Consider the following 57,671-nt stretch of genomic DNA (forward strand, 5'->3'; position numbering starts at 1 on the left):
ATACCGGTCGGTCAACCTGTTCGAGCTGTGCGGCTTCTCCCGCATTTCGCGCTCTACGGTCGTTCAAATCGCTATTTTGTCCATCTCGATGGGACTTTGGGTAACCAGCATCGCAAAAATTCCGTACGTTGAGGAAACGTTTCCTCAATTCGATACGCTGTTCAATTCTTTGGTAGGCGGGCCTCTGCTTCCATTTATCGTGTTCTTGCTGTTTCACTCCGTCTATAAGGAAATTTTGTTCCGCGGCCTTATTTTCAACGCCTTCAAGACGGCAATGCCGCTGGCGGTCGTGTTTCTGCTGGACGCGCTCGTCTATGGACAGTTGTTCTTCCAGTGGGATCCCGCGCTTACGATTTACGGCGGGATGGGAACGGTTATTTTCGGTCTTCTCTATCTGTGGTACCGGTCGCTATGGGCGCCGATCGTCGCACAATTGGGCTTGTTCGCCACTTACTATGCGGCAAGGCACAGCATAGCGGCGTTCGAAATCGAATTCAACGGCGCATTCTATGCGGTCATGGTTGTCAGCTCCGCATCCGTTCTGTTCTTTATGATCCGTTTGTGGAAAAAGCGTACCTCAGCCGTTCCGGCGCCTCAGCCTTCGGCGATTCCCGCCAAGCGCGGAGCACGGGCCGGCGCGTGATTAGTCGACCGTCGGATTCCAGAAGCAGGAGGGGAAAACCATGTTGGACGTAACCGGCTTTCGGTTCGACTTTGCGGATGAGGACACGGAAGAAGGAGCGCTTGCCGACGATATCGCGATAAATGACTTTGCTGCGCGCGAAGTATCCATGCACGATATCGCAATCGTCGGTATTTCCGCCGAGCTTCCGCTGGCGGAGGACGCGGACCATTATTGGCGCATCTTGCGCGATGGAAAAGATGCCGTCGCTTCGTTTCCGAAGCGGAGGCGGCAAGACGTTGAAGCGTACATTCGCCGCCTTGGGCTCGACCCGGAGACGGTCGCTTATTTCGACGGCGCTTATTTGGAGGAAATCGACAAGTTCGATCCCGGCTTTTTCCGGATGTCCCCTCGGGACGCTAGTCTGACCAGCCCTAGCCAGCGTCTCTTTCTGCAGACGGCATGGAAGACGATCGAGGATGCCGGGTACGGCGGAGGCAAGCTGGCGGGAACGAAAACCGGCGTCTATATCGGATATTGCGCGGACGCGATTCACGATTATAAGAGGCTGATCGCGGAGGAAGACCCTTCCGGCGTTCCGATTGCGATTCCCGGCAATTTAACTTCCGTTATCGCGAGCCGGATTTCTTATTTGCTCGATTTGAAAGGCCCGGCGCTGTCGGTGGATACCGCTTGCTCGTCGTCTCTGGTAGCCGTTCATCTTGCTTGCCAAGCTATACGCTCCGGAGATTGCGACATGGCGCTTGCCGGTAGCGTGAAGACGTTGACGCTTCCGATCGATACCGGCATGAGAGTCGGCATCGAATCGTCGGACGGGCGGGCGAGAACGTTCGGCGACGGAGCGGACGGCACCGGTATGGGAGAAGGCTCGGCGGCCGTTCTGCTGAAGCCGCTGGCCAAGGCGCTCGCCGACGGAGATTCGGTATACGCCGTTATTAAAGGCTCGGCAATCAACCAGGACGGCAGCTCGGCGGGCATTACCGCCCCGAACGCCGCCGCCCAGGAAGAAGCGATCGTGCAGGCTTGGCTGGACGCGGATATCGATCCTTCGACCGTCTCCTACATCGAAGCGCACGGAACCGGGACAAAATTGGGAGATCCGATCGAAATAGAAGGCATTAGCCGGGCGTTCCGCCGATTTACGGATGAGCGGCAATTTTGCGCCATCGGCTCGGTCAAGACGAATCTCGGGCATCTGGATAACGCGGCGGGCATCGTCGGGCTTTTGAAGGCGGTTCTGGCGCTCAAGCATAAGGAGCTTCCGCCAAGCTTGCATTTCGAACGGCCCAACCGCCATATCGATTTTATCGAGTCGCCCGTCTATGTGAACGACAAGCTGAAGGCTTGGGAGACGGGGACTTCCCCTCGCAGGTGCGGGGTGAGCGCTTTCGGGCTTAGCGGAACGAACTGCCATATCGTTCTGGAGGAAGCTCCCACGTATGAGGAGCAAGAGGGGACCGATTTTTACGAGGAAGGCGGAGTATTCGCTTTATCCGCGAGAAGCGGGGAATCGCTCGCTCGAAGCGTTCGCAAATATGCGGATTGGTTCGAGGAACGAGGCGGTTCCGGGCTGAATATCGCCGATCTCTGCTACACGGCAAGCACGGGAAGAAGCCATTACGATTACCGGATCGCCGCCGTCGTACGCGATGGGGACGAGCTGGCCGCTCTCTTACGCGCAGCCCGGAATTTGCCGCCCGAAAAATTCGGCGAGACCGGATTTTTGTACAGCCATAGCCCAGCTGCCGAAGGAAGCGCTGCGGTTAAGCCGATAGGGGAAAGCGGATACGGACAGCTTTCGGCAGCGGATAAGCTTTCGGCGGAGAATGCGGCGCGCGAGCTTATCGACCGAATTTGCGGTGAAGACGACATCGGGCGAAGCGGCCATAGTCACGACAAGGCCGATCTGGAAAGATTGAGCGCCCTGTATGTTCAAGGAGCGGACATTCCTTGGGAAAGGCTGTATGCCGGGCAGCGTCGCTGCAAGCTGAATTTGCCGACTTATATGTTCGACAAGGTGCGATGCTGGGTTGATGGAGATCCCTCGCGGAAGCGCTCCGCCGCACAAGCAGCGGGAGCGGCGACGGCAAGCGGCGGTATGACCGCCGCCAAAGCTGCTGCTGCCGACGCCGGAGAGGAGCTTGAAGTCGATATCGAAGAAGCGGTGGCGGAAGCATGGGCTCGCGTGCTCGGGGTGCGTCCGGGGCCGAACGACGATTTCTTCGCTCTCGGAGGCCATTCGTTGTCGGCTGTCCAATTGATCGCGAATTTGCAGCAGGAGTTCGGGATCGAGCTTTCCCTCAGCGAGGTGTTCCGATCGCCGACCGTCGCTTCTCTGGCAGAAGCGATTCGCGATGCGGCGCGGAACGATTCGGACAAGATCACGCCATGCGCGCCAAGCGACCGGTATCCGGTATCTTCCGCTCAGAAGCGGCTGTTCATCCTCAGCGAGCTTCATGGCGACAACACAGGCTACAACATGCCGGCGTTGATGGAAATCGAAGGCGCGGTGGACAAGGAACGGCTCGTCCAAGCGCTGCAAACGATTATCGACCGCCACGAATCGCTGCGAACGACTTTCGGCTGGGAAGACGGAGAAATCGTGCAGCGCGTTCATCCGGCCGCCGAGCCATCCGTCGAGTTTCTGGAAGCCGGGCCGGAAGGAATCGACGGAGCCGTCCGGGCGTTCATTCGACCGTTTCAGCTCGATCGGCTTCCGTTGCTGCGGATCGGACTTCTCCGCACGGATGCCCGGAAGCATCTGCTTCTGTTCGATATGCATCATATCGTTTCGGACGGCTTCTCGGTCGGCAAGCTGGCCGGCGATTTCGCAAGGATTTACGGAGGCGTGGAATTGCCGCCGCTGCCGATCCAGTACAAAGACTATGCGGCGTGGCAGGAAAAACGGTTCGGGTCCGAGTCTTTCCTGGAACATGAACGGTATTGGAAACGGCAATTCGCTGTGCCCGCGCCGAAGCTGCGGCTTCCGACGGATCGCGATCGGACGGGAGAAGCAGGCGCTTCGGCTTACGAAGGGAAGACGGTGTTCTTCCGAGCCGACCAATCGTTAAGCCGCAGACTGGAAGAGCTGGCAGCCTCCACCGGGACGACGCTGTTCATGGTGCTGCTTGCTGCCTATAACGTCCTTTTGTCGAAATACTCGGGGCAGGAGGACATTGTGGTAGGAAGCGCGGTCGCGGGACGTACCCGCGCCGAACTGGAGCCGCTTATCGGCATGTTCGTCAATACGCTGGCGCTTCGCAATTATCCGTCCAAGGAAAAGTCGTTCCGACGATTTTTGGCCGAGGTGAAGGAGAACGCGAGAGAAGCGTTTGAACATCAGGAATATCCTTTTGAGAGATTGGCTGCGGAACTGGGCGACGCCGTTCGGCCAGGGCAGGACAATCCATTGTTCGATACGATGTTCGTTCATCAGAATACGGCGCTTCCCGAGCTTGATTTCGGAGAGGCAAAGCTGCGTCCGTACTCGTACGATTTTGGCATTTCGAAGCTCGACTTGACGCTGCAGTCTTGGGCGAACGGACCCGAGCTGACGTTCTCGCTCGAATATCGGACGGCTTTGTTCCGGCACGACACGATGGTTGATTTTTCGGAGCGCTTCCTTCGGATGCTGGAGCTTGCGGCCGGGGAAGAAGATTTCGCGCTGCGGGATGCGGATTTGCTCGAACAATCCGAGCGCAGCCGAATCGAGGAGAACATTCGCGCGGGCAAGGAAACGGTTTTTGCGGATTTTGAATTTTAGGAGGAGGCGGAATGATGGAGGTCGGTAACCCGATCTTGTACGAGCTGGACGATGACCGCGAAGAGATTGCGGAAGCGAGGGACTATTGGCTCGCTCATTTGTCGGACGATCCCAAGCCGGCTTCGATCCAACCGGATCGCGCGGAAGGAGGAGTCGATAGAAGCTTCGGGAGCCTGTCGTTTGCTTGGCCGGAGCCGTTGTCTGCGAAGCTGCTGGAACTCGCGAGGGGACAGGATACGCTCCTGTATGTCGTTCTGCTTGCCGGACTCGCAACCGTGGTTCGCAAATACGGCGGCGAGTCGGACATGACGGTCGCATCCCCGGAGTATGCCGGCTTTGGCTCAGGCGACGGAGACGCTCGATTGGCGACGAATCGCTATCTTCCGATCCGGTGCCGCCTTGATGGCGATATGACCGTGAAGGAGCTGCTGACGGCGGTAAACCGCACGGTCACCTCGGCCTATCGGTATCAATATTATCCGGTTCGGAAAGCGCTGGAGAAACAGGGACTCGAAGACCGTTCTTACGGCAAAATGGCCTGCGAGCTGACCAACATTCACGATTCGCGGGCATTGGAGTCTCTAAGAAATTCCGGGGACAACGAAATTTCGGTTTCGTTTACTCGCGCAGAGGGGCGGCTGGAAGGCCGTATCGCTTACGACGTCTCTTTGTTCACCGAGCGGAGCGTTCATACGCTGCTGGACGTCTGCGAATATGTGCTGGAGCAAGCGGCGGCCGATCCGGGCGCGAGCCTTCGGTCGTTGGAGCTTGTCCGCGCCCCGGAGCGGGAGCGAATGCTGGCCGAATTCAGCGGAAACAAATGGGATTTGCCCGCGAACGTCTCGATGTCCCGGTTGTTCGAGGAGCAGGCTGCGGCTTCTCCTTCCCGGACTGCGGTCGTGAGCGGAACGGAAAGACTGACTTACGGCGAGCTGAACGAAAAAGCGAATACGCTTGCCGATCGGCTGCGGCGAAGAGGAGTCGGCAACGGGCGGGTCGTCGGCATTATGCTGGAGAAGTCCGTTTTGATGGTGACGTCCATCCTCGCCGTGCTGAAAGCCGGGGGCGCTTATTTGCCTCTGGATCCCGGTTATCCCGAACCGCGCCTCCGCCATATGCTGGAGGACAGCGGGACGGAGGTTTTGTTGACCAGCGCTCTTTTTGCCGGACGGTTGCCTTTTGCCGGAAATACGGTCATCGTCGACGCGATCCCGCCGGAGGAAGAGGCTGAGGGCGACGAAGCATTCAGTCAAACAACGGGGCAGGCTGCGCTTGCGGACGACCTTGCTTATATGATCTATACGTCGGGCTCGACAGGGAAGCCGAAAGGCGTCATGGTCGGCCACCGGGGAATGGTCAACCTGCAATCGTTTTTCAAGCGCGAGCTGAACGTTCGGGAAAACGACCGAATCCTGCAATTTGCCAGCGCTTCGTTCGATGCTTCCGTGTGGGAGCTGTTCATGGCGCTCTTTACCGGAGCGGAGCTGCACCTGCCTGCGCGGGAAGTGCTGGAGAGCTACGATAGATTTACGGACTATTTGAACGGGAACGGCATTACGATCGCGACGCTCCCGCCTACGTTCGCGGCGCATCTCGATCCGTCGGGCGTTCAAACGCTCAGGCTGCTAATAACGGCCGGATCGGCAACGAGCCCCGAGCTGGTGCGGAGATGGAAGGGACGCGTAGAGTACGTCAACGCCTACGGTCCGACCGAGTCGACCATCTGCGCCACGATTTGGAAGGCGGACGAGGCTTTCGGCGAAGATGAGCCGGATGGTTCGGCCGCGTCGTCTCCGCGATCGGTTCCGATCGGCAAGCCGATTTTGAATGCGGACGCATATATCGTCGGCTGTGACGGACAGCTTCAGCCGATCGGCGTCATGGGCGAGCTGTTCATCGGAGGGGTCGGCGTAGCGCTAGGCTATTGGGGGCGCGACAGCCTTACCGCCGAGAAATTCGTCCCGAACCCGTACAAGCCGGGCGAGACGATGTATCGATCGGGCGATTACGCCAGATGGCTGCCGGACGGCAACATCGACTATAGGGGTCGCATCGACCATCAGGTCAAAATTCGCGGCTTCCGCATCGAGATCGGCGAAATCGAAACCGAGCTTCTCTCTCATCCGGACATAAGCGAGGCGGCGGCAGCGGCGAAAAGCTTGGCGGAGGGCGATGTCGGATTATGCGCTTATTACGTCGCTTCCAGTCCGATTCGTCCGCAGGAAATCAAAGACTGGCTCGCCTTGAGGCTGCCCGGCTACATGATTCCGCAATACATGATCCCGCTGGACAAGCTGCCGCTCACGGTCAACGGCAAGGTCGATCTTGCGGCTCTTCCGGCTCCCGGTTCTTCCGGCTCCGGCGGCGGTACGCTGGACGAGAACGCTTCGGAAACGGAGAAGAAGCTTGCGAGACTGTGGAGCGAAGTGTTGGGCATAAGCTCCATAGGCGCGGACGCGCATTTCTTCGAAGCGGGAGGCCATTCCTTGCGCGCGGCGCTGCTCATCTCGGAAATCCATCGAACGTTCCATGCGCAGCTATCGCTGCGCGACGTTATGGAAGCGCCGACTTTGCGCGAAATGGCGAAGCGGATCGAAGAAAACGGGGGCAAGGGCTCGTTCGAGGCGATCGTTCCCGCGGCTCAGAAGCCTTATTACCCGTTGTCGCCGGCGCAAAAACGGCTGTACGTGCTCAGCCGGTTCGATCCCGAATCCGTCGCGTACAACTTGCCGGCCGCGCTGCTGCTGGAAGGGGAGCTTGATACCGACCGTCTGAAGCGCGCTTTCCAGGCGCTGACGAGCCGTCACGAAACGCTGCGGACCTCGTTCGGGCTGGAGGACGGAGCGCCCGTACAATTCGTTCATTCCTCTGCGGACGTATCGTTCGAGATCGCGAGCGAGCCGCTTGGCGAGATCGGCGTCGACGCAACCGAAAAGGCCGTCAAGCAGTTCGTGCGGCCGTTCGATCCGGGCGTCGCTCCGCTGCTGCGGGTTCGCGTCATTCGGTATTCGGATACGCGTCACACGTTGCTTTTGGACATGCATCATCTCATATCGGACGGGATTTCGACTTCCGTCTTTATCCGCGATTTGCTTCAATTGTACGCGGGCGAGCGGCTTGATCCGCTGCCGCTGCAATACAAGGATTTCGCTTGCTGGCAATCCGGGCGGCTCGAAGCGGGAGGAATGGAGGAGCAGGAGCGGCACTGGCTGTCCCAATTTTCCGTTCCGGTGCCGTCCCTCGGAATTCGAACGGACTACCCGCGTCCGTCGGAGCCGCTGTTCGATGACGGGGACGCCGTCGTGCGGACGATCCCGGCGGAGAAGACGAACGGGCTGCGAGAGCTCGCCGCTTCTGCCGACTCGACGTTGTACATGGTGCTTCTAGCGGCTTACTCGACTCTTTTGTCCCGCTATTCCGGCGATGAGGACATCGTGGTCGGCACACCGGTGGCCGGACGGCGGCACGCCGACCTGCAAGGGCTGATCGGGATGTTCATCAACATGCTGCCGATGCGCACCAGGCCGAAAGCCGGCCTATCGTTCGCCGATTATTTGAACGACGTCAAAGATACGGCGCTGCAAGCGCTGGAAAATCAGGATTATCCGTTCGACGAGCTCGTCCGGAAGCTGAACGCGCAGCGGGATTTCAACCGGAATCCGCTGTTCGACGCCTCCTTCGCCTTGCAGAACATGGACATGCCTCGCATCGAAGCGGAAGGGCTTGCCATCGAGCCGATCAATATCCGTTTCCACCCGGCCAAGTTCGACTTGACGCTATGGGCGGAGGAAGGGGAGGACGGGCTCCGGCTTACTTTGGAATATCGGCCCGCTTTGTTCAAGCAGGAGACGATCGCAAAAATGGTGGACGACTTGACGACGATTCTGGACCGCATCGTGGAGGAGCCGCAGATTGAATTGGGAGAAATCGAGCTTCTCGGCGACGAAGAACAACGGGCCATGGCCTCGCGTCTCGCCCGGCTGGAGCAGGATCTGGAGATGGAATTCGAACTATAATTCGATCCGCACGAGCGGAATGAAGGAGGATTCGTTGTGATAGAAAACCGATTGATGACGGCGGACGGCCGGGAAACGGCGAAGCTCTACTGGTCGAATCATCTGTCCGGCGAGCTGCCGCGTGTCGCTCTGCCGGGGCAAAAACCGCAGTCTTCCGCGTATACCCGCGCGGAATTCCGGTTGAACGTTCCGGAGCTTCTCGCCAGCCGCCTTACGCGCATTGCGAAGCAGAACGACTTGAGCATGTTCGCGGTGCTGTTGGCCGCAGGCAAGGCATGGATTTCCCGCCTGACCGGTCAAGAGGATATTCCCGTTACCGTGCCGGTGTACTCGCTGACCGTGCCGGAGAGCGAGGCTTCGAACCGAAGGCTGGTCGTTCGCGATCGGCTGAGTCCGGAGCAATCGTTCAGGGACACGCTGTCCCAGGTGAAGATGACTTTATCCGAGTGCTATAGGCACCAGCTTTTTCCGTTGCGGCAAATCGAGGAGGAGCTAGGCTATCCCGGCGGCAAAGGAATGTGGAGCGCGATTGCGTTCGCCATGGAGGATCTCCATCTGGCGGAGCATATCGGGGCGCTGGCCGACGGTTCGCACGAGGCGGCGTTCGTTATTGGCAAGCGGGAAGGCGAGCTGACCGTGGCGGTTCGTTACAACGGCGACATCTTCCATGAAGAAGCGATTCGGTCGTATGCCGAAGGCTATTTGTACGCGACGGAGCAGTTGCTGGATCATCCGGATCGCGCGATTTCCGAGGTTCGGTTGACGACGGAGGAAGAATGGAGCCGCATCGTACACTCGTTCAACGACACGAAGGCGCCTTACAGCGGCGACTGTACGATTCATGAATTGTTCGAGCGGCAGGCCGCCGAGAATCCGGACCATGCCGCCGTTATTTCCGGCGGCTCCACGGCGACTTATCGGGAGATGAACGATAAGGCGAACAAGCTCGCTGCCTTGCTGCGGCAAACCGGGATCGGACCGGGCAGCTACGTCGCCGTTCTGACGGATCGTTCCGTCGAAATGATAACGGCCGTGCTGGCGATTCTGAAAGCCGGGGGAGCTTATGTGCCGCTCGACCCGGGCTACCCGAGAACGAGGATCGAGACGATTCTGACTTCGCTGCCGATCCGGTGCATCGTGACCAAAGCGTCGGTCATGCGGCCGTTCCAGGAGCTGACTCGCAAGCTGCCAAACCTCGCGGACGTCGTGTACCTGGACGTTCCGACGGAGCGGCCCGGTCCGGAGCAGGTGCAGGAGCAGCGGGTTCGCGCGCTTTGGGACCGGATTACGGAGGAGTCGTTCGATTGGGTAACGGCCGGCGGCTTCATTAGCAGCTACGACGGACAGCCGTTCGGCGAAGCGGAAGTGGCCGAATACCGCGACCGCGTCGTCTCGCTCGCTAGAGCCGCGATCGGTCCGGATTCGAGCGTGCTTGAGATCGGCTGCGGCTCCGGACTCATTTCCTTCGAGCTTGCGCCTCTCGTGTCCAAGTACGTCGGACTCGATCCGTCGGAGAAGATGCTTGAGCGCAACCGGGCGACAGCCGAAGAGCTGGGGCTTCAAGGCACGGAATGGATCAGCGGCTTCGCCCATGACCTGGAGGGGCAGGCGGAGGCGAGCTACGATCTGATCGTGCTAGCGAGTACGGCGCAGTTTTTTCCTGGTTACGCCTATTTGGAAAATATTGTGGAGCTCGCGCTCCGCTGCTTGAAACCGGGCGGCACTTTGCTGCTGGCCGATATAATGGATTTGCGTAAAAAGGACGAGTTCCGGGAAAGTCTGGAAGCTTATAAAAAGCTTCATGGAACGGAGAGCCGCACGCGGTCGGTGCCGGATTACGAGCTTTATTGCGACGAGGACTTCTTCTATGACTTGCAGGCCGACTACGGGCAAATCGGCGAAGTCGGCGTGCTGCACCGGACGGAAGGGTTCCGCAACGAGCTCGGCTACCGTTATGACGTTGTCGTCAAGAAGGCCGAGCGGGTCGGTGAGAGCGCGGTCGCGCCGGAGAGAGCGCACGCCAAACGAAAAACCATTTGGACGGCTTACCACGTCGATCGGCAGTCCGCGAAGGAGCTCGTCTCGGGAGCTGTGCCGGATAACGAAGCTTACGTTATTTTCACGTCCGGCTCGACCGGTACGCCGAAGGGCGTCGTCGTGCGCCACAAGCCGGTTATTAACGTCATCGAATGGGTGAACCGCCATCATGGCGTCGGTCCCGGCGACGTGCTGCTGTTCTTGACCCCTCTATGCTTTGACTTGTCCGTCTACGATATTTTCGGAACGCTTGCGGCAGGAGGGACGATTCGAATCGCTTCGGACGACGAGGCGAAGGATCCGGAACGACTGCTGGCTATATTGCGGAGCGAGCCGGTCACTATCTGGGATTCCGCGCCTGCGGCTCTGCAGCAGCTGGTGCCTTACTTGCGGATGAACTCGGCTCCGTCGGCTGCCCCGGCCGTTCGAACGGACTTCGTCTCGTCATGTTAAGCGGAGATTGGATTCCGCTTACGCTTCCGGCCGACATGAAGGAGCACTTCGAAGGAGTGCGGGTCACGAGTCTAGGCGGCGCGACCGAAGCGACGGTATGGTCCAATTTCTATCCGGTCGAGGAGCTTGATCCCGAATGGGTCAGCATTCCGTACGGCAAGCCGATTCAGAACGCGCGCTACTACATTCTGGATTCCAGGAACGAGCCTTGTCCGACGTATGTTCCGGGAGAGCTTTACATCGGCGGCGAATGTTTGGCGGCCGGCTATACGGATGCTGCGCTGACTGCGGAACGATTCGTTGCGGACCCGTTCGTCAGCGACGAGAACGCCCGAATGTACCGGACCGGCGATTTGGCCAAATGGCTTCCGGACGGAACGATGATCTTCCTGGGCAGAGCCGACAATCAAGTCAAAATTCGCGGCTTCCGGATCGAGCTCGGAGAAGTGGAGGCGCAGCTGCTGAAGCACGCGTCGGTGAAGGAGGCTCTCGTCGTCGACCGGACGGACCGGAACGGGCATAAATCGCTGTGCGCTTATTTTACGGCCGATCGCGACCTGCCTTCTGACGAATTGAAGAAGCATGCCGTCGCATCTCTTCCGGCGTATATGGTTCCTTCCCATTTCGTCCGCCTGGAGGCGATGCCCGTCACTTCGAACGGAAAGATCGACCGCAAGAAGCTTCCGTCTCCGCAAGAAGCGGCCGCCGTTGCCTCGGACGGCCCTGTCGCGGCTCTGTCGACTGCTCAGGAGCAACGGTTAGCCGCAATCTGGCGGGAAGTGCTGGATATCGGAGAGGTCGGCGCGGAGGACGATTTCTTCGATTTGGGCGGAGATTCTCTGCAAGCCGTGCAGGTTGTCGCCAAAGCGAACGAAGCGCGAATTAAGCTGTCGCTGCGCGACATGCTGCACTACCGCACGCTTCGGGCGATAGCGGAGCACGGCGGGGGCGAGGAGGTGGCGGAAACTGGGACGAACGTCGAGCTTGCCGCCGACCAGGTCGCCGCCGCTGCGAGTCCGGCGATCAGCCGCAGATACAATACGGGATTCATGGAGCCTGACGTAAAGATTCCGTACTATTACCCTTGCTACCTGGGGGCGGTCTACGCCAAGTTGACCTACGAGCACGCGTATAGCCTGCCGAGAAGCTTTCTTCCTTTCGGCGACGGGTTCGGCATAATCTCTTACGGGTTCCATGACGATGGCCAACTCGATAGCCGTCTTCAGTACTGTGATGTCAGCTATACGGGCGGGTTCCGGCTTGGAGACCGGTTCGCGGTTACTTCATCGTTCATTTCCTTCGATACGATGGAGGAAGGCATAGAGTGGTGCGAAGAGCGGCTGCGGGAGAACAAGCTGATCGTCATGATGGGGACGACCTACTACTTGAATTACTGTCAGGATTACTTGATTGGCGAAGAGAAGTTCGCGGAAATGCTGAAAAATCGGGAAGCGCTGGACGACGGACGGGGCGGAGATTCGCAGCATGCCCACATGTTCGTGATGGTCGATCACTCGGACAGGGGCTACGTCGTGTACGATACGTCGTTCAACTTCTTCGGAACGATACCGGAGCTGGATTTGAAGCGTTCGTTCGCAGGCGTAAAAGGACTTTCGTTCCTGCAGAACGACGACGAGATCAAGTTCAAGAACGCGGGCAACGCCGTGATCGATATTAGACTGGATGGATTCGTGCCAATGCCAGTCGAACAAATGGGCCTGGAGATGTTGGAGCGCTACATCGAAATTTGCACGGGTATTCGGCCGGGCGAAGAACCGATCGGCGGTTTGAAAGGATTTTTGGGTCTTGAGGGCGTCAAGGAAGCCGTCCGTACTTTCTCGGAGTGCGGGGACGGCGAGGCAGCGGTTCTTTTCTCGCTTGTGCTTTTCAACAATTGGAAGTATAAGAACATTTTCCTTAGAGACTTTTTGCAGGATCTTTCGAAGCTGGTCGCGATGGACTCCTTGTCCGCGCTGCTGCAAGAGGTGGAGAATGCGGTCGCTGTGTTGGGCGGCTGGCATGAACGGACGGAAGCGAACAAGGAACTCTACGCGCAGCCCGGCAATCCGGAATTCAGCGCGTTCCGCAGCTCTGTCGCTCAGCAATTGACCGAGATGTATGCGAAACAAGCGGAAGTATTGCGGCGCGTGCACGAGGAAATGAACAAGAGACGGGAGGAAGCCGTATGAAAAAGACGGTAATGGCGAACGCGCTGACGGCGAGGTTGAAGAGGGGAGACATGAGCGGAATGAAGGAGAGAAACGGCATGAGCAAGATAAAATCGGGTTTTCGAATCGGCGTTATGTTATGGGTTCTGTGCTGCTTCATAGGGGTGCTGCCGGTATCCGCGAAGACGACGGAGACTGGGACGACGAAGGTGACCGTTCACTACAAGCAAAAAGAAGGAGACCCGATAGATTGGAGTCTATGGGTGTGGGGCGATAGCGAGAACGGCGTAAGGCTTCCGTTTACCGGAACGGACGAGTTCGGCAAAGTGGCCGAAATCGAGCTGCCGGGGAAATTCCACAAGGTGGGCATTATCGTCAGCACGGACGATTGGAAGAAGGACGGCGGCGACCGATTCGTCGAGATCGTGAACGGCTCCGGGGAAATCAGCATTACGGGCGAAGGCTACATTGAAGATACTTCCGGGCGCGACGTGCCTTATTTGTGGCTCATTGTAGGAGTGGTCGTTATTCCGGTGCTGCTGCACATTTTCGAATACATCCGTTCGAGAAAAGGGCGGGAAGCGAAGACCGCTTAACGCTCGCCCCAATCATCTTTCGCCCCCTTTCGGCATAGGATGTACCGATGGGTACGGTGAAAGGGTGTGGCGATTGTGAGTTGGCAAAAGTTCGGAATCCGGCCGGAGCTCGTCCAGCGGGTCAAAGCGAAAATGAAAAACGACTCGATCAAGGAACGCGTCAAAGCGCTGCTCGACGGCGTGTCGAAATACGATTTGCAGGACCGCGCGAAGGTGCACAGGCTGGTGAAATCGGCGGCCCGCATTCTGAACGAGCCTTTGTCGGACGTGCAGGAAGGGCAAATCGTCAGCTTCATCATCGCGCAAAAAATCGATCCGAAAAACATGCTGTCGCTGCTTAAGCTTTGGTCGATGTTTCGCTGACTTTGCCGGAGAATACAGGAAAGCCCGTCATTGCGGATTTCGCAATGGCGGGCTTTTTTTGCGATAAGTTCGGCGGGAGACGTAGTTCAAGCTGGACGTGACATGCAGAAAGCTGGCTTGGAGGGATGCGCAGTCCGATTCGATTTTCCCCGCTTGCCGGTATTATGCCCGAGCCACCAGATCAGGATCGTCATTGCCGACGTTGCCGACGCGTTTGCTTACCGGGTAGGCTTCCATTTCTTCTGCCGGATACGGCGCGAGCAGCGGCTGCAGCCGCGACGGGTCTTGAATGCTGCGGTCCAGCCACAGCGCTTCGTCCTCGCGGCGGAGGATGACCGGCATCCGGTGGTGGATGTCTTCCATGAGCCGGTTAGGCGTTGTCGTGATGACGGTACACGTATGAACCTTGCGCCCGTCCGGGCTCGTCCACGTCTCGTACAGGCCGGCCATGCCGAACAGCTCGCCGTTGCGCAGCTTGATGCGGTAAGGCTGCTTGCCTCCGCTGATCGTCTTCCACTCATAGAACCCGTCGGCGGGAATGAGGCAGCGCTTGCGTCGGTAAGCTGTCCGGAAAGCGGGGCGTTCGTCAAGCGATTCGGCACGCGCGTTGATCATTCGAATGCCGACCTTCTCGTCTTCGGCCCACGACGGAACGAGACCCCATTTTAATTGCCCGATCCGGTTGCGGGTTCCGTCGTTCACGATGGCGGGGACGAGTTGCGTCGGCGCGAAGTTAAATCGCGGAAGGTTGAAAGGAAGCGCCGTTCCTTCGGCCAAATAGAGAGCCATCAGCTCCTCCAGCGTCACCGTTACCGTATATCTTCCGCACATAAGCTCGTTCCTCCGGTTCTTTTTTCCTGTTGATCTCATTATGCCACGAGCTGCCCGCGCAAAACTACTCCGATCGCCGTACTTTCGTCTATTTGAGGGTGATTGATGATTTATGGACAAGTGGAATATTTTTTCTCTTGAAAGGGAACAATTGTTCGTATTAAAATAAGAACAAACGTTCCATTCCGGAGGCGACGCATATGTCGGTTAACATGGAAAAGCTCGTCGGGAGAACCGCAGAGATCATTTACCAAGATAGCAAGGGCGCATTCACGAAGCGGCTGGTATCCGTCTTTTCGATACGGGACGGCAAGGCGCGGGTGCTGGATTGGAACAAAAGGGCGTTCCGAACGCTCGTCGTCGATCGAATTCTAGATGCGCGGCCGGTGACGCGCGATGTCTCCTGAGCGAACGATCTTCCTGATCGACGGTCAGTCGTTCTATGCTTCGATCGAGAAGGCGAGCCGTCCGGAGCTGGGCGACAAGCCGGTAGCGGTCGGGGACCCGGAGAGAAAATCGGGCCTCATTCTTGCGGCGTGCCCGATCGCGAAATCGAAGGGGGTTACGACTGCCGAGAGGGTGGGCCAGGCGCTTGCCAAATGCCCCGATCTCGTCGTCATTCGCCCGAGAATGCAGACGTATATCGCCGTCTCTCTGTTCATGACGGAAATTTACGAATCGGTTACGGATCAAGTCGAGCCTTACAGTATCGATGAGCAGTTTCTGGACGTGACCGGCTCCATGGCGTGCTGCGGTTCGGCCAAAGAAATGGCGTACCGCCTCCAACATCAGGTGCTGCTATCGACGGGCGTACGTTCGCGCATAGGCATCGGCCCGACGAAAATTCTCGCCAAGATGGCGACGGACAACTTCGCGAAGAAGCTACCGGATGGCATATTTGAGCTGTCCAGCGACAAGCTGGAATCCGACCTGTGGGAATTGCCCGTTCATCAGATGTTCATGGTGGGCTCCCGAATGACGCGTCATTTTGTACGGATGGGTCTTCATTCGATCGGAGACATCGCGCGTCTAGAGCTCGGCGATTTTAAGCGGCGAATGCGCCGGGAGATGCGCAAGCAGAGCGACATTCAGGCGGAATATTACTGGCAGACTGCGCGGGGGATCGATCCGAGTCCGGTCGTGGCGAGTATCCGGGGCAATCTGAAGTCGATAAGCCACGGAAAGACGCTGCGAAGCAGCTTGTATCGAAAGCTTGAGGATATCGAGGTTGTGCTGCTGGAATTGGTTGTGGAGGTGTGCCGCCGCAGCAGGAGACACGGCTATATGGGGGGAGTCGTGTCGGTGGGGGCGGGCGAAACGGACGGCGAGCGGTCGCGATGGTTCAGCCGCCAAATGACGCTGCCGCAGCCGAGCTCGCTTACTCATGAGATCGCTGCCGCGGCGCACAAGATTTTCGTCGGGCATTGGCAGGGGCTGCCGCTGAGCAGCTTGCACGTGTCGCTGACCCAGCTATCCGACGACGGAGTCCTTCAGCTCACTCTGTTCGACGACCGTCCATCGGCTTACCGATTGGAACGGGCGTCGGACGGGATCAAGGACCGTTACGGGAGCGATGCTATCATGAGGGCCTCTTCCTTGCTACAGGCGGGAGTCGCAAGGGAGAGGGCGGAACAGATCGGAGGCCACTACAAATAATGAGCAAACTCGAAGGCAACGAACGCTGGAAATCGAAGATGCTCCTGACCGAGCACCAAGAGCAATACGACGACAGGAAGACGATCAAAAAAACCGGTCAGCCGACCCCCGACGAGCTTACGATGATCAGGGACTATGTCCTGCTTCCCCACATGATGACGATAGTGCAGAAGAGCATCGACGATATCGGGCGCTCTCCCAATACTCTAAAAAGGCTTTATTCGGCGACCGCACAGGTCATTCTAAACCGGCTCAGCAAGGATTCGCTCGATTTGCGGCGCGAGCTGAGCCGGCGGAACATTCGGATCATGAGCGACGAGCAGGTCGACCTGATCGTGTACCACCGCTTTATTTGCCGGGGCTACGAGGATCGTCTCGGAATCGTCCGCGAGGTGATGCGGGCCGAGATTAACGTTCGTCTTGCGAGGTACATTGTGGAAATCGGCGAACTTATCCAAGGAAATCCTCAAAAAGACGATCGCAAATCCACCGTTTAGAGCGCTTGCAGCGTTTTCTTTAACTCCAGCTGCGGATAGGCTTCTGCGAGCTGTAGAGATTACGATTCCGGATAAAGCGCCGTCGATAAGTAACGTTCCCCGGTGTCCGGGAGCAGCACGACGATTTTTTTGCCTTTGTTCTCGGGGCGCTTGGCGATTTGAAGGGCGGCATACGCCGCGGCGCCGGACGAAATGCCGACGAGCAAGCCTTCTGTCCGCGCGAGCTGCCGGGATGTTTCGAAGGCATCGTCGTTCTTCACTTGAACGATTTCGTCGACGACGGCTCTATTGAAGTTGCCCGGCACGAAGCCGGCGCCGATTCCTTGAATTTTATGAACTCCCTTGTTTCCGCCGGATAGAACCGGAGAATCGAAGGGCTCGACGGCTACGATTCGAACGGACGGCTTTTTTTCCTTCAGCCGTTCGCCGACTCCGGAAATCGTGCCCCCCGATCCGACGCCACCGACGAATATATCGACTTCCCCGTCCGTGTCTCTCCAAATTTCTTCGGCGGTCGTCTCCTTGTGAACGTCCGGGTTGGCGGGGTTGTTGAATTGCTGCGGAACGAAGGAGTTGGGAAGGGCTACGGCGATTTCCTCGGCTTTTCGGATCGCGCCCGCCATGCCTTCGGGAGCGGGGGTTAGAACCAGCTCCGCTCCGAGCGCCAGAAGCAGCTTTCGACGCTCGACGCTGAAGCTTTCCGGAAGGGTAATGATTAATTTGTAGCCTAAAGCCGCTGCGGCAAGGGCCAGACCTACGCCCGTGTTGCCGCTAGTCGGCTCGATGATGACGGAATCCCGGTTAATGATCCCCCGTTGTTCCGCATCCCTCAGCATGGCGAATCCAATCCGGTCTTTGACGCTTCCGGCCGGATTGAAAAACTCCAATTTGGCGATAAGCGCAGCGTGGGACGAATGGTTCTTCGTGAAGTTCGCCAGTTCCAATAACGGCGTGTTTCCGATAAGGTCTGTTATGTTTTTCGCGATTCTGGACAATGCGATCCCTCCGTCGAATGGAATTCCAACTGTTTGAGTCGGTTTTTTTAAGACAACCTTACCATTCGAATCCCAAAAATACAATATCGAGCGCAGGGAGGTCCAATCCGGATGCCGGACTCAAGCCGTCGAATATGAGCCAATCTCCCGTGAAACGGTAGACATCCTTGGTCGCTTCGTTATAATAAAGGAGACGAAGAAGGCTTCGACAATTTCATATTGCCCCAGGGGAGCTGGAGACAGGCCGGCTGAGAGTGCATCCCGTTACGACGATGCAGACCCTTGTACCTGATCTGGTTAATGCCAGCGTAGGAAGGTGGGAGCGCGGCGCGCAAGCGCATCGCGCGTTACGTCTGCATGTATGGGACGCCCTCCGGATAGGGGGGCGTCTTTTTTGATCGCGAAGCGCTGTTCGAATACAGACGAGGCCCGGTATGGGGACTCGAGAGGGAGAGAAAGATGAAGGCAAGGGAATGGAATTGGAAAAGCGCGGGTATCGCAGTACTGGCGGGTACGCTGCTGCTGGCCGGCTGCGGCAAGAACGATGGGACGAAGGGGCCGGAGGCATCATCGCCGTCCTCGTCGGGAAGCGTGTCGGAGCCGTCCGCAGCATTGCAGGACGTGACGGTCGTGCTCGACTGGACGCCGAATACGAATCATACGGGATTGTATGCGGCCAAGGAAAAGGCTTTTGGGAGAAACGTGGCTTGAAGGTGGAGATCGTGCAGCCGCCCGAGTCGGGAGCGAACGCGCTGGTCGGCAGCGGCAAAGCCGATTTCGGCATTACCGCGCAGGAGGATTTGACTCTGGCGCGCGAGCAGGGAGTTCCGATCGTATCGGTGGCGGCGATCATCCAGCATAATACGTCCGCTTTGCTTCCCCGGCGGACAAGAACATCAAGGAGCCGAAGGATTTCGAAGGCAAGACGTACGGCGCATGGGGCTCTCCGGCAGAGAAGGCCGTTATCGAATCGCTTATGCAGGAGCAGAAGGCCGACATCGGCAAAGTCAACTTCGTGGATATCGGAACGGCCGACTTCCTTACGGCGGTAAAACGCGACATCGACTTCGCCTGGATTTACTACGGCTGGGACGGCGTCGGAGCCGAGCTGAAGGGCGAGAAGCTGAACATGGTCTATTTGTCCGATTACAGCAAGCAGTTGGACTACTATACGCCGGTGCTCACGTCGAACGAGGATTTTCTTAAGAATAAGCCGGATCTGGCCAAAGCGTTCCTGGCTGGAGCGACGGAAGGCTACCAATTCGCTATCGACCATCCGGACGAAGCCGCGGACATTTTGCTGAAAGCTGCTCCCGAGCTGGACAAGGATCTCGTCCATGCCAGCCAGAAGTGGCTAGCCTCGAAGTACAAGGACGACGCGCCGCGCTGGGGCGAGCAAAAGAAAGAGGTATGGACCGGCTACGGCGAATGGATGAAGGCGCACGGCTTGCTGCAAAAGGAATTGAACTTCGAGCAAATGTACACCAACGACTTTTTGCCCCAATAAGGGAGGAAACCTATCATGACGCAAGCGTTGCTAAGCATTCAAATTTTACCGAAAACGAAGGACGGGGAGGATTCGATTCCTTACGTCGACCGCGCGATCGAAATTATTAAGGAGTCGGGCGTCAGCTACAAAGTCGGGCCGCTGGAAACGACGATGGAGGGCGAGTTCGACGAGCTTCTGGCCATCGTCAAAAAAATGAACGAAGCGATGTTCGAAATCGGAAGTCCGTCCGTCATGTCGCAAATCAAGCTGCTCGTGGGCGGACCGCACGCTTCGATGGCGAAGCTGCTGGAGAAATACCCGGATGGACAATAACGGCCGCTGGCGCAAGATCGCTCCGCCGATCGTTTCGGTGATTGCGATTGTTGCGATTTGGCAGGCGGGATGCACGATCTATAAGCCCGAGAAATGGATGCTTCCGGCGCCGCTTACCATTGCCGAGAAGCTGTGGACGGACCAACATTTGCTGCTGTCCGCGGTCGGCAGCTCGCTGAGATTGGTGTTCATGGGCTTGGGGCTGGGTGGCGATCGGCGTCGCCGCCGCCCTTCTTTTTCATCTCGTGCCTTGGCTCAAAGCGGCCTTCGCGCCGCTGATCGTCATTTCCCAGAACATCCCGGTCGTCGCTATCGGACCGCTGTTGATCGTATGGTTCGGCTTTGGCTTGACGCCGAAGCTTATTTTGCTCGTACTCGTCTGTTTTTTTCCTATTGTTATGTCCATGATGACCGGCCTGAGCCGAAGCGAGCCCCATTTACGCGAATATTTGGCGATGATCGGAGCTTCGCGCATGGAGCTCTTGCGTCGTCTGGAGCTTCCGGCGTCTCTGCCCCATTTTTTCACCGGACTTAAAATAACGGCCACCTACAGCGTTTCGACGGCGGTCGTCGTGGAATGGCTCGGCGGGAGCAAAGGGATCGGCAAGTACATGCTGCTCAAAAAAGCGAGCTACGATGCCGCGGGCGTATTCGCCTCGGTCATTTGGGTCGTCGCGCTTAGTCTTGCCGTATACGGACTCGTCCTCCTGGCGGAGCGGCTTGTCGTGCGCTGGACGCCGCGAACGGGCAATCAAGGAGGGACGGGTCGATGAAAGCCGCTTTGGAATTGCATAGCTTGTCCAAAGCCTATCGGCGCAGTGACGGACGATCGCATCCGGTGCTGGACGGCGTATCCCTTACCGTCGGCGAGGGCGAATTCGTCTCGCTTGTCGGTCCTTCCGGCAGCGGCAAGACGACGCTGTTCCGGTTGATCGGCGGAGTGGAGAAGCCCGATGCAGGGCGGATTGCTATCGGAGACAGGGAAGTGACCGGAGAGCGCGGCCACATTAGCTATATGCCGCAGCAGCCTGCGCTGTTTCCATGGCTGACGGTGACCGGCAATATCGCCGCCGCGCTCGAGACGGGCGGCATGGATCGGAAGATGGCGCGAAAAGCCGGGCTTGAGTGGCTTCGCCGGATCGGGCTCGAAGGAGTGGCCGAGGAGTACCCGCATGTGCTGTCCGGAGGAATGCAGCAGCGCGTGTCGTTCTTGCGAGCGCTGCTCATGCCGCGGAACGTCATGTGTCTCGACGAGCCGTTCGCCGCTCTGGACGCGCTCACCCGCGCGGACATGCAGCGGTGGCTGCTGCAGCTATGGGAAGCGGAGCGCCGAAGCGTTCTGTTCGTGACGCACAGCATTGAGGAGGCGCTGACGCTGTCCGACCGGATCTACGTGCTGTCCGCCGCTCCGGCGAAGGTCGTGAAGGAGATCGTCGTGCCGTTCGACCGCCCCCGTCGACCGGACGTGTGGCTCGCGCCGGCGTTCGTGGAGCTAAAGAAGGAAGTTCTCGATTTGCTCGGACAAGGAGATGGCTCGAATGCCGTTTGACGCGCATATTCATCTCGATCTTTATGAAAGAGAAGCGCTGGAAGCGATGCTTACGTCGACGTTTGGATCGGGCGGCAGCGACAGCATCGACGGCGTCGTCGCCGTCTCGATGGGAATGGAGTCCTGCTTGGCAAACCGGGAGCTTGCGCGCCGATTCCCGGGACGGATCCTGCCGCGTACGGTCATCATCCCGAGCAAGCGCCGCTCTCCGAGGAGGAGCTGGAGGCATTGTGCGGGTGGATACGGGAGCGGGGAGACGAGCCGTTCGCGATTGGCGAGGTCGGCTTGCCCTACTATACGCGCAAAGAGGCGGAGGAGCGGGGCGAGCCGTTCGATCTTGGGCCGTACAGACGCCAATTGGAGAGGTTCGTAACGCTGGCTGCCGAGCTGGATCGTCCGATCGCGCTTCATTCCGTGTATGAGGACGCGGACGAGACGATAGAACTGCTAGAGCGCTATCGGGTGCGAAGAGCGCATTTTCACTGGTTCAAGGGCAGCCCGGAATCCGTCGCTCGTATGGTCGACAACGGCTATTTCATTTCCGTTACGCCCGACGTAGAGTACGAGAAGGAAATACGAGAGCTGGCAACGGTCTATCCGCTTGATCGGCTTATGGTGGAGACGGACGGTCCGTGGCCGTTCGAAGGTTCGTTCGCAGGGAAGGAAACCGAGCCGGGGATGGTCCGCGCGGTCATTCGGGAAATCGCAGCTCTTCGCGGACTGAGGGAGGATCAGGTAGACGCGGTTGTGCGCCGCAATACCGAGCTGCTCTATCGATGGGATTTGCTGCAACCGTGATCGCCTCCTGGGCGTTGCGGTTTTTTTTCTGTTTTTCGGGCTGCGGCGGATATAGACACTCGGTAACTTGTACTCGGGGTGCTCGGTAAAATGTATTTGTTGTTAAGTAACTCGTATTTCGTCGTTCAGTAACTTGTCTCTCGTACCTCGAAGCTAGCAAACTTATGCTCGGTGCCTTGAGCTCGCATGTAAAAGCTACCGTTAATTTAAAGAGAATCTTGTAGTTTAGCAAGATTAGATGCATTTCCTACAGATAATAAGGTCCGTGCAACCTCAACTTAACACAAACGGTCTAATTAAATGTATCTTATGCAGGCAGTCGCTTCACACTCGAGCCATCCGGAAAAAGAACGGTACGAAATACATCTAAATGATCTGATGAACGCCCCTAGTTTCACTTGAACGAGGCGGGGACAGAACGGGATAGGCAGCTTCGAACTGAGCGAACGCTATGGCGCTTAAAGCTGGAAGACCGGAGTTTCCTCAAGACAAGCCTGGCTCTTGTTATCGTATGCGCGAGACGATAAAAAGATTGTTGAAATATGGTCGATAGTGGGAGGCACAAAAGTACTGATTCGCTCGAAGCTTGATGATACAATAGAAAAATTGGAGAAAACAATTCGCCCTCGGGAAGAAACTCGACGAAAAGAAGGGGTTTTTCTGTGATTTTTTCGACTTATACGTTTATTTTTACGTTTCTGCCGATTACGTTTTTCGGTTATCGGCTGCTGAACACATTCAAGCTGCATACCGTCGCGAAGGCTTGGCTGGTGCTCGCCTCGCTCTATTTTTACTCGCAAGGAAGCGGCTCGTTCGTTCTCATCTTCATCGCCGACATTCTGTTCAACCTTACGATAGGCAATCTGATCATGAGGGCGAATAGAGCGGGCTCTACCGGCGTGAAGCGGCTGCTGCTAGGGATCGGACTTGCGCAGAACATCCTGTTTCTCGGCTACTATAAATACGCCAACTTCATGATAGAGAACGTCAATATGGTGACCGGCCATGCGTATTCTCTCGTTCACATTGCGCTGCCGCTGGGCATTTCCTTTTACACGTTCCAGCTGATCGCCTACCTGGTCGACTGCTACAGAGGCCGCGCGCTTCCGACGCCGATCATCGATTTTCTTATGTTCGTTACGTTTTTTCCGCAGCTGGTCGTCGGCCCATCGTGCATCACGGCGACATTATGCCGCAAATCCAGGATAAGAAGCAGCCGCTGTTCAATAGAGCCAATATGATGCTCGGCATCTTCCTGTTCTCGCTAGGCTGCGCCAAAAAGATCATGCTGGCCGACCCGCTGACCGGCTATTCCGCTGCTTATTTCTCGGGCGCGGGAGCGGCCGACACGTTAACCGCGTGGCTGTCGTCCGTCGGCTATACGATGTCCTACTATTTCGATCTGTCGGGCTATGCGGACATGGCTCTCGGTCTTGCTCTCTTTTTCAATATTAAGCTTCCTCACAACTTCAATTCGCCGTACAAGGCCAGAAATTTCCGCGAATACTGGCAAAGATGGCATATGACTCTATCGAAATTTTTATCCGATTACGTCTTTCGCACCGTGTACCGCAAAGGCAGCGGGAGCTTCAACTTCTATTCCGCCGTCATGGTGACTTTTCTCGTATCGGGCATTTGGCACGGCGCGGGCTGGCAGTTCGTGCTGTGGGGAGCTATTAACGGCGTTCTGGTGTGCGCATCTCACTTCATGTACAGGCGCAAGTGGAAGCTGCCGTTCTGGCTTGCCTGGACTTTGACGTTCGCGGGCGTCATCGCAACCCGCATCCTGTTCGTGTCGAAGGACGCGGAGCAGGCGATGGATGTCATGCGGTCAATGGTGAGCTTGCGCGATTTTGCCGGCATGGACTTTGCGGCGTTCTCGCATCATTTGCTGACTTTTGGCGCGTACCACCTCTATACGATCGTCCTGCTCGTCATCGCGATGCTCATTTCGTTCTTCGCTCCCAACTCCAGCGAAATAACGAAAGACTTCGTGCCTCGCTATCGGCATGCTGTCGCAGCGGCATTATTGCTGGGCATTTCGTTGTCGCAGATGACGTCCGTATCCAAATTCCTATACTTCCAGTTCTGAGGTGAACGCATGAAATTCCGCAAATGGCTGTTAACGTTCATAGGCTCGCTCGTGCTGGCGGGGCTGGCGGTGGGCGGCTTCAACTACGTAGTGGACCCGTTCGGGTATTCGGGGACAAGGTGCTGAAATGGCATTCCTACGACATGGTCAACAACCCGAGGGTAGCGAAAATCGGCTATCTCGACCAATATCACGATCGCTATAATTCGTATATTATCGGCGGCTCCAAATCGAGCTCCATCTCTCCGACGCTGCTCAACAAGTACTACGGAGACGACGCAAAATTTTACAGCATGCTTATGTACGGCGGCGATTTTCACGATTACGAAAAAACGCTCGTCTACATAGTCGACCATTACAAGCCGAAAAATATCGTTATCCATATGAGCTTGCAGGAAATCAGCCACTATAACGAGACGGCGACCGACTTCAAGCAATCGCTGCACGCCAAGGTGACGGGGGAATCGCTGTTCTCCTTTTACCTGAAATATTTGAAGCTGAATCCGTCTTACGGGTATACGAAGCTTGAAGGGCTGGCGAAGCGGGGGATCGATCCGTTCGAATATTCCCAGTTCATTCCGGAGACCGGCGTCTACAATAAGGTGAAACGCGACGCGGAGAAGGTGGACGATCTGGAAGCGTTCATGGCTGCGAACAAGGAAGCTTTCGCGCCGTTCGGCAAGCTCGAAGCGACCGCCTTGGACAAAAACGTCGAGGCCATCAAGCGAATGAAGGAGTATACCGAGTCGCACGGCATTACGTTCCGCATGATTGCGGGAGCGACCTCCGAGCAGGAGCTGAAGAGCTACGATATGTCGGCGCTCAAGCGATATTGGGCCAAAATAGCCAACGTGACGGACTTCTGGGACTTCTCGGGGTATACGAACGTCAGCGGCGATTTGCGGTATTTTTACGATACGATGCACTATCGGAATACGCTCGGGGCGATGATGCTCGGGTATATTTTCAAGGATCCCGATGTGTACGTGCCCAAGAATTTCGGCCATCTGACGACCAAGGACAATGTGGCGGAGTATGCCGAGAAAATCTTTACGCCGCCTGCCGCCGCATCCAAGACGAAGCTGAAGATGCCGATTCTCGTCTACCATCATATCGACGAAGATCCGGACGAGCCCGGTCCGCTTATTACGCCGCCGGATAAGTTCAGGAGCGATATGGCTGCGGTGAAGGCGGCGGGGTACACCCCTGTGTTCATGCAGGATCTGATCGATTACGTGGACGGCAAAAAAGAGCTTCCCGCCAAGCCGGTAGCGATTACGCTCGATGACGGCTACTTGAGCAATTACGAGTATGCGTATCCGATTCTGAAGGAGCTTGGGATGAAGGCGACGATTTCGATGATCGGCTGGTCGGTCGGATTGACGGAGCACCGCGTTCCGGGCAAGCCTTTTTACCCGCACTTTACGTGGCAGGAAGCGAAGGAAATGGTCGATTCCGGCGTTATCGACATTCAGAATCATAGCGTCGATATGCATGAATCGGGCAAGGACGATCCGGACGTCCGAATCGGCGTTCTGAGCAAGGACGGCGAATCGACGGGCGCATACGGCCAAGCGTTCATCGAGGACGTACGCGAGATGGAGTCGAGGATCGAGAGCCGGCTCGGCAACGAGGTGAACGTGTTCACGTATCCGTTCGGCTATTACAATCACTTGTCCGAGCAAATTTTGAAGGATATGGGCTACCGAGTGACGTTGACGACAAAATCGGGCATTAGCGACATAGTCCGAGGAGACCCGCGGACGCTGTTCGGCTTGAAGCGGATCAACGCCGGCCCCGAAGTGTCGAGCGATGCGCTGGTCGGCAAGCTTGCGGGGAAGTGAGCCGCAGAATTCGGTAAGTTAGTGTGTGCGAGCCTTCGCGCGTAAGAAGGCATTGCCGTACCGAGCATGTGTTCGTCGGCAGACATCTGCGGCAGCTGTCCTTGAGCAGGAGAATGGGTTGAGTGCGCGCGCGAATCATCGGCTTGCGAGTATTAAGGTAGGCGGGCGGCGTGAGGGCGGTAGATGAGTCGCAAACTGCATGCTACTTACGTGTGCGACAAAAACGTCGTCCGCGCGAACCCAACCCCTTCCGAAGAGGAAGTTAGATGAACGAAATGTAAAACCTGCAGTTAATTCAAGCAAAATGATTGTTTGGATACCAAACAGATGCAGAAAGAGCAGCTATTTCATGGTGCGCGGTTTGTTCATCCTGTTCAAGCAACGATTAGCTGTACCTTCTACAGGTAAAAGTAGTTACTGTTTGGGAACGCGCCATATAGCGGTACGTTGTGCAGTTAATTGTTTAACAATGGACGAACAAGCACCCAGCAAGCACCAACAGCGTCTAATATTGGACGAACAAGCACCTCGCAATGCCAACCGGCAGGCGAACTAGCAGCAGCAGCCGGAGATGCGAGAGAGTGAACAAGCCCAATCCCAAATCGGAGATCAGCCTGGTCGAACCCAATCGTTACACCAAAGAACGCCGGTCATCGACCGGCGTTCTTCTTCGCTTGGCTGCGCAATCGCAGTCCGTTGATGCCAAGCCAAATGCCGGCGATGACGAGAGCCGTGCCGATCAGTCTATTCACATACAACAAATCGATAACGCCGAACGCTGCCAGAAGAACTCCGAAAATGACATAAAGCAGCGGATTGGTTTTTCTTTTCATGAGGCACCTCGCTAATAGTTAGAAAACGGGATACGGGCTGCGTAAACAAGCCCAAAGCATTGGCGCGCAGGGAGCAGGAGCACTGGCTCGACGCCCGCCGACTCAAACGTGATAGGAGCCGGTCGGCTCATTCAGTACCCATTCCAGCAAAAAGATTTGATCCTCCAGCCGAGCGATGCGGTCGCTTGACGGATGGCCGCCTTCTTCGGCAGCCAGCGCCTCCAGACGCTTCTTCTGTCCGGCGAGCTCGTTGAGCTTGCGTTTCACTTGATCGGCCGTTCTCATGGTCGTTCTCCTCTCCGTCATCTCATGGTATTCTGTTATTATGGCAAAAAAAGAGGGGATCGGACAAGATGAACGAATGGTATTTCGATCGATTTGGACAAGCGATGTTCGTCATCGCCGAAGGAGATCGTTTCGTGAGCCGGAACGGGCGCAATTTGGGATGGCTGAAAGACAAGTCCGTATACACGTTGACGGGGAGGCCTGTCGCGTGGCTGGATAACGGAGTGATGAGGGATGGATCGGGGAATATCGTCGCGTTCGCAAGGTCTGCGGCGGGAGTGCTGCCGTCTGTGCCGGGGATGAGCGGAGCGCCAGGGACGCCGTCCTTGCCGGGACGCCCGCCCCTGCCCGGATTCGCGGGAACGATGAGCAACCCGGGCGGCGGCGGCTGGGGATCGAAGACGATCCGCGAGCTTTTTGGGACGGATGTATAAAAGAGGTGCTGGCGGATTGAAAGAATCAGCCTAGAATATGGCGGGCAAGCACGGCCTGCAGCTCGTAAATGTTCAAGCTCTTGTTGAACGTCTTCGAGACCGGCGTCGGATTGCCGGAAATCCAAAATTTCAGCTCGGCATCCAAGTCGAAATGCCCGGACGTTTCAATGCTGAAATGGGAGATGCTTTTGTACGGATAGGAATGATAATCGACTTTTCTGCCCGTTAGGCCTTGCTTGTCGATGAGAATAAGTCTCTTGTCGGTGAATACGAATAGGTCGCGAATCAGCTTGTATGCTTTTTCCACCCGTTCGCTCTCGTAGAGCAGATTGGCTAAATCCTTTTGCGCTTCGGCCGGACTGATTTCGGATGCGTTGCCGAGTAAGCCGTCAAAAATGCCCATGTGCAGTTATCCTCCTGTGCTGTCCCATCGGCTGGGCGATTGGCTCGCGTTGCTCAGACTGAGCTATTTTACCATTTTGGGCATGTCTATTGGAAGATGGAATAGAGCAATGGAATCAAGGCTCCGCTAATTGGCGGAGCCTTTCTCTTTGATCGCCGCGACAAGCGTAGGACGGAGCGAATAGCATAGGACAAGACCGGCAGAGAGGGGGGACTTAGGCTTGATGGACAGAAAGACATTTTTCGAAAAATTGGCTCCCTCCGCCGTGCGCGCCCGAGAAGAAGGCTCGCCGATGTTTGCGTCGGTAAGGCTCGCTCAGAATTGGCTCGAAACGGGCGGGGTTATTAATAAGCACAACAATCTCGGCGGATTGAAAGCGGGGTCAGGTACGGCGAACGAATGGTGGAAGGGCGATACGTACACGGCTGCGACATGGGAAATGATCGGAGGGGAAAGAATCGAGACGATCGAAACGTGGCGATCCTACGGCAGCATTCACGACTTCTATCGGGATCAGGACCGATTGCTTAGGACGTCTCGTTATGCGCGAGTTCGGGCCGCACGCACACCGGAGATACAGGCCGAGGCGTTGTGGCTGTGCGGGTATGCGACAGACCCGGCCTATTCAACCAAGCTTATCGAAATTATGAATAGGAACGGTCTGAAAAAATACGACAGCGAGAAGGAGGATGAGCCGATGACCAAGGAGGAAAAGGAAGCGTTCGAGGCGCTGGTCAAACGAGTGGTGGCGCTCGAAGAGGAGAAGCGGTTGCCGGCGCCGGAATGGTTCATTGCCGAGTTCGGCAGCGCCGATCTCGGCGGCGCTATTCGCGATCCGCGGGGCACGCCGGATTTTTGGAGAGCGGTCGGCGTCGTCATTCGAGCAGCCCGAAAAGGGCTGCTGAAATAAATTTAGCACCCCGCGGATGATGGTCTGCGGGGAGTTCCCGTGCTACAATCGGATACATTACGCGCACAGGAGCAGGAGAGAAATATGAAGAAAAGAAGAAGCCGCAAGAAGGATAAGATTCCGTTTTTCATTATTGTCATTATCGCCGTCGCCTTTTTCTTGAATTATTACATGGAAAAGGAGCAGCCAAAGACTCAGCCGGCAACGAGTTCGAACGTCGTCGCCCTGTTTTTTCCGACCGACCAATATCCCGAGACCGGCCGCCATATCAAGGAGGCGATCGCCGCAGGCGAATCGGCCATCTGCACGATCGATCGCGACGAAGCAGAAGAGCGCCGGAAAGAGTCGTTGAAAGGGATCCCCACCAAAAAAGGCTACGACCGAGACGAGTGGCCGATGGCCATGTGCGCGGAAGGCGGCTCGGGTGCGGACATCAAGTACATAGACCCTTCGGACAACCGCGGAGCCGGCTCCTGGGTCAGCAACCAGTTGGAGGATTACCCGGACGGGACGCGGGTTGAGTTTGTTTTTCGGGAGTAGAGGCGATGTTGGCCGAATGAAAGAATGTGAAGGGGGTAAGTTTTTTCACCATTTTGGAAGGAAATGGGCAATCTTCGAAGAAGTTGTAAGGAGATGAGGTCCCGAGCGGGAAAATCATCTGACGGTTAGCATAAGAGAGTGGAGAGTGAGTCAGTTGCGTAAGACCGTACGTATCGTTGCTCTTTTTTTAGTCTTTGGGATAATGGCACTTCCCCGACTTGTCGGCGCTCAGCCCGCGAGTCCCGCTAGCGTGTATTTGGATGGGAGCCCGCTATCTTTCGAGCATGAAGTCGTGGAAGTAAATGGATACAACTACGTCCCGTTCCGAAATCTGTTCGAAGCTTTGAACGTAACGATCGATTGGAATCCGTCAACGAAGACGATCATTGGACAATCCAATTCCGATACGCTTGAACTGCAGATCGGGAGCCTGACGGCGCTCGTCAATGGGAAATCCGTCATTTTGGATGCAGCGCCTTTTATTCGAAATGGGGCTTCGTATGTTCCATTACGGTTCGCGAGTCAATCTCTCGGCTTGCTCGTACAGTGGTATTCGGCGGAAAAAGTAATACGCCTTTCAACGAATTACGTCACGCTAAACATCAAAAACGTATTGGGAGATAAAGTGACTAATGAGGAAGTCAGCGTTCGATTGTTAGCGAAGGAACCGCAGCAAGAACCATATTCTCTGGATCATAGGCAAGCGACAATGGAAATGACGGGGCTGCTGCCGGAAAGAGAATATGAGGTTTCCGTTCAAGTTAAGGACTCTTTACGTTTTATCCAACCCAAGCCGTTCACATTCGTCTATAAAGCGGGAATGCAAGTCTTGCCTGACCTGATGCTGGAAGATGCTCCGTCCGATCTGCTGCGAGGAACGGTGACGGATGAGGATGGGAATCCGGTTCCTAATCTCACTTTAATGGTGCTGGATGAAAATGCAGGTGAGGAAACTCTAAACAAAGTAAATACACTCGTCTATCCGGATGAAAAAGGTCGTTATTCTTTGCCCAATCTCATTGCCGGGCATCGATACAACATTTCTGTACAAAAGTTGAGCAACTATAGAGCGGGGGAGCCCTATCCTGATCACGCATATCCGTGGGTGCCTCCTTTCACTTACAAGCCAGGAATGAAAAGCCTCCCCTCCATCGTCGTACCAAAAGCGCAGTGGGTGGGAAACATAGCTTTGTCGGACGGTATCATATCTGCAATCGTATTTTTGAACGACGAAGACGGTACGCAAATTAGCCATTCCCCTTATTACGGAGGTAAATATGTACTGGGAGGAATGGTAAAAGGCCAAAAATATAGAATTTCATATATGCTAATACGGCTTTCGAGTGCTGCGCCTTTAGATCAAAGCCCCCTGTGGTCAGCCTATTGGTTTACCTATGATCCTGCTGCTCCCGCACCGGATTTGCCGATAACTCCGAATAAGTAGCGGATTAATAAGTTACTTCTGGGTTGCGTTGTAATAATCGTAGTATTTAGCCGTCGCATACTGGTAGGGCATTCTTGCAACTTCACCGGCTTTGTTTAAGGCTGTTTGCTTATCTTCTAAATCCTTTTTTGAACCTGTTTTATAATAGCCATTCAATAAAGTATACGCCTCGGAGTAATAATTCAGAGCCTTGTAATATTCGTCTAAAAAATCTTTCATATCGGACAGGTCCAAAGCATACTTCTTCGCTTCCTCAATAATTGGAAGCTTAACTTCTTTAAGATCAGCACAAAACTGTGTTAATGCATGGATAGTGTACTCTGTCTCCATTAAATTTTCTTCGGGCAATTGATTGATTTGAATTGCATTAAGAGTTTTGTCGAAATACCCGGTTAAACTCTGGATTTCTGCTCCAAACTGGTAAATTATTCTGTATGTATTCGCAACCTTCATTTTGAATTTCAACAGAGCAATCTCATCATTTGTCGTATGTGTAGAGTTATTAGGCAGTTTGACATCGACTGAGAGCGTATTCGGATCCCATGCCACTATCGCCCCCAATTGACGAAGCATGCCGATAGGAACCAAAGTACGTCCATTAAATAGAATTCCGGGAACATCTGCGGGTTGTAACAGTTTGCCGTCCGACTTTATTAGAACGATCGGGTTGTTTTTATAGTGACCATTAATGCTTGAAGCGGTTGCCGTTCCGGAGAATATTAAGAACATTAATGCAAGCAGAATGATTCTATTTTTCATTTTTAATCTCCTTGTAAGGGAAAATATAGGTATATGTAATATCCATATTATAAGTTTTTTAGTCTCGGAGACCAAACAAAATTCAGGCTGTATGATAGAGCATGAACATATATGAAATCCCTTGTTTTACTTGCCTCTGTCGATTTGGACGTTTGATATAGATTGACCCCAAATGAATGATGTCGAAGAATTTGGCTACCAATCGGCTACCAGCTGCTACCTGGTAGTCATTTTGTTTTTTTTGATGCTTTTTGGCAGAACATCTTCAAAAGCAGCAGCTGCGGATTCGTCTTCAGATTGGAATATGTCATGATTCGGTTCTGAGGACGTTACCAGAGTATCTCCCACAGGAGAGAGGAGACAGCCTAGATGAGCCAGACCGATTAAAGCGCCGCGAGCATGGTGCAAACCGTTGGGCGTTATGATTATGGTTCAGAGCGAGATTACCCAGCATACGATCAAATCCCATGGATTGATTGCGGAATGAATGCTCTAAGCTGGCTTAAACGCGATTGATACGGTAAAAATTATGAAGTTATCGGAAATCGATTCGAACACCCTCACCAATTAGGGGAGAAGAGGAGCAGGACGAAGATAGGGATTGAGAGGAAATAAGAGAGCATGAAAAAACTGCCCCCAGAATCAGAGGCAGTTTCAGTGATCTTTACGTCAGTGTGAAGTATAGAGTATCGGAATAGTATCCACCACTATAGTATCCTTCAATATAAATGACATATTGCCGCATTTTTTTAGAAACGATGGAAAATTGTGATCGGCGAAGGAGAGTATGAGACGAGAGTTTATTACGATTAGTACAGAATGGTCAAGTCGAATAAGTGAAGCGCCGATATGGCGCTTTTTTTGATGTAGACATATTTCGCGATAATTTTAACATTTTTTCGTAAATCCTATTTTTATTTACAAAATAGGACAATTGGATTAGTATTTTATGGGAAAATTGATTTAGTTTCAGTAGGACTAATGTATTGGTTTTTGCTTCATTTGGTTCAAAAACAACGTGATGAAAGGAGTTCAATAATGGGAGATTTCAAAGTCAATGTTACGGTCAACAGCGGCAGCTACAACTTGCAATACTTGGGATGCTGGGGAGGGCCTTGGGAATCGACGCCGACGGATATTGCGGCCAACAGTTCCAAATCGTTTGTGTTAAACGACAATGACCGAGGGGGATCTGGTTTCGTGCCATTAATCCTTCTTCCCAAGAGGAAGCCGGATTCGTTACGATGTCGTTCACTTGTCCGAAATTGTCCAGCAATTCCGCAGAAGGCTCCCCCGGCAGCGGTTCTTTTGTTTCCGCGGGGCTTCAAGCGTATAGCGAGTCCGGTCACCCGCTCAATCTTACTTACAGTGTGGGCACGACCAATGCGGCTTGTTGGAGCTCCGGCTCCAGCAACGACGGTGAAATCAAATGCAGTCAAACCGAATTTGAAGATGCAAAATTAACTATCAGAATCAAAAACGAAAACAATTATCAGCTCAAGTTTTGCGGCTATTGGAACGATAATTCGAACGGCGCTTCCAACTGGTACTGGGCGCCGGGCCCGCGCGATGTTCCGCCTCCGGCTGCAAAAGAACGATTTATTTATTAGACGATGACAAAGCCGGACTGTTTCTCAAAGTGTTGGATACGAACGGCCTTGATCAGCTGGGCTTTGCCAATATGTCTTTTCAGAACGGCGGTACCCCTTCAGCCGAAGGCTCCCCGGACGACTCGAATAACGGGTTAGTGGCCGCAGGACTGCAGCGTTACCATCGGGACGTCGTAGCCGCCTCTTTGGAATATCAGATTGGCGAGTCCAATCGCGCCTGCTGGAATCACGGCGACTCCAACGACGGCAGCACGACTTGCAACCAGACGACATTTAAGGACAAACGGGCGTTGATTTTCATTGAGAACACAATTCCCGAAACGTTAACCTTTGTGAAGTATTGGAACGATAACAAGGGGGGAGCAGGCAACTGGTACATCGAGCCCAACGCGGACGATACCGTTCCTCCGGATTGCAAGCGCATCTTTGTGCTGAAAGATAACGACAGAGCCGGCCTGTATTTCAAAATGAACTATATCGAATTCCATATGTCGTTTACTTGTCCGAAAATGTCTAGCAATTCGGCGGAGGGCTCTCCGCATACCGGGTTGCAAACATACTCCGGAAGCGGAACTCCGGTTACGTTTACTTATCGCGTCGGCACCCCTAATTTGGCCTGCTGGAGCAGCGGAACTTCAAATAGCGGCAAAACGGTTTGCCCGCAGACGCTTGTGCTGCCCTTTGACCTGAGAAGGTGGATGGGCAAAGTGAACGAGAAGTATGCCGGCTTCAAAAATCAAAAGCTCAGGCAATTATTTATTCCGGGAACGCATGACGCCGCATGCTACAACAATTCGGGTGTCGCGACTCCGTGGGTTCAAACGCAGCAGGTCAATTTTCACGATCAACTGATGCTGGGAGCGCGTTATTTTGACGTCCGACCCAAATATGTTCACGAAGGCGAAGGCGAATGGTCTCATGGCTTCCACCATGGCCCGATCACCGTAGCCGCAACGCTTGACGATCTTATTTCGCAGGTGACGGCATTTTACACCGAGGACTGGCAAAAAAGGCAGAACGAAATCATTATTCTCGATTTCACTCATTTCGACAACTATGACGATAAAGAGCGTCCGGGCGCACTGCAATCCTTTTTTACGGCCCTCTATAATTCAAGCCTGAATCCGTATTTAATCCCGCAAGGGAGCTTCGGGCCGAACACAACGCTCAATAGTCTATGGACAGCGTCAACGCAGCAAAGGGTCATCGCGAGCGTTAATTTCGATCCTTCGTCGTACCAGAATACGGGCAACATATGGAACGGGAAAAAGCTGTTTGCTGATGAATGGGACGGTTCCAAATTTTGGCCTAATACCGATAAGCAAACCGATCTTATTCAATTTATTAACAACAATATCAGCACCTTCTCCGCTCTGACCAACCTATGGGCGCTTCAAGATCTTTTGACGCCCGGTTTGACATCCAGCGTGTACAGCCTGGTAGATCAAGCTCACGGAGCTTTGTACGGCCCTTCAGGCTTATCGTGGAGAAGCCAAGCGAACATTGTCATCCAAGATTATTATGACGATCGAACGACGATTGAAGCCATTATTGAAAACATAAGGAGGATTTCGCCATGATTAACCTTACCAACGAGCAAAAGGAACTTTTCGCATACATAGACGGTATTCTGCCTGGAGATGGCCATTTGAAATATGATTTCCGGGATGAGAAGCAATACGAGTTTGCCGTTATGATGAGCCAATTAAGCGGAGATGCGGATCTATATCCCGGCAAATTAAAAAGCCTTGAGCTGATGAAGGCGTATCAGGAACAGCACGGCCTGCAAGAAAATGAACCGCAAACCGCCGATGGCTGGACCAATATGTTCAAAATACCCGGATTGAATTTGACGACGGACGGCACGATTGCCTCCAACGGCTTGGCTACGGTGGTGGGCGGCTATGCCAGCATGAATCTGGCTTTGATTGTCCAAAGCAGGAAGACGAAGGACATTGTGGCGCATGGATTCAACAATGATTTTGCCAAAGCGCTGCTGACCGTATCGACGGCCGCTTCCACCTCCAAAGAGATTGATGTGAATTCTTATTTGCACTATCAGTATACGACGAGCTCAGGCAGTGAAACGGCAAGTCCTCAATCCGGGCTGGTGAAGAAACAAGACAACGGCGGGACGACAGGAGATCCTGTTATTACCGCGCCTGCAAGGACGACTACAAAACCGAATAATCCAAAGGCGATTAACATCGGGTTAGGGAGACCTTGGACCGACCAAGGAGGAGATTCTCAATTCGATTATGCCTGGTATGAATCGACGCAGGATCATCCGATCGGGAAAATTCCGTTCGTTGGCAGTGCCACCTTTTCGCAAGCGATAAGCACCCCTCTTGAGCCGAACACGAATTTTTTACTGGATATCTACGTGGCGGATGAGGTTGGCGGAGGCGGCGCACAGCTTAATCCGACAGACTTGGATACCGTATATAAAGCTTTCAGTATCGATAGCGGCAACGATGCCAAGTTGAACTGGAGTTTGCCCGCCGGCGCAAGTACGACCGACCCCGGCAACCCCATTGTTTTCGGAAATGTAACATGGAGTTCCGATATTTTGGCTATTTCTATTGTCAAATCGCCGTTGTTCTATCCGGGCGATGGCAGCCTTGCGTTTGCAACGTCCAAGCTCCGATTCTCCGATTCCGACCGTTGGATGGAACGTATATATGAAGCCGATTGATTTTTTTGGCACTGTCTCGGGCAGTCTACTTCCGTACGAGGCGACGGCGACAAAGACCGATCGAGACATCGTTGCGGCGACAAGTTCAGATCAACAGCGAGGCGACTTGCCGTCGTGCATGGACGAAAAGGGCGCGCATAAGGGGACGTTTATTCATCAGACGGAGGGCGGCGATGAGCTTATTGGAGCATAATATGTCATAATGAAGAGAAGGGCCGTTCCGCTCGGAAGTTTCGGAGGAAGAACGTCCTGCTGAGCGGACGGGAAAAGCAAAGTCGCTTCCATCTCAAGATGCTATAGCGGCCTGATGTATAACATTGCGACAACGATACCAGACCAAACATTTTAAATGGGAAAATCGGAGCTTTCTATTCGTTGTCGCAAGGTTATACATCAGGCCGTATAGGCATCCTTGGAGATGGAAGCGACTTTGGCTTGTTCCGTCCGCGTCAGCAGGACGTCTTCCTCCTGAAGCTCCGATGCGGGACCGGCCTTCGTCTGTCATTATGACATGATTATGGCTCGCAATAAGCTCATCGCCGCCCTCCGTTCTGATGAAATAAACGTCCCTTTATCGCGCCCTTGTTCGTCATTGCACGACGGCGAAGTCGCTTCGCTGTTGATCTGAACTTTGTCGGCGGCAACGATGTCTGCGATCGGTCTTTGTTTCGCCGTCGCTCGTTACGAAGTAGACTGCCCGAGCAGTAATAAATCAATCGGCTTCATATTATACGTTCATCCAACGGGTCGGAATCGGGAGAATCGGAGCTTTGGACGGTTGCAAACGCAAGGCTGCCATCGCCCCGGATAGAACAACGGCGATTTGACAATAGAAATAGGCAAAATATCGGACTCCATGTTACATTTTCCGAAAACAATGGGGTTGCCGGGGTCGGTCGTACTTGCGCGGCGGGCAAACTCCAGTTCAACTTGGCATCGTTGCCGCTATCGATACTGAAAGCTTTATATACGGTATCCAGTCTGTCGGATTAAGCTGTGCGCCGCTCCGCCAACCTCATCCGCCACGTAGATATCCAGTAAAAAATTCGTGTTCGGCTCAAGAGGGGTGCTTATCGCTTGCGAAAGGTGGCACTGCCAACGAACGGAATTTTCCCGATCGGATGATCCTGCGTCGATTCATACAGGCATAATCGAATTGAGAATCTCCTCCTTGGTCGGTCCAAGGTTCCCTAACCGATGTTAATCGCCTTTGGATTATTCGGTTTTGTAGTCGTCCTTGCAGGCGCGGTAATAACAGGATCTCCTGTCGTCCCGCGTTGTCTTGTTTCTTCACAGCCCGGATTGAGGACTTGCCGTTTCACTGCCTGAGCTCGTCGTATACTGATAGTGCAAATAAGAATTCATCATCTCTTTGGAGGTGGAAGCGGCGTCGATACGGTCAGCAGCGCTTTGGCAAAATCATTGTTGAATCCATGCGCCACAATGTCCTTCGTCTTCCTGCTTTGGACAATCAAAGCCAGATTCATGCTGGCATAGCCGCCACCACCGTAGCCAAGCCGTTGGAGGCAATCGTGCGTCCGTCGTCAAATTCAATCCGGGTATTTTGAACATATTGGTCCAGCCATCGGCGGTTTGCGGTTCATTTTCTTGCAGGCCGTGCTGTTCCTGATACGCCTTCATCAGCTCAAGGCTTTTTAATTTGCCGGGATATAGATCCGCATCTCCGCTTAATTGGCTCATCATAACGGCAAACTCGTATTGCTTCTCATCGGAAATCATATTTCAAATGGCCATCTCCAGGCAGAATACCGTCTATGTATGCGAAAAGTTCCTTTTGCTCGTTGGTAAGGTTAATCATGGCGAAATCTCCTTATGTTTTCAATAATGGCTTCAATCGTCGTTCGATCGTCATAATAATCTTGGATGACAATGTTCGCTTGGCTTCCCACGATAAGCCTGAAGGGCCGTACAAAGCTCCGTGAGCTTGATCTACAGGCTGTACACGCTGGATGTCAAACCGGGCGTCAAAAGATCTTGAAGCGCCCATAGGTTGGTCAGAGCGGAGAAGGTGCTGATATTGTTGTTAATAAATTGAATAAGATCGGTTTGCTTATCGGTATTAGGCAAAATTTGGAACGTCCCATTCATCAGCAAACAGCTTTTTCCCGTTCCATATGTTGCCCGTATTCTGGTACGACGAAGGATCGAAATTAACGCTCGCGATGACCCTTTGCTGCGTTGACGCTGTCCATAGACTATTGAGCGTTGTGTTCGGCCCGAAGCTCCCTTGCGGGATTAAATACGGATTCAGGCTTGAATTATAGAGGGCCGTAAAAAAGGATTGCAGTGCGCCCGGACGCTCTTTATCGTCATAGTTGTCGAAATGAGTGAAATCGAGAATAATGATTTCGTTCTGCCTTTTTTGCCAGTCCTCGGTGTAAAATGCCGTCACCTGCGAAATAAGATCGTCAAGCGTTGCGGCTACGGTGATCGGGCCATGGTGGAAGCCATGAGACATTCGCCTTCGCCTTCGTGAACATATTTGGGTCGGACGTCAAAATAACGCGCTCCAGCATCAGTTGATCGTGAAAATTGACCTGCTGCGTTTGAACCCGGAGTCGCGACACCCGAATTGTTGTAGCATGCGGCGTCATGCGTTCCCGGAATAAATAATTGCCTGAGCTTTTGATTTTTGAAGCCGGCATACTTCTCGTTCACTTTGCCCATCCACCTTCTCAGGTCAAAGGGCAGCACAAGCGTCTGCGGGCAAACCGTTTTGCCGCTATTTGAAGTTCCGCTGCTCCAGCAGGCCAAATTAGGGGTGCCGACGCGATAAGTAAACGTAACCGGAGTTCCGCTTCCGGAGTATGTTTGCAACCCGGTATGCGGAGAGCCCTCCGCCGAATTGCTAGACATTTTCGGACAAGTAAACGACATATGGAATTCGATATAGTTCATTTTGAAATACAGGCGGCTCTGTCGTTATCTTTCAGCACAAAGATGCGCTTGCAATCCGGAGGAACGGTATCGTCCGCGTTGGGCTCGATGTACCAGTTGCCTGCTCCCCCCTTGTTATCGTTCCAATACTTCACAAAGGTTAACGTTTCGGAATTGTGTTCTCAATGAAATCAACGCCCGTTTGTCCTTAAATGTCGTCTGGTTGCAAGTCGTGCTGCCGTCGTTGGAGTCGCCGTGATTCCAGCAGGCGCGATTGGACTCGCCAATCTGATATTCCAAAGAGGCGGCTACGACGTCCCGATGGTAACGCTGCAGTCCTGCGGCCACTAACCGTTATTCGAGTCGTCCGGGGAGCCTTCGGCTGAAGGGGTACCGCCGTTCTGAAAAGACATATTGGCAAAGCCCAGCTGATCAAGGCCGTTCGTATCCAACACTTTGAGAAACAGTCCGGCTTTGTCATCGTCTAATAAATAAATCGTTCTTTTGCAGCCGGGAGGCGGAACATCGCGCGGCCCGGCGCCCAGTACCAGTTGGAAGCGCCGTTCGAATTATCGTTCCAATAGCCGCAAAACTTGAGCTGATAATTGTTTTCGTTTTTGATTCTGATAGTTAATTTTGCATCTTCAAATTCGGTTTGACTGCATTTGATTTCACCGTCGTTGCTGGAGCCGGAGCTCCAACAAGCCGCATTGTCGTGCCCACACTGTAAGTAAGATTGAGCGGGTGACCGGACTCGCTATACGCTTGAAGCCCCGCGGAAACAAAAGAACCGCTGCCGGGGAGCCTTCTGCGGAATTGCTGGACAATTTCGACAAGTGAACGACATCGTAACGAATCCGGCTTCCTCTTGGAAGAAGATTAATGGCACGAAACCAGATCCCCCTCGTCATTGTCGTTTAACACAAACGATTTGGAACTGTTGGCCGCAATATCCGTCGGCGTCGATTCCCAAGGCCTCCCCAGCATCCCAAGTATTGCAAGTTGTAGCTGCCGCTGTTGACCGTAACATTGACTTTGAAATCTCCCATTATTGAACTCCTTTCATCACGTTGTTTTTGAACCAAATGAAGCAAAAACCAATACATTAGTCCTACTGAAACTAAATCAATTTTCCCATAAAATACTAATCCAATTGTCCTATTTTGTAAATAAAAATAGGATTTACGAAAAAATGTTAAAATTATCGCGAAATATGTCTACATCAAAAAAAAGCGCCATATCGGCGCTTCACTTATTCGACTTGACCATTCTGTACTAATCGTAATAAACTCTCGTCTCATACTCTCCTTCGCCGATCACAATTTTCCATCGTTTCTAAAAAAATGCGGCAATATGTCATTTATATTGAAGGATACTATAGTGGTGGATACTATTCCGATACTCTATACTTCACACTGACGTAAAGATCACTGAAACTGCCTCTGATTCTGGGGGCAGTTTTTTCATGCTCTCTTATTTCCTCTCAATCCTATCTTCGTCCTGCTCCTCTTCTCCCTAATTGGTGAGGGTGTTCGAATCGATTTCCGATAACTTCATAATTTTTACCGTATCAATCGCGTTTAAGCCTTAGAGCATTCATTCCGCAATCAATCCATGGGATTTGATCGTATGCTGGGTAATCTCGCTCTGAACCATAATCATAAGCCCAACGGTTTGCACCATGCTCGCGGCGCTTTAATCGGTCTGGCTCATCTAGGCTGTCTCCTCTCTCCTGTGGGAGATACTCTGGTAACGTCCTCAGAACCGAATCATGACATATTCCAATCTGAAGACGAATCCGCAGCTGCTGCTTTTGAAGATGTTCTGCCAAAAAGCATCAAAAAACAAAATGACTACCAGGTAGCAGCTGGTAGCCGATTGGTAGCCAAATTCTTCGACATCATTCATTTGGGGTCAATCTATATCAAACGTCCAAATCGACAGAGGCAAGTAAAACAAGGGATTTCATATATGTTCATGCTCTATCATACAGCCTGAATTTTGTTTGGTCTCCGAGACTAAAAAACTTATAATATGGATATTACATATACCTATATTTTCCTTACAAGGAGATTAAAAATGAAAAATAGAATCATTCTGCTTGCATTAATGTTCTTAATATTCTCCGGAACGGCAACCGCTTCAAGCATTAATGGTCACTATAAAACAACCCGATCGTTCTAATAAAGTCGGACGGCAAACTGTTACAACCCGCAGATGTTCCCGGAATTCTATTTAATGGACGTACTTTGGTTCCTATCGGCATGCTTCGTCAATTGGGGCGATAGTGGCATGGGATCCGAATACGCTCTCAGTCGATGTCAAACTGCCTAATAACTCTACACATACGACAAATGATGAGATTGCTCTGTTGAAATTCAAAATGAAGGTTGCGAATACATACAGAATAATTTACCAGTTTGGAGCAGAAATCCAGAGTTTAACCGGGTATTTCGACAAAACTCTTAATGCAATTCAAATCAATCAATTGCCCGAAGAAAATTTAATGGAGACAGAGTACACTATCCATGCATTAACACAGTTTTGTGCTGATCTTAAAGAAGTTAAGCTTCCAATTATTGAGGAAGCGAAGAAGTATGCTTTGGACCTGTCCGATATGAAAGATTTTTTAGACGAATATTACAAGGCTCTGAATTATTACTCCGAGGCGTATACTTTATTGAATGGCTATTATAAAACAGGTTCAAAAAAGGATTTAGAAGATAAGCAAACAGCCTTAAACAAAGCCGGTGAAGTTGCAAGAATGCCCTACCAGTATGCGACGGCTAAATACTACGATTATTACAACGCAACCCAGAAGTAACTTATTAATCCGCTACTTATTCGGAGTTATCGGCAAATCCGGTGCGGGAGCAGCAGGATCATAGGTAAACCAATAGGCTGACCACAGGGGGCTTTGATCTAAAGGCGCAGCACTCGAAAGCCGTATTAGCATATATGAAATTTATATTTTTGGCCTTTTACCATTCCTCCCAGTACATATTTACCTCCGTAATAAGGGGAATGGCTAATTTGCGTACCGTCTTCGTCGTTCAAAAATACGATTGCAGATATGATACCGTCCGACAAAGCTATGTTTCCCACCCACTGCGCTTTTGGTACGACGATGGAGGGGAGGCTTTTCATTCCTGGCTTGTAAGTGAAAGGAGGCACCCACGGATATGCGTGATCAGGATAGGGCTCCCCCGCTCTATAGTTGCTCAACTTTTGTACAGAAATGTTGTATCGATGCCCGGCAATGAGATTGGGCAAAGAATAACGACTTTTTCATCCGGATAGACGAGTGTATTTACTTTGTTTAGAGTTTCCTCACCTGCATTTTCATCCAGCACCATTAAAGTGAGATTAGGAACCGGATTCCATCCTCATCCGTCACCGTTTCCTCGCAGCAGATCGGACGGAGCATCTTCCAGCATCAGGTCAGGCAAGACTTGCATTCCCGCTTTATAGACGAATGTGAACGGCTTGGGTTGGATAAAACGTAAAGAGTCCTTAACTTGAACGGAAACTCATATTCTCTTTCCGGCAGCAGCCGTCATTTCCATTGTCGCTTGCCTATGATCCAGAGAATATGGTTCTTGCTGCGGTTCCTTCGCTAACAATCGAACGCTGACTTCCTCATTAGTCACTTTATCTCCCAATACGTTTTTGATGTTTAGCGTGACGTAATTCGTTGAAAGGCGTATTACTTTTTCCGCCGAATACCACTGTACGAGCAAGCCGAGAGATTGACTCGCGAACCGTAATGGAACATACGAAGCCCCATTTCGAATAAAAGGCGCTGCATCCAAAATGACGGATTTCCCATTGACGAGCGCCGTCAGGCTCCCGATCTGCAGTTCAAGCGTATCGGAATTGGATTGTCAATGATCGTCTTCGTTGACGGATTCAATCGATCGTTACGTTCAAAGCTTCGAACAGATTTCGGAACGGGACGTAGTTGTATCCATTTACTTCACGACTTCATGCTCGAAAGATAGCGGGCTCCCATCCAATACACGCTAGCGGACTCGCGGGCTGAGCGCCGACAAGTCGGGGAAGTGCATTATCCCAAAGACTAAAAAAAGAGCAACGATACGTACGGTCTTACGCAACTGACTCACTCTCCACTCTCTTATGCTAACCGTCAGATGATTTTCCGCTGGGACCTCATCTCCTTACAACTTCTTCGAAGATTGCCCATTTCCTTCCAAAATGGTGAAAAAACTTACCCTTCACATTCTTTATTCGGCCAACATGCTCTACTCCCGAAAAACAACTCAACCCGCGTCCCGTCCGGGTAATCCTCCAACTGTTGCTGACCCAGGAGCGGCTCCGCGGTTGTCCGAAGGGTCTATGTACTTGATGTCCGCACCGAGCCGCCTTCGCGCACATGGATCGGCACTCGTCTCGGTCGTAGCCTTTTTGGTGGGGATCCTTTCAACGACTCTTTCCGGCGCTCTTCTGCTTCGTCGCGATCGATCGTGCAGATGGCCGATTCGCCTGCGGCGATCGCCTCCTTGATATGGCGGCGGTCTCGGGATATTGGTCGGTCGGAAAAACAGGGCGACGACGTTCGAACTCGTTGCCGGCTGAGTCTTTTGGCTGCTCCTTTTCCATGTAATAATTCAAGAAAAGGCGAGGCGATAATGAAATAATGAAAAACGGAATCTTATCCTTCTTGCGGCTTCTTCTTTTCTTCATATTTCTCTCCTGCTCCTGTGCGCGTAATGTATCCGATTGTAGCACGGGAACCCCGCCACCATCATCCGGCGGTTGCTATAATTTATTTCAGCAGCCTTTCGGGCTGCGTCGATGACGACGCGACCCGCTCTCCAAAAATCGGCGTGCCCGTCGGTGGAATCGCGCGGATCGGCGCATTGCGCGACTCGGCATATGAACATGTCGCGCGCCGCTGAACCGCTTCTTTTTCGACGCACCACTCGTTTGACACCAACTCCCCTCGAACGCTTCCTTTCTCCTCCTTGGTCATGGCGTCAATCCTTCCTTCTCGTGTCGTATTTTTTCAGACGTTCCTATTCATAATTTTTCGATAAAGCTTGGTTGAATAGGCGGGTCTGTCGCATACCGGCACGCACAGGCGCTCGGCCTGTACTTCCGGTGGTGCGTGTCGGGCCGCGAACTAGCGCATCTAACTGAGACGTCTAGCCAAATAGTCCTGTCCGATAAGTCGTGATTGTGCCGTAGTGGATCGCACGTTCTTGCGATGTCCTCGATTCTTTCCGCCTCGACATTTCCATGTCGGCGTGTACGTATTCCGCTTCACCATTCGTGTCGCCGACTGCCTGAGCTTTCGCAATCTCCGGATTGTTGTGCTTATTAATAACCCGGGCCGTTTCGAGCCAATTCTGAGCGAGCTTACGGCAAACATGGACGAGCTTCTCGTAGGCGCGCAGGATGCGGAGGGAGCAATTTTTCGAAAACTGTCTTTCTGTCGATCACGCCTAAGTTCCCCTTCTGCCGGTCTTGTCCTATGCTATTCGCTCCCGTCCTACGCTTGTCGCGGGCGTCAAAGAGAAAGGCTTCCGCAATTAGCGAGCCTTGATTCATTGCTCTATTCATCTTCCAATATGACATGCCAAAAGTGGTAAAATAGCTCAGTCTGGAAGCAACGCGAGCCAAGTCGCCCACCGATGGGCACAGCAGGAGGATACTCTGCACATGGGCATTTTTTACGGCTTGACTCGGGTCCGCATGCCGAATATCAGTCGGACCCGAAGCGCAAAAGGATTTATGCCAATAATGCTGCTACCGAGAGGATAGGTTGGAAAAGCATCAGCTGATTCGCGACTATTGATTACAGACAAGAGCTAATATTCTCATCGACAGCAAGGCTCGGGCCGAAAAGTCGATTATATTCCATACGTACAAAAGCTCTCAATTTCAGGGCATTGAAACGGTCCCGGGGCAGTTCGGACTTGGATGCCGAGATGATTTGATATTCCGGCATCCGGACGCCGGTCTGAAGACGTTCACAAGAGTGAACTTTACGAGCTGCAGCCGTGCTGCCCGCATAGTTCTAGGGGTCTTTCAAGACAGCACCTTCTTGTTATACATCCGCTCAAAAAGCTCGCGGACGTCTTCGATCCGCAGCGCCGCGCCGGGTTGCATCGTTCCGCGAATCCGGGCAGGAGGCGGGCGTCTCCCGGCAAGGACGGCGTCCTAGGGGCTGGCGCTCTGGCTCATCAAATGTTAAGCTCTTTGTTGAACGTCTTCGGAGACCGGCGTCGGATTGCTCGGAAATCCAAAACTTTTACAGCTCGGCATCCAAGTCGAACATGCCGGGACGTTTTCAATATGCTGATGGGCAGATGCTTTTGTACGGGATAGGAATGATATCGACTTTTCTGCGTTATGGCTTCGCTTTGTCGGATGAGAAATAAGTTCTTGTCGGGTGATAAATAGGTGCGAATCAGCCTTGGTATGCTTTTTCCAGCCGTTCGCTCTCGTAGACGCACGCACTCGGCTCAATGCTTTTGCGCTTCGGTCCGGACTGATTTCGGATGGCGTTGCGAGTCCGTCAAAATGCCCTGTGCAGGTTACTCCTCTGTGACTGGTCCCATCGGCTGGCTGAGTTGGCCTGCTTGCTCAGCTGAGCTAATTTTACCATTTGGGCATGTCATTGAGATGGAATAGAGGGCATGGAATCAGAGGGTCCGCGTGAATTGGCGGAGCTTTCTCTTTGATTCGTCCCAGCCCGCGACAAGCGTAGATCGGAGCGATAGCATAGACAAGACCGGCAGAGGAGGGGGGACTTAAGGCTTGATGGACAGAAAGACCATTTTTTCGAATTGGCTCCCCCGCCGTGCGCGCCCAGAGAAGAAGCCTCGCGATGTTTGCGTCGGTAAGGCTCGCTCAGAATTGGCTCGGAACGGCGGGTTATTAATAAGCAAAATCCTCGGCGGAATTGAAGACGGGGTCAGGTTCGGCGAACTGAATGGGGAAGGGACGGATCGTACAGGCGGCCGCGGGACATGGGAATGAATCGGAGGGGAAAGAATAGAGATCATCGCAGTGGGAATGCCTACGCGCAGGCATTCAAGACTTCTATCGGGAGTCAGGACCGATGCTTAGGATCCTCGTTATTGCGCCGAGTTCGGGCCGCCACGCAACCGGAGATTACAGGCGAGGCGTTGTGGCTGTGCGGGTATTGCGACAGACCCGGCCCTACATTCAAGTGACAAGTTATGAAATTATGAATAAGGACCGGTCGGGAAAAAACGACAGCGAGAAGGACGGATGAGCCGATGACCAAGGAGGAAAAGGAAGCGTTCGAGGCGCTGTCAAGACGAGTGGTGGGCTCGAAGAGGAGATAGCGGTTTGCCGGCGCCGGAAATGGTTCTTGCCGAGTTCGGCAGCGCGATCTCGGGCGGGCTATTCCGCGATCCGCGGGGACGCCGGAATTTGGAGAGCGGCTGGCGTGATCTTGAGAGTCGAAAGGGCTGCTGAAATAAATTTAGCACCCCGGGATGAATGGTCTGCGGGGAGTTCCGTGTAAATCGGATACATTACGCGCACAGGAGGCAGCGAGAGAAATCTGAAGAAAAGACGAATGCGCACGAAGGATAGGATTCCGTTTTTGCAGTTATTGGTCATTATCGCCCCCTCTCGCCTTTTTCTTGACTTGAAATTACCATGGAAAGGAGCAGCAAAGAATCAGGCCGCACGAGTTCGAACGTCGTCGCCCTGTTTTTTTCCGACCGACTCATATCCCGAGACCGCGCATATCAAGGGGAGGCGATCGGCGCAGCGAATCGGCCATGGCTGCAACGATCGAATCGCGAACGGAAGCAGAAGAGCGCCGGAAAGAGTGTTGAAAGGGATCCACAAGAGAAAGGCTGACGACGCGAGACGAGTGCCGATGGCATGTGCGCGGAAGGCGCTCGGGTGCGGACATCAAGTAGATAGACCCCTTCGGACAACGCGGGCCGGCTCCTGGGCCAGCAACCAAGTTGGCGGATTACCGGACGGGACGCGGTTGAGTTTTGTTTTTCGGAGTAGAGCGCATGTTGGCCGAATTGAAAGAATGTGAAGGGGTAGTTTTTGTTTTCATGCTCCATTTGGAGAGGAAATGGTCAATCTTACGAAGAAGGTTTTGTAAGGAGAAGAGGTCCCTGAGCGGAAAATCATCTTGACGGGTTAGCATAAGAGCAGTGGAGAGTGAGTCGTTGGTAGACCGTAGTATTCGTTGCTCTTTTTTTGTTTTGGGATAGGATGGCACTTCCCCGAATTGTCGGCTCAGCCGCGCGAGTCCCGCTAGCGTGTATTTGGATGGGAGCCGCTAGTTTTCGAGCATGAGGTGTGGCGTAAATGATACAAATACGTCCCGTTCTGAAATCTGTTGAAGTCTTTTGAACGTAACGATCGATTGGACACTCGTCACGAAGACGATCATTGGACACATTCGATAACGCTTGAAATGCAGATCGGAGAGCGACGGCGCTCGTCAATGGAAATCACGTCATTTTGGATGCGCGGCTTTTATTCGAAAGTGGGCTTCGTATCGTTCCATTTAAGGTTCGCGAGTCAATCTCTCGGCTTGCTCGTACGTGGTATTCGTGCGAAAAAGTAATACGCTTTCAAGAATTCGTCACAGCTACATCAAAAACGTATTGGGAATAAGTGACTAATGAGAAGTCAGACGTTCGAATTGTTAGCGAAGGAACCGCAGCAAGGAACCGCATATTCTTGGATCATAGGCAAGCGACAATGGAAATGACGGGCTGCTGCCGGAAAGAGAATATGAGGTTTCCGTTCAAGTTAAGGACTCTTTACGTTTTATCCAACCCAAGCCGTTCACATTCGTCTATAAAGCGGGAATGCAAGTCTTGCCTGACCTGATGCTGGAAGATGCTCCGTCCGATCTGCTGCGAGGAACGGTGACGGATGAGGATGGGAATCCGGTTCCTAATCTCACTTTAATGGTGCTGGATGAAAATGCAGGTGAGGAAACTCTAAACAAAGTAAATACACTCGTCTATCCGGATGAAAAAGTCGTTATTCTTTGCCCAATCTCATTGCCGGGCATCGATACAACATTTCTGTACAAAAGTTGAGCAACTATAGAGCGGGGGAGCCCTATCCTGATCACGCATATCCGTGGGTGCCTCCTTTCACTTACAAGCCAGGAATGAAAAGCCTCCCCTCCATCGTCGTACCAAAAGCGCAGTGGGTGGAAACATAGCTTTGTCGGACGGTATCATATCTGCAATCGTATATTTTGAACGACGAAGACGGTACGCAAATTAGCCATTCCCCTTATTACGGAGGTAAATATGTACTGGGAGGAATGGTAAAAGGCCAAAAATATAGAATTTCATATATGCTAATACGGCTTTCGAGTGCTGCGCCTTTAGATCAAAGCCCCCTGTGGTCAGCCTATTGGTTTACCTATGATCCTGCTGCTCCCGCACCGGATTTGCCGATAACTCCGAATAAGTAGCGGATTAATAAGTTACTTCTGGGTTGCGTTGTAATAATCGTAGTATTTAGCCGTCGCATACTGGTAGGGCATTCTTGCAACTTCACCGGCTTTGTTTAAGGCTGTTTGCTTATCTTCTAAATCCTTTTTTGAACCTGTTTTATAATAGCCATTCAATAAAGTATACGCCTCGGAGTAATAATTCAGAGCCTTGTAATATTCGTCTAAAAAATCTTTCATATCGGACAGGTCCAAAGCATACTTCTTCGCTTCCTCAATAATTGGAAGCTTAACTTCTTTAAGATCAGCACAAAACTGTGTTAATGCATGGATAGTGTACTCTGTCTCCATTAAATTTTCTTCGGGCAATTGATTGATTTGAATTGCATTAAGAGTTTTGTCGAAATACCCGGTTAAACTCTGGATTTCTGCTCCAAACTGGTAAATTATTCTGTATGTATTCGCAACCTTCATTTTGAATTTCAACAGAGCAATCTCATCATTTGTCGTATGTGTAGAGTTATTAGGCAGTTTGACATCGACTGAGAGCGTATTCGGATCCCATGCCACTATCGCCCCCAATTGACGAAGCATGCCGATAGGAACCAAAGTACGTCCATTAAATAGAATTCCGGGAACATCTGCGGGTTGTAACAGTTTGCCGTCCGACTTTATTAGAACGATCGGGTTGTTTTTATAGTGACCATTAATGCTTGAAGCGGTTGCCGTTCCGGAGAATATTAAGAACATTAATGCAAGCAGAATGATTCTATTTTTCATTTTTAATCTCCTTGTAAGGGAAAATATAGGTATATGTAATATCCATATTATAAGTTTTTTAGTCTCGGAGACCAAACAAAATTCAGGCTGTATGATAGAGCATGAACATATATGAAATCCCTTGTTTTACTTGCCTCTGTCGATTTGGACGTTTGATATAGATTGACCCCAAATGAATGATGTCGAAGAATTTGGCTACCAATCGGCTACCAGCTGCTACCTGGTAGTCATTTTGTTTTTTTTGATGCTTTTTGGCAGAACATCTTCAAAAGCAGCAGCTGCGGATTCGTCTTCAGATTGGAATATGTCATGATTCGGTTCTGAGGACGTTACCAGAGTATCTCCCACAGGAGAGAGGAGACAGCCTAGATGAGCCAGACCGATTAAAGCGCCGCGAGCATGGTGCAAACCGTTGGGCGTTATGATTATGGTTCAGAGCGAGATTACCCAGCATACGATCAAATCCCATGGATTGATTGCGGAATGAATGCTCTAAGCTGGCTTAAACGCGATTGATACGGTAAAAATTATGAAGTTATCGGAAATCGATTCGAACACCCTCACCAATTAGGGGAGAAGAGGAGCAGGACGAAGATAGGGATTGAGAGGAAATAAGAGAGCATGAAAAAACTGCCCCCAGAATCAGAGGCAGTTTCAGTGATCTTTACGTCAGTGTGAAGTATAGAGTATCGGAATAGTATCCACCACTATAGTATCCTTCAATATAAATGACATATTGCCGCATTTTTTTAGAAACGATGGAAAATTGTGATCGGCGAAGGAGAGTATGAGACGAGAGTTTATTACGATTAGTACAGAATGGTCAAGTCGAATAAGTGAAGCGCCGATATGGCGCTTTTTTTGATGTAGACATATTTCGCGATAATTTTAACATTTTTTCGTAAATCCTATTTTTATTTACAAAATAGGACAATTGGATTAGTATTTTATGGGAAAATTGATTTAGTTTCAGTAGGACTAATGTATTGGTTTTTGCTTCATTTGGTTCAAAAACAACGTGATGAAAGGAGTTCAATAATGGGAGATTTCAAAGTCAATGTTACGGTCAACAGCGGCAGCTACAACTTGCAATACTTGGGATGCTGGGGAGGGCCTTGGGAATCGACGCCGACGGATATTGCGGCCAACAGTTCCAAATCGTTTGTGTTAAACGACAATGACCGAGGGGGATCTGGTTTCGTGCCATTAATCCTTCTTCCCAAGAGGAAGCCGGATTCGTTACGATGTCGTTCACTTGTCCGAAATTGTCCAGCAATTCCGCAGAAGGCTCCCCCGGCAGCGGTTCTTTTGTTTCCGCGGGGCTTCAAGCGTATAGCGAGTCCGGTCACCCGCTCAATCTTACTTACAGTGTGGGCACGACCAATGCGGCTTGTTGGAGCTCCGGCTCCAGCAACGACGGTGAAATCAAATGCAGTCAAACCGAATTTGAAGATGCAAAATTAACTATCAGAATCAAAAACGAAAACAATTATCAGCTCAAGTTTTGCGGCTATTGGAACGATAATTCGAACGGCGCTTCCAACTGGTACTGGGCGCCGGGCCCGCGCGATGTTCCGCCTCCCGGCTGCAAAAGAACGATTTATTTATTAGACGATGACAAAGCCGGACTGTTTCTCAAAGTGTTGGATACGAACGGCCTTGATCAGCTGGGCTTTGCCAATATGTCTTTTCAGAACGGCGGTACCCCTTCAGCCGAAGGCTCCCCGGACGACTCGAATAACGGGTTAGTGGCCGCAGGACTGCAGCGTTACCATCGGGACGTCGTAGCCGCCTCTTTGGAATATCAGATTGGCGAGTCCAATCGCGCCTGCTGGAATCACGGCGACTCCAACGACGGCAGCACGACTTGCAACCAGACGACATTTAAGGACAAACGGGCGTTGATTTTCATTGAGAACACAATTCCCGAAACGTTAACCTTTGTGAAGTATTGGAACGATAACAAGGGGGGAGCAGGCAACTGGTACATCGAGCCCAACGCGGACGATACCGTTCCTCCGGATTGCAAGCGCATCTTTGTGCTGAAAGATAACGACAGAGCCGGCCTGTATTTCAAAATGAACTATATCGAATTCCATATGTCGTTTACTTGTCCGAAAATGTCTAGCAATTCGGCGGAGGGCTCTCCGCATACCGGGTTGCAAACATACTCCGGAAGCGGAACTCCGGTTACGTTTACTTATCGCGTCGGCACCCCTAATTTGGCCTGCTGGAGCAGCGGAACTTCAAATAGCGGCAAAACGGTTTGCCCGCAGACGCTTGTGCTGCCCTTTGACCTGAGAAGGTGGATGGGCAAAGTGAACGAGAAGTATGCCGGCTTCAAAAATCAAAAGCTCAGGCAATTATTTATTCCGGGAACGCATGACGCCGCATGCTACAACAATTCGGGTGTCGCGACTCCGTGGGTTCAAACGCAGCAGGTCAATTTTCACGATCAACTGATGCTGGGAGCGCGTTATTTTGACGTCCGACCCAAATATGTTCACGAAGGCGAAGGCGAATGGTCTCATGGCTTCCACCATGGCCCGATCACCGTAGCCGCAACGCTTGACGATCTTATTTCGCAGGTGACGGCATTTTACACCGAGGACTGGCAAAAAAGGCAGAACGAAATCATTATTCTCGATTTCACTCATTTCGACAACTATGACGATAAAGAGCGTCCGGGCGCACTGCAATCCTTTTTTACGGCCCTCTATAATTCAAGCCTGAATCCGTATTTAATCCCGCAAGGGAGCTTCGGGCCGAACACAACGCTCAATAGTCTATGGACAGCGTCAACGCAGCAAAGGGTCATCGCGAGCGTTAATTTCGATCCTTCGTCGTACCAGAATACGGGCAACATATGGAACGGGAAAAAGCTGTTTGCTGATGAATGGGACGGTTCCAAATTTTGGCCTAATACCGATAAGCAAACCGATCTTATTCAATTTATTAACAACAATATCAGCACCTTCTCCGCTCTGACCAACCTATGGGCGCTTCAAGATCTTTTGACGCCCGGTTTGACATCCAGCGTGTACAGCCTGGTAGATCAAGCTCACGGAGCTTTGTACGGCCCTTCAGGCTTATCGTGGAGAAGCCAAGCGAACATTGTCATCCAAGATTATTATGACGATCGAACGACGATTGAAGCCATTATTGAAAACATAAGGAGGATTTCGCCATGATTAACCTTACCAACGAGCAAAAGGAACTTTTCGCATACATAGACGGTATTCTGCCTGGAGATGGCCATTTGAAATATGATTTCCGGGATGAGAAGCAATACGAGTTTGCCGTTATGATGAGCCAATTAAGCGGAGATGCGGATCTATATCCCGGCAAATTAAAAAGCCTTGAGCTGATGAAGGCGTATCAGGAACAGCACGGCCTGCAAGAAAATGAACCGCAAACCGCCGATGGCTGGACCAATATGTTCAAAATACCCGGATTGAATTTGACGACGGACGGCACGATTGCCTCCAACGGCTTGGCTACGGTGGTGGGCGGCTATGCCAGCATGAATCTGGCTTTGATTGTCCAAAGCAGGAAGACGAAGGACATTGTGGCGCATGGATTCAACAATGATTTTGCCAAAGCGCTGCTGACCGTATCGACGGCCGCTTCCACCTCCAAAGAGATTGATGTGAATTCTTATTTGCACTATCAGTATACGACGAGCTCAGGCAGTGAAACGGCAAGTCCTCAATCCGGGCTGGTGAAGAAACAAGACAACGGCGGGACGACAGGAGATCCTGTTATTACCGCGCCTGCAAGGACGACTACAAAACCGAATAATCCAAAGGCGATTAACATCGGGTTAGGGAGACCTTGGACCGACCAAGGAGGAGATTCTCAATTCGATTATGCCTGGTATGAATCGACGCAGGATCATCCGATCGGGAAAATTCCGTTCGTTGGCAGTGCCACCTTTTCGCAAGCGATAAGCACCCCTCTTGAGCCGAACACGAATTTTTTACTGGATATCTACGTGGCGGATGAGGTTGGCGGAGGCGGCGCACAGCTTAATCCGACAGACTTGGATACCGTATATAAAGCTTTCAGTATCGATAGCGGCAACGATGCCAAGTTGAACTGGAGTTTGCCCGCCGGCGCAAGTACGACCGACCCCGGCAACCCCATTGTTTTCGGAAATGTAACATGGAGTTCCGATATTTTGGCCTATTTCTATTGTCAAATCGCCGTTGTTCTATCCGGGGGCGATGGCAGCCTTGCGTTTGCAACCGTCCAAAGCTCCGATTCTCCCGATTCCGACCCGTTGGATGGAACGTATAATATGAAGCCGATTGATTTTATTTGGCACTGTCTCGGGCAGTCTACTTCCGTAACGATGGCGGACGGCGAACAAAGACCGATCGCAGACATCGTTGCCGGCGACAAAGTTCAGATCAACAGCGAAGGCGACTTCGCCGTCGTGCAATGGACGAACAAGGGCGCGCATAAAGGGGACGTTTATTTCATCAGAACGGAGGGCGGCGATGAGCTTATTGCGAGCCATAATCATGTCATAATGACAGAGAGAGGGCCGGTTCCCGCATCGGAGCTTCAGGAGGAAGACGTCCTGCTGACGCGGACGGGAACAAGCAAAGTCGCTTCCATCTCCAAGGATGCCTATAGCGGCCTGATGTATAACCTTGCGACAACCGAATACCAAGACCCCAAACATTTTAATGGGGAAATCGGAGCTTTCTACGCCAATGGACTTCAAGTCGGAGATATAAACGCGCAAAAGGCGTATAGACTCATTCTGGCCAATGATATGGCTTGGGTAAAAAAACAGGTGCCGGACTATTTGCACAAGGATGTTGAATCTTTCTTTCAAGCGAAGAAGGATGCATAGATAAAAAAATCGACCCCCGTCTCGCGACGGAGGCCTTCATGGGAGAGGAGAAACCGGACGAAGAGCTTATGGGGAAACGTAAGTCTTCTCCGCGGTTGTCCCCGACGCCTCTCGGCGCCGGTACTATCATTGTGGCCTCCGGAGCGGGAAATATACATGGCTTGGAAAAAAAGATGGAACGATTCGCCAAACCTCGCGGTCGAACATCTTTTGCATCGTTCAGGTTTGTGGTAACATACACCCATATCAAGGCGGCGCGAAGCGGTTGCCGCCAACGGAATGTATGCAGGGGCTGACAACGTGAGGGTCATATCGGGTGAAGCAAAGGGGCGGCCGTTGAAAGCGGTGCCGGGCAATACGACACGTCCCACAACGGACAAAGTGAAAGAAGCGATGTTCAGCATTATCGGTCCTTATTTCGATGGGGATCGAGTGCTCGACTTGTTCGCCGGCACGGGCGGACTCGGCATCGAAGCGCTCAGCAGGGGCGCGGGGGAAGCCGTCTTCGTCGATGCGAACGTCAAAAGCATTGAAGTCATACGCCAAAATCTGGATGCAACGCGATTCGGCGAGCGTTCGGAAGTATATCGGATGGACGCGCGCAAGGCGATCGCTTATTTGGTGCGCAAGGGTACCGCGTTTGATCTGCTTTTTCTGGATCCGCCCTATGCGACGAAGGACTGCGATCTGTTATTGCAGGAGCTGGCCTCGAAGGGACTCGTAGCGGACAAGGCTCTTGCAGTCGTCGAGCACGACTCCAAATTCGCTTACGATGAAGCGTTTGGTGGATTCACTTTGAAAAGGCATGTGAAATACGGGGAAATCGCTCTATCCGTCTATCGGTACGATGCCGGTCGGAATGATGCGGAAACATCGTCAGACGAGGGAGGAGAACGGTGATGGGCCAGCATCCGGTCAAAAACGAACAAGACAAGCTCACCGCTGTCTATCCGGGCAGCTTCGATCCGGTTACGTTCGGGCATCTCGATATTATTCGGCGGGCGGCCAAGCAATTCGATCGATTGATCGTGGCGGTATTGAACAATACGAGCAAGAGCCCTCTGTTCAGCGTGGAGGAGCGGAAAGCTTTGTTGGCGGAGGTGACCCGCGATTTGCCCAATGTGGAGATCGACAGCTTCCGCGATTTGCTCGTCCGTTATATGCGTTCACGGCAAGCCGACGTTATCGTTCGAGGAATCCGTTCGGTTACCGATTTTGAATACGAGCTGCAAATGGCGTCGACCAATCGGCAATTGGACGAAGGCATCGAGACGATTTTCATGATGACGAATCCGAAATATTCTTATCTTAGCTCAAGCATCGTGAAGGAAATAGCCAAATTTCAAGGGGCGGTGCACGATTTGGTGCCACCGTCCGTAGAAGCGGCGTTAATAGGGAAATACGGAACGGGCAAGGAAGGGCGATAACGCCAGCCAGCGAAAAGCCGGAGAATTTCGAGGAGGGCGAATGAACCCTTCTGGAGAGCCTCCGGTTTTTTATTTGCAAGCCGGTTATTTCGTATGATCGGATGGAGGCCGCGGGGGCTGTTTGTGTTGCTTGCGCGCGGGTCGAATGAGAGCTGCGAGAAGAGCGAGCAGCAGGAAAACGCCGAAGCTGAGCAGTCCTGCCAGCCACATTTCGGGAATGTGCCGCCAGGCATCGGGAATAAGGCTTATTTGGGAGCCTGTAGAAAAAGCTTCGACAGCTTCGACGGAGGATGGAGACAGTCGATCGAAAAAACGAGCGAGCCATCCCGAACCCGATACGGCTTGAGCGAGCGGCCATGTGAACAGCATCGCGAGTGCCGAGTGGAGCAGACGGCCTCCAATAACCCGGCCCCACGGAAACGATCCTTCCGTTCCGAATGCGGCTCGCGCTTGCAGCAGGCCGCTCCACCCGGTCCAAGCGAGCGCAGCGGCAAGCAACGAAGCGGCGTGAACGGGAGCGGAAGCGAATAGCATGGAATGACCGGTCTCATAAGCGCCGAGATGCATCTCGTAAACGCCCGGTATCGCAAGCCAGACGTCTGTGCCCGGATAGGATGCTCTGATTAGCTGCAGGGCGACGGCGCTAAGCATCATAAGTCCGCCTATGACCATCAACGTTGCGATGGAATGACTGACCGCGTCCGCCATTTGTTTGCCGAAAGGCCGTCCATCTTCCTTGCGCGCATCCGCGGCTGCGCGTAGAGCCCGGCGCATTAGCGCTCTAGGCTGGTTCACCGGCAGAGGGGGCGTCTTGACGGTGCGGGATTTGGCGAGTCTGGACCAGACGATTCCGGCGGCTGCCGCAGACAGCCACAGACCGAGAGCGATGGCCCACCCAAGAGCGGGAGACTGCAGAAATCCGCTTCCTACGATGACAATGACGAGGAAGGGATTCGGCATGTGAGAGACAAGGAGCAGCGTGTCCGTGTCTTCTTCGCGAATCAAGCCGCTGCCGCGAAGCCTGGCGGCTTCTTTGGCTCCGGCCGGTACGCCGGTGGACCAGCCGAAGGCGATTGCCCAGCCGGACGCTCCCGGAAGCCGGAACAAACGGCGAGTCAACGGCTCGGCCAGCATGGACAAGCCGTGAAGAAGGCCGGAAGCGGCGAGCAGCTCCGCGAGAACGAGCGGAGGAATAAGGCCGGGAAAAACGTACTGCCACCATATTTGCAAGCCGGACAACGAAGCGCGGAACGCTTCTCCGGGAGCTCTCACAATTCCGAATACCGTCAGCAAAGCTGCCGTCCCGAGCGCGATCGACAAGAGTTTTGGCCACATACGAGATCGCGGCCGCTGTGTTTGCTTTTGGGTCATAGTGGGACAGAGCCTCCTCCGCAAGACATACATTAAAATGTACGCTTGGCTAGAGACGGATAGACCATCTTGTCCAAGGAGGAGGCGCAGATGTGCCGCAAACGAGCACAACTACCCGAAAGCATGCCATAAAGATGAAGCTAGTCAACTACCCGAACCGGGGGCATCGTGTAATCCCGCCAAGCGGCGCGCAAGCTATCCTCTTCGCGGAACGCGAGCGCGTATACGGCCGATGCTCTGGCGTCCATCGAGAGATAGGGCCAATCGCCGCGCGCTGCGCCGAGGACGACGGGAACGGTTGCGCGCGTCTTCATTTCGCGGAGAAGCGATTGCCCTCGCTCCGTAAAACCGAGCACGCGTATGTACTGTACGCCGCTCTCCAGTCTGTCTGCGGTAAGCTCGTCCTTGCGATGTCCGAGCAATATGCGAAGCAGCGTCCGTTGCAGCTTGGTACGCGTGTAGCGTTTTGTTTTGAGTGCGTTCACGAGCGACTCCACCGACGAAGGCGCATCTTCGAACAGGACGCGTTTAATCCGATGCTCCAGCCCTTCCGTCACCTCGGCGAAGCCCGCCAGAGCGCCAACGTCTGCTCGAAGCAGCTCGTGCAGGAGAGGACGCTTGAAATGCTCCCAGCCGACCGGCGCGCGTCCGGCATCCCGTTCCCTGCGCAATATATCGAGCGTAGAAGAAGGAACGAAAGGAGCGAGAGCCTGGAGCGAATCCGACTCCGCCAGCAGCTTGCGAAGCGCCGTGGCGCTGGCGATAGCCCCGTCGGTAATGCTCTCTTGCGAGTATCCGGCTTTTTCCCGTTGGACGGTGAAAGGTTTCATCCGGCTGCCGATCCGCCTCATCG

Annotated in this window: 46 protein-coding genes, 3 pseudogenes and 1 riboswitch (2 of these 50 cut by a window edge); of the genes and pseudogenes, 33 read left to right on the forward strand and 16 right to left on the reverse strand. The window is 53.0% G+C overall.

The features are described from left to right. The 7 genes from D3H35_RS07430 to D3H35_RS07460 all read left to right on the forward strand — a co-directional run. Positions 1–643, forward strand: the 3' end of a protein-coding gene (locus tag D3H35_RS07430; protein WP_119148446.1) for a type II CAAX endopeptidase family protein. It extends 1,028 nt beyond the left edge of the window; only the last 643 of its 1,671 coding nucleotides appear in the window; the start codon falls outside the window, past its left edge; the stop codon is at positions 641–643. Between the two features lie 40 nt (positions 644–683). Continuing rightward, a complete protein-coding gene (locus D3H35_RS07435) occupies positions 684–4,406 on the forward strand; it encodes a condensation domain-containing protein (RefSeq protein ID WP_119148447.1) in 3,723 nt (1,240 codons plus the stop codon). Positions 4,407–4,417: 11 nt separating this feature from the next. After that, positions 4,418–8,422, forward strand: coding sequence for a non-ribosomal peptide synthetase (locus tag D3H35_RS07440; protein ID WP_119148448.1), 4,005 nt, complete (start codon positions 4,418–4,420; stop codon positions 8,420–8,422). Positions 8,423–8,458: 36 nt separating this feature from the next. Then, positions 8,459–10,912, forward strand: coding sequence for a class I SAM-dependent methyltransferase (locus D3H35_RS07445; RefSeq protein ID WP_119148449.1), 2,454 nt, complete (start codon positions 8,459–8,461; stop codon positions 10,910–10,912). Next, positions 10,906–13,101, forward strand: coding sequence for a non-ribosomal peptide synthetase (locus D3H35_RS07450; RefSeq protein WP_119148450.1), 2,196 nt, complete (start codon positions 10,906–10,908; stop codon positions 13,099–13,101). The genes D3H35_RS07445 and D3H35_RS07450 overlap by 7 nt, the downstream gene beginning before the upstream one ends. After that, positions 13,098–13,676 carry a pullulanase-associated domain-containing protein gene (locus D3H35_RS07455; protein ID WP_119148451.1) on the forward strand — a complete coding sequence of 193 codons (579 nt, stop codon included), beginning with the start codon at positions 13,098–13,100 and terminating at the stop codon, positions 13,674–13,676. Before D3H35_RS07450 ends, D3H35_RS07455 begins: the two co-directional genes overlap by 4 nt. Before the next feature lie 75 nt (positions 13,677–13,751). Continuing rightward, on the forward strand, positions 13,752–14,039 hold the full coding sequence (locus D3H35_RS07460) for a stage VI sporulation protein F (protein WP_119148452.1): 288 nt from the start codon (positions 13,752–13,754) through the stop codon (positions 14,037–14,039). A 162-nt stretch (positions 14,040–14,201) separates the two neighbouring features. On the opposite strand, the gene D3H35_RS07465 is transcribed toward D3H35_RS07460, so the two are convergent. Further along, positions 14,202–14,870: an SOS response-associated peptidase gene (locus D3H35_RS07465; RefSeq protein WP_119148453.1), complete on the reverse strand. Its 669-nt coding sequence runs from the start codon at positions 14,868–14,870 to the stop codon at positions 14,202–14,204. A gap of 200 nt (positions 14,871–15,070) precedes the next feature. Between D3H35_RS07465 and D3H35_RS07470 the strand changes: the two genes are divergently transcribed. Genes D3H35_RS07470 through D3H35_RS07480 form a run of 3 tightly spaced genes read left to right on the forward strand, consistent with a single transcriptional unit; the run spans position 15,071 to position 17,023 of the window. Further along, positions 15,071–15,277, forward strand: coding sequence for a hypothetical protein (locus D3H35_RS07470; RefSeq protein WP_119148454.1), 207 nt, complete (start codon positions 15,071–15,073; stop codon positions 15,275–15,277). Beyond that, positions 15,267–16,526, forward strand: a complete 1,260-nt coding sequence (locus D3H35_RS07475; protein WP_119148455.1) for a DNA polymerase IV — start codon at positions 15,267–15,269, stop codon at positions 16,524–16,526. The genes D3H35_RS07470 and D3H35_RS07475 overlap by 11 nt, the downstream gene beginning before the upstream one ends. Next, positions 16,526–17,023 (forward strand): hypothetical protein, encoded by a 498-nt coding sequence (locus D3H35_RS07480; RefSeq protein ID WP_119148456.1) that lies wholly within the window; start codon positions 16,526–16,528, stop codon positions 17,021–17,023. The genes D3H35_RS07475 and D3H35_RS07480 overlap by 1 nt, the downstream gene beginning before the upstream one ends. 59 nt (positions 17,024–17,082) lie before the next feature. Here the strand turns inward: D3H35_RS07480 and cysK are convergent, their stop codons facing one another. Then, entirely contained in the window at positions 17,083–18,018 is a 936-nt protein-coding gene (gene cysK / locus D3H35_RS07485) for a cysteine synthase A (protein ID WP_119148457.1), read from the reverse strand. A 216-nt stretch (positions 18,019–18,234) separates the two neighbouring features. After that, a riboswitch (TPP riboswitch) is annotated at positions 18,235–18,350 on the forward strand. A gap of 127 nt (positions 18,351–18,477) precedes the next feature. Between cysK and D3H35_RS07490 the strand changes: the two are divergent. From D3H35_RS07490 to D3H35_RS07505, 4 genes and pseudogenes are all read left to right on the forward strand, one after another. Beyond that, positions 18,478–19,525: pseudogene (locus D3H35_RS07490) on the forward strand (ABC transporter substrate-binding protein). A gap of 15 nt (positions 19,526–19,540) precedes the next feature. After that, the gene (locus tag D3H35_RS07495) at positions 19,541–19,840 is read left to right on the forward strand and encodes a thiamine-binding protein (protein WP_119148458.1); all 300 of its coding nucleotides are present in this window, start codon (positions 19,541–19,543) and stop codon (positions 19,838–19,840) included. 206 nt (positions 19,841–20,046) lie between these two features. Next, positions 20,047–20,613 (forward strand): ABC transporter permease, encoded by a 567-nt coding sequence (locus tag D3H35_RS07500; protein ID WP_119148459.1) that lies wholly within the window; start codon positions 20,047–20,049, stop codon positions 20,611–20,613. Beyond that, positions 20,610–21,389 carry an ABC transporter ATP-binding protein gene (locus D3H35_RS07505; RefSeq protein ID WP_119148460.1) on the forward strand — a complete coding sequence of 260 codons (780 nt, stop codon included), beginning with the start codon at positions 20,610–20,612 and terminating at the stop codon, positions 21,387–21,389. The genes D3H35_RS07500 and D3H35_RS07505 overlap by 4 nt, the downstream gene beginning before the upstream one ends. A gap of 21 nt (positions 21,390–21,410) precedes the next feature. Here D3H35_RS07505 and D3H35_RS32150 read toward each other — a convergent pair whose 3' ends face one another. After that, on the reverse strand, positions 21,411–21,587 hold the full coding sequence (locus D3H35_RS32150; protein ID WP_233567807.1) for a hypothetical protein: 177 nt from the start codon (positions 21,585–21,587) through the stop codon (positions 21,411–21,413). Between the two features lie 30 nt (positions 21,588–21,617). On the opposite strand from D3H35_RS32150, the gene D3H35_RS07510 reads away from it, so the two are divergent. The 4 genes from D3H35_RS07510 to D3H35_RS07520 all read left to right on the forward strand — a co-directional run bounded on the left by D3H35_RS07510 (position 21,618) and on the right by D3H35_RS07520 (position 26,123). After that, positions 21,618–22,187, forward strand: coding sequence for a TatD family hydrolase (locus D3H35_RS07510; protein ID WP_233567808.1), 570 nt, complete (start codon positions 21,618–21,620; stop codon positions 22,185–22,187). Positions 22,188–22,849: 662 nt separating this feature from the next. Beyond that, a complete protein-coding gene (locus D3H35_RS32155) occupies positions 22,850–23,428 on the forward strand; it encodes an MBOAT family O-acyltransferase (protein ID WP_233567809.1) in 579 nt (192 codons plus the stop codon). Continuing rightward, on the forward strand, positions 23,359–24,279 hold the full coding sequence (locus D3H35_RS07515; protein ID WP_325050024.1) for an MBOAT family O-acyltransferase: 921 nt from the start codon (positions 23,359–23,361) through the stop codon (positions 24,277–24,279). The genes D3H35_RS32155 and D3H35_RS07515 overlap by 70 nt, the downstream gene beginning before the upstream one ends. A 119-nt stretch (positions 24,280–24,398) precedes the next feature. Continuing rightward, the gene (locus D3H35_RS07520) at positions 24,399–26,123 is read left to right on the forward strand and encodes a polysaccharide deacetylase family protein (protein ID WP_158593985.1); all 1,725 of its coding nucleotides are present in this window, start codon (positions 24,399–24,401) and stop codon (positions 26,121–26,123) included. Positions 26,124–26,773: 650 nt separating this feature from the next. On the opposite strand, the gene D3H35_RS07525 is transcribed toward D3H35_RS07520, so the two are convergent. Further along, positions 26,774–26,956 carry a hypothetical protein gene (locus tag D3H35_RS07525; RefSeq protein ID WP_119148463.1) on the reverse strand — a complete coding sequence of 61 codons (183 nt, stop codon included), beginning with the start codon at positions 26,954–26,956 and terminating at the stop codon, positions 26,774–26,776. Positions 26,957–27,058: 102 nt separating this feature from the next. Then, positions 27,059–27,241: a hypothetical protein gene (locus D3H35_RS07530; protein WP_119148464.1), complete on the reverse strand. Its 183-nt coding sequence runs from the start codon at positions 27,239–27,241 to the stop codon at positions 27,059–27,061. Between the two features lie 68 nt (positions 27,242–27,309). On the opposite strand from D3H35_RS07530, the gene D3H35_RS07535 reads away from it, so the two are divergent. Next, the gene (locus tag D3H35_RS07535; protein ID WP_119148465.1) at positions 27,310–27,675 is read left to right on the forward strand and encodes a 4-fold beta flower protein; all 366 of its coding nucleotides are present in this window, start codon (positions 27,310–27,312) and stop codon (positions 27,673–27,675) included. 25 nt (positions 27,676–27,700) lie between these two features. Here the strand turns inward: D3H35_RS07535 and D3H35_RS07540 are convergent, their stop codons facing one another. Next, positions 27,701–28,078, reverse strand: coding sequence for a PH domain-containing protein (locus tag D3H35_RS07540; RefSeq protein WP_119148466.1), 378 nt, complete (start codon positions 28,076–28,078; stop codon positions 27,701–27,703). 223 nt (positions 28,079–28,301) lie between these two features. Between D3H35_RS07540 and D3H35_RS07545 the strand changes: the two genes are divergently transcribed. The 3 genes from D3H35_RS07545 to D3H35_RS07555 all read left to right on the forward strand — a co-directional run bounded on the left by D3H35_RS07545 (position 28,302) and on the right by D3H35_RS07555 (position 30,972). Further along, complete coding sequence (locus tag D3H35_RS07545) at positions 28,302–28,988, forward strand: glycoside hydrolase family 73 protein (RefSeq protein WP_119148467.1); 687 nt, start codon at positions 28,302–28,304, stop codon at positions 28,986–28,988. Positions 28,989–29,072: 84 nt separating this feature from the next. Further along, positions 29,073–29,528 carry a NucA/NucB deoxyribonuclease domain-containing protein gene (locus D3H35_RS07550; RefSeq protein WP_119148468.1) on the forward strand — a complete coding sequence of 152 codons (456 nt, stop codon included), beginning with the start codon at positions 29,073–29,075 and terminating at the stop codon, positions 29,526–29,528. A gap of 202 nt (positions 29,529–29,730) precedes the next feature. Continuing rightward, positions 29,731–30,972, forward strand: coding sequence for a stalk domain-containing protein (locus D3H35_RS07555; RefSeq protein WP_147355770.1), 1,242 nt, complete (start codon positions 29,731–29,733; stop codon positions 30,970–30,972). 12 nt (positions 30,973–30,984) lie between these two features. Here the strand turns inward: D3H35_RS07555 and D3H35_RS07560 are convergent, their stop codons facing one another. Continuing rightward, entirely contained in the window at positions 30,985–31,731 is a 747-nt protein-coding gene (locus D3H35_RS07560) for a hypothetical protein (protein WP_119148470.1), read from the reverse strand. 1,244 nt (positions 31,732–32,975) lie between these two features. Between D3H35_RS07560 and D3H35_RS07565 the strand changes: the two genes are divergently transcribed. The 4 genes from D3H35_RS07565 to D3H35_RS07580 are packed head-to-tail and all read left to right on the forward strand — an operon-like array spanning position 32,976 to position 36,229. Continuing rightward, entirely contained in the window at positions 32,976–33,341 is a 366-nt protein-coding gene (locus D3H35_RS07565; RefSeq protein WP_119148471.1) for a hypothetical protein, read from the forward strand. Positions 33,342–33,370: 29 nt separating this feature from the next. After that, positions 33,371–34,921 (forward strand): PI-PLC domain-containing protein, encoded by a 1,551-nt coding sequence (locus D3H35_RS07570; RefSeq protein WP_147355771.1) that lies wholly within the window; start codon positions 33,371–33,373, stop codon positions 34,919–34,921. Continuing rightward, on the forward strand, positions 34,918–36,036 hold the full coding sequence (locus D3H35_RS07575; protein WP_119148473.1) for a hypothetical protein: 1,119 nt from the start codon (positions 34,918–34,920) through the stop codon (positions 36,034–36,036). Before D3H35_RS07570 ends, D3H35_RS07575 begins: the two co-directional genes overlap by 4 nt. Beyond that, on the forward strand, positions 36,023–36,229 hold the full coding sequence (locus tag D3H35_RS07580) for a hypothetical protein (RefSeq protein ID WP_119148474.1): 207 nt from the start codon (positions 36,023–36,025) through the stop codon (positions 36,227–36,229). The genes D3H35_RS07575 and D3H35_RS07580 overlap by 14 nt, the downstream gene beginning before the upstream one ends. A 1,226-nt stretch (positions 36,230–37,455) precedes the next feature. Here D3H35_RS07580 and D3H35_RS07585 read toward each other — a convergent pair. The 3 genes from D3H35_RS07585 to D3H35_RS07590 all read right to left on the reverse strand — a co-directional run bounded on the left by D3H35_RS07585 (position 37,456) and on the right by D3H35_RS07590 (position 38,515). Continuing rightward, positions 37,456–37,740 carry a hypothetical protein gene (locus tag D3H35_RS07585; RefSeq protein ID WP_147355772.1) on the reverse strand — a complete coding sequence of 95 codons (285 nt, stop codon included), beginning with the start codon at positions 37,738–37,740 and terminating at the stop codon, positions 37,456–37,458. A 246-nt stretch (positions 37,741–37,986) separates the two neighbouring features. Further along, positions 37,987–38,124: a hypothetical protein gene (locus tag D3H35_RS30620; protein WP_158593987.1), complete on the reverse strand. Its 138-nt coding sequence runs from the start codon at positions 38,122–38,124 to the stop codon at positions 37,987–37,989. Further along, positions 38,117–38,515 carry a PI-PLC domain-containing protein gene (locus D3H35_RS07590; protein ID WP_119148476.1) on the reverse strand — a complete coding sequence of 133 codons (399 nt, stop codon included), beginning with the start codon at positions 38,513–38,515 and terminating at the stop codon, positions 38,117–38,119. Before D3H35_RS07590 ends, D3H35_RS30620 begins: the two co-directional genes overlap by 8 nt. 2,048 nt (positions 38,516–40,563) lie before the next feature. Between D3H35_RS07590 and D3H35_RS07600 the strand changes: the two genes are divergently transcribed. Next, complete coding sequence (locus D3H35_RS07600) at positions 40,564–40,932, forward strand: hypothetical protein (protein ID WP_119148478.1); 369 nt, start codon at positions 40,564–40,566, stop codon at positions 40,930–40,932. A gap of 289 nt (positions 40,933–41,221) precedes the next feature. After that, positions 41,222–41,758 (forward strand): hypothetical protein, encoded by a 537-nt coding sequence (locus D3H35_RS07605; RefSeq protein ID WP_147355773.1) that lies wholly within the window; start codon positions 41,222–41,224, stop codon positions 41,756–41,758. Between the two features lie 706 nt (positions 41,759–42,464). On the opposite strand, the pseudogene D3H35_RS34670 reads toward D3H35_RS07605, so the two are convergent. From D3H35_RS34670 to D3H35_RS07620, 3 genes and pseudogenes are all read right to left on the reverse strand, one after another. Further along, positions 42,465–42,800 (reverse strand): annotated as a pseudogene (locus D3H35_RS34670) (copper amine oxidase N-terminal domain-containing protein); the annotation flags it as partial. Positions 42,801–43,162: 362 nt separating this feature from the next. Beyond that, a pseudogene (locus D3H35_RS32160) lies at positions 43,163–43,497 on the reverse strand (hypothetical protein); the annotation flags it as partial. Positions 43,498–43,720: 223 nt separating this feature from the next. Continuing rightward, on the reverse strand, positions 43,721–43,927 hold the full coding sequence (locus D3H35_RS07620; protein WP_119148482.1) for a hypothetical protein: 207 nt from the start codon (positions 43,925–43,927) through the stop codon (positions 43,721–43,723). 3,856 nt (positions 43,928–47,783) lie between these two features. Between D3H35_RS07620 and D3H35_RS07635 the strand changes: the two genes are divergently transcribed. Further along, positions 47,784–48,011 carry a carboxypeptidase-like regulatory domain-containing protein gene (locus D3H35_RS07635; protein WP_147355774.1) on the forward strand — a complete coding sequence of 76 codons (228 nt, stop codon included), beginning with the start codon at positions 47,784–47,786 and terminating at the stop codon, positions 48,009–48,011. 398 nt (positions 48,012–48,409) lie between these two features. Here the strand turns inward: D3H35_RS07635 and D3H35_RS07640 are convergent, their stop codons facing one another. Beyond that, positions 48,410–49,156: a hypothetical protein gene (locus D3H35_RS07640; protein ID WP_119148470.1), complete on the reverse strand. Its 747-nt coding sequence runs from the start codon at positions 49,154–49,156 to the stop codon at positions 48,410–48,412. Positions 49,157–50,400: 1,244 nt separating this feature from the next. Here D3H35_RS07640 and D3H35_RS07645 point away from each other — a divergent pair. From D3H35_RS07645 to coaD, 4 genes are all read left to right on the forward strand, one after another. After that, positions 50,401–52,347: a PI-PLC domain-containing protein gene (locus tag D3H35_RS07645; protein WP_119148486.1), complete on the forward strand. Its 1,947-nt coding sequence runs from the start codon at positions 50,401–50,403 to the stop codon at positions 52,345–52,347. Continuing rightward, complete coding sequence (locus D3H35_RS07650; protein ID WP_119148487.1) at positions 52,344–54,020, forward strand: Hint domain-containing protein; 1,677 nt, start codon at positions 52,344–52,346, stop codon at positions 54,018–54,020. Before D3H35_RS07645 ends, D3H35_RS07650 begins: the two co-directional genes overlap by 4 nt. A 300-nt stretch (positions 54,021–54,320) precedes the next feature. Beyond that, entirely contained in the window at positions 54,321–54,920 is a 600-nt protein-coding gene (gene rsmD, locus D3H35_RS07660; RefSeq protein WP_119148541.1) for a 16S rRNA (guanine(966)-N(2))-methyltransferase RsmD, read from the forward strand. Further along, positions 54,920–55,447, forward strand: a complete 528-nt coding sequence (coaD, locus tag D3H35_RS07665; RefSeq protein WP_119148489.1) for a pantetheine-phosphate adenylyltransferase — start codon at positions 54,920–54,922, stop codon at positions 55,445–55,447. Before rsmD ends, coaD begins: the two co-directional genes overlap by 1 nt. Before the next feature lie 84 nt (positions 55,448–55,531). On the opposite strand, the gene D3H35_RS07670 is transcribed toward coaD, so the two are convergent. After that, a complete protein-coding gene (locus D3H35_RS07670; RefSeq protein ID WP_147355775.1) occupies positions 55,532–56,782 on the reverse strand; it encodes a hypothetical protein in 1,251 nt (416 codons plus the stop codon). 176 nt (positions 56,783–56,958) lie between these two features. After that, on the reverse strand, positions 56,959–57,671 hold the 3' portion of the coding sequence (locus D3H35_RS07675) for a nucleotidyltransferase (RefSeq protein WP_119148491.1). It continues 529 nt past the right edge of the window; only the last 713 of its 1,242 coding nucleotides appear in the window; its start codon lies beyond the right edge, outside the window — the gene reads right to left on this strand; the stop codon is at positions 56,959–56,961.

It is taken from the genome of Cohnella faecalis, assembly GCF_003570905.1.
GTDB classification, from domain to species: Bacteria; Bacillota; Bacilli; order Paenibacillales; family Paenibacillaceae; genus Cohnella; species Cohnella faecalis.

Coding starts and splice junctions, on each gene's coding strand:
- D3H35_RS07435 (WP_119148447.1), top strand. CDS start 684: ATGTTGGACGTAACCGGCTTTCGGTTCGACTTTGCGGATGAGGACACG.
- D3H35_RS07440 (WP_119148448.1), top strand. CDS start 4,418: ATGATGGAGGTCGGTAACCCGATCTTGTACGAGCTGGACGATGACCGC.
- D3H35_RS07450 (WP_119148450.1), top strand. CDS start 10,906: ATGTTAAGCGGAGATTGGATTCCGCTTACGCTTCCGGCCGACATGAAG.
- D3H35_RS07455 (WP_119148451.1), top strand. CDS start 13,098: ATGAAAAAGACGGTAATGGCGAACGCGCTGACGGCGAGGTTGAAGAGG.
- D3H35_RS07465 (WP_119148453.1), bottom strand. CDS start 14,870: ATGTGCGGAAGATATACGGTAACGGTGACGCTGGAGGAGCTGATGGCT.
- D3H35_RS07470 (WP_119148454.1), top strand. CDS start 15,071: ATGTCGGTTAACATGGAAAAGCTCGTCGGGAGAACCGCAGAGATCATT.
- D3H35_RS07475 (WP_119148455.1), top strand. CDS start 15,267: ATGTCTCCTGAGCGAACGATCTTCCTGATCGACGGTCAGTCGTTCTAT.
- D3H35_RS07480 (WP_119148456.1), top strand. CDS start 16,526: ATGAGCAAACTCGAAGGCAACGAACGCTGGAAATCGAAGATGCTCCTG.
- D3H35_RS07495 (WP_119148458.1), top strand. CDS start 19,541: ATGACGCAAGCGTTGCTAAGCATTCAAATTTTACCGAAAACGAAGGAC.
- D3H35_RS07505 (WP_119148460.1), top strand. CDS start 20,610: ATGAAAGCCGCTTTGGAATTGCATAGCTTGTCCAAAGCCTATCGGCGC.
- D3H35_RS07525 (WP_119148463.1), bottom strand. CDS start 26,956: ATGAAAAGAAAAACCAATCCGCTGCTTTATGTCATTTTCGGAGTTCTT.
- D3H35_RS07530 (WP_119148464.1), bottom strand. CDS start 27,241: ATGAGAACGGCCGATCAAGTGAAACGCAAGCTCAACGAGCTCGCCGGA.
- D3H35_RS07535 (WP_119148465.1), top strand. CDS start 27,310: ATGAACGAATGGTATTTCGATCGATTTGGACAAGCGATGTTCGTCATC.
- D3H35_RS07540 (WP_119148466.1), bottom strand. CDS start 28,078: ATGGGCATTTTTGACGGCTTACTCGGCAACGCATCCGAAATCAGTCCG.
- D3H35_RS07545 (WP_119148467.1), top strand. CDS start 28,302: ATGGACAGAAAGACATTTTTCGAAAAATTGGCTCCCTCCGCCGTGCGC.
- D3H35_RS07550 (WP_119148468.1), top strand. CDS start 29,073: ATGAAGAAAAGAAGAAGCCGCAAGAAGGATAAGATTCCGTTTTTCATT.
- D3H35_RS07555 (WP_147355770.1), top strand. CDS start 29,731: ATGGCACTTCCCCGACTTGTCGGCGCTCAGCCCGCGAGTCCCGCTAGC.
- D3H35_RS07560 (WP_119148470.1), bottom strand. CDS start 31,731: ATGAAAAATAGAATCATTCTGCTTGCATTAATGTTCTTAATATTCTCC.
- D3H35_RS07565 (WP_119148471.1), top strand. CDS start 32,976: ATGTCGTTCACTTGTCCGAAATTGTCCAGCAATTCCGCAGAAGGCTCC.
- D3H35_RS07575 (WP_119148473.1), top strand. CDS start 34,918: ATGATTAACCTTACCAACGAGCAAAAGGAACTTTTCGCATACATAGAC.
- D3H35_RS07580 (WP_119148474.1), top strand. CDS start 36,023: ATGAAGCCGATTGATTTTTTTGGCACTGTCTCGGGCAGTCTACTTCCG.
- D3H35_RS07585 (WP_147355772.1), bottom strand. CDS start 37,740: ATGATGAGCCAATTAAGCGGAGATGCGGATCTATATCCCGGCAAATTA.
- D3H35_RS07590 (WP_119148476.1), bottom strand. CDS start 38,515: ATGTCTCATGGCTTCCACCATGGCCCGATCACCGTAGCCGCAACGCTT.
- D3H35_RS07600 (WP_119148478.1), top strand. CDS start 40,564: ATGCTGGGTAATCTCGCTCTGAACCATAATCATAAGCCCAACGGTTTG.
- D3H35_RS07620 (WP_119148482.1), bottom strand. CDS start 43,927: ATGACCAAGGAGGAGAAAGGAAGCGTTCGAGGGGAGTTGGTGTCAAAC.
- D3H35_RS07640 (WP_119148470.1), bottom strand. CDS start 49,156: ATGAAAAATAGAATCATTCTGCTTGCATTAATGTTCTTAATATTCTCC.
- D3H35_RS07645 (WP_119148486.1), top strand. CDS start 50,401: ATGTCGTTCACTTGTCCGAAATTGTCCAGCAATTCCGCAGAAGGCTCC.
- D3H35_RS07650 (WP_119148487.1), top strand. CDS start 52,344: ATGATTAACCTTACCAACGAGCAAAAGGAACTTTTCGCATACATAGAC.
- coaD (WP_119148489.1), top strand. CDS start 54,920: ATGGGCCAGCATCCGGTCAAAAACGAACAAGACAAGCTCACCGCTGTC.
- D3H35_RS07670 (WP_147355775.1), bottom strand. CDS start 56,782: ATGTGGCCAAAACTCTTGTCGATCGCGCTCGGGACGGCAGCTTTGCTG.